Annotated in this window: 47 protein-coding genes, 3 tRNA genes, 7 pseudogenes and 1 riboswitch (1 of these 58 only partly in view); of the genes and pseudogenes, 26 read left to right on the top strand and 31 right to left on the bottom strand. The window is 43.8% G+C overall.

The genetic code is table 11. The annotated features are described in order from the left end of the window. Nucleotides 1–141: 141 nt before the first annotated feature. Both ACDG22_RS10215 and ACDG22_RS10210 read right to left on the bottom strand, forming a co-directional pair. Entirely contained in the window at nucleotides 142–663 is a 522-nt protein-coding gene (locus tag ACDG22_RS10215; RefSeq protein WP_270231152.1) for a DapH/DapD/GlmU-related protein, read from the bottom strand. Nucleotides 664–665: 2 nt separating this feature from the next. Further along, nucleotides 666–1,148: a flavodoxin gene (locus ACDG22_RS10210; RefSeq protein WP_270231154.1), complete on the bottom strand. Its 483-nt coding sequence runs from the start codon at nucleotides 1,146–1,148 to the stop codon at nucleotides 666–668. Between the two features lie 823 nt (nucleotides 1,149–1,971). Here ACDG22_RS10210 and ACDG22_RS10205 point away from each other — a divergent pair. After that, on the top strand, nucleotides 1,972–2,358 hold the full coding sequence (locus ACDG22_RS10205; RefSeq protein ID WP_007565224.1) for an ISAon1 family transposase N-terminal region protein: 387 nt from the start codon (nucleotides 1,972–1,974) through the stop codon (nucleotides 2,356–2,358). Further along, a complete protein-coding gene (locus tag ACDG22_RS10200; RefSeq protein WP_155162804.1) occupies nucleotides 2,324–3,316 on the top strand; it encodes an ISAon1 family transposase in 993 nt (330 codons plus the stop codon). Before ACDG22_RS10205 ends, ACDG22_RS10200 begins: the two co-directional genes overlap by 35 nt. A gap of 129 nt (nucleotides 3,317–3,445) precedes the next feature. Here the strand turns inward: ACDG22_RS10200 and ACDG22_RS10195 are convergent. The 6 genes from ACDG22_RS10195 to feoB form a co-directional block, all read right to left on the bottom strand. Further along, a tRNA-Lys gene (locus tag ACDG22_RS10195) sits at nucleotides 3,446–3,518 on the bottom strand. A gap of 14 nt (nucleotides 3,519–3,532) precedes the next feature. Further along, nucleotides 3,533–3,604 (bottom strand) — tRNA-Cys (locus tag ACDG22_RS10190). A 318-nt stretch (nucleotides 3,605–3,922) separates the two neighbouring features. After that, nucleotides 3,923–5,173 (bottom strand): glycoside hydrolase family 88/105 protein, encoded by a 1,251-nt coding sequence (locus tag ACDG22_RS10185; RefSeq protein WP_118485145.1) that lies wholly within the window; start codon nucleotides 5,171–5,173, stop codon nucleotides 3,923–3,925. 80 nt (nucleotides 5,174–5,253) lie between these two features. Further along, a tRNA-Cys gene (locus ACDG22_RS10180) sits at nucleotides 5,254–5,325 on the bottom strand. Nucleotides 5,326–5,402: 77 nt separating this feature from the next. Next, nucleotides 5,403–5,585 carry a FeoB-associated Cys-rich membrane protein gene (locus ACDG22_RS10175; protein ID WP_083779588.1) on the bottom strand — a complete coding sequence of 61 codons (183 nt, stop codon included), beginning with the start codon at nucleotides 5,583–5,585 and terminating at the stop codon, nucleotides 5,403–5,405. A 10-nt stretch (nucleotides 5,586–5,595) separates the two neighbouring features. Continuing rightward, on the bottom strand, nucleotides 5,596–8,076 hold the full coding sequence (feoB, locus tag ACDG22_RS10170) for a ferrous iron transport protein B (RefSeq protein ID WP_040312147.1): 2,481 nt from the start codon (nucleotides 8,074–8,076) through the stop codon (nucleotides 5,596–5,598). A gap of 312 nt (nucleotides 8,077–8,388) precedes the next feature. On the opposite strand from feoB, the pseudogene ACDG22_RS10165 reads away from it, so the two are divergent. Then, nucleotides 8,389–9,889 (top strand): annotated as a pseudogene (locus tag ACDG22_RS10165) (4Fe-4S binding protein). Between the two features lie 37 nt (nucleotides 9,890–9,926). Continuing rightward, nucleotides 9,927–11,033: pseudogene (locus ACDG22_RS10160) on the top strand (aldo/keto reductase); the annotation flags it as partial. A 46-nt stretch (nucleotides 11,034–11,079) separates the two neighbouring features. On the opposite strand, the pseudogene ACDG22_RS10155 reads toward ACDG22_RS10160, so the two are convergent. Next, a pseudogene (locus ACDG22_RS10155) lies at nucleotides 11,080–11,205 on the bottom strand (tyrosine-type recombinase/integrase); the annotation flags it as partial. A 115-nt stretch (nucleotides 11,206–11,320) separates the two neighbouring features. Between ACDG22_RS10155 and ACDG22_RS10150 the strand changes: the two are divergent. The 4 genes and pseudogenes from ACDG22_RS10150 to ACDG22_RS10135 all read left to right on the top strand — a co-directional run. Beyond that, nucleotides 11,321–12,475, top strand: a pseudogene (locus ACDG22_RS10150) (tyrosine-type recombinase/integrase); the annotation flags it as partial. 571 nt (nucleotides 12,476–13,046) lie between these two features. Then, the gene (ltrA, locus tag ACDG22_RS10145; RefSeq protein WP_370858876.1) at nucleotides 13,047–14,855 is read left to right on the top strand and encodes a group II intron reverse transcriptase/maturase; all 1,809 of its coding nucleotides are present in this window, start codon (nucleotides 13,047–13,049) and stop codon (nucleotides 14,853–14,855) included. A 112-nt stretch (nucleotides 14,856–14,967) separates the two neighbouring features. Next, nucleotides 14,968–15,045: pseudogene (locus ACDG22_RS10140) on the top strand (integrase); the annotation flags it as partial. A gap of 20 nt (nucleotides 15,046–15,065) precedes the next feature. Further along, nucleotides 15,066–16,286: a site-specific integrase gene (locus ACDG22_RS10135; protein ID WP_007570615.1), complete on the top strand. Its 1,221-nt coding sequence runs from the start codon at nucleotides 15,066–15,068 to the stop codon at nucleotides 16,284–16,286. Nucleotides 16,287–16,353: 67 nt separating this feature from the next. Here the strand turns inward: ACDG22_RS10135 and ACDG22_RS10130 are convergent, their stop codons facing one another. From ACDG22_RS10130 to ACDG22_RS10115, 4 genes are all read right to left on the bottom strand, one after another. Beyond that, complete coding sequence (locus ACDG22_RS10130) at nucleotides 16,354–16,647, bottom strand: helix-turn-helix domain-containing protein (protein WP_007570616.1); 294 nt, start codon at nucleotides 16,645–16,647, stop codon at nucleotides 16,354–16,356. 15 nt (nucleotides 16,648–16,662) lie between these two features. Continuing rightward, complete coding sequence (locus ACDG22_RS10125) at nucleotides 16,663–16,860, bottom strand: helix-turn-helix domain-containing protein (protein ID WP_007570618.1); 198 nt, start codon at nucleotides 16,858–16,860, stop codon at nucleotides 16,663–16,665. A 183-nt stretch (nucleotides 16,861–17,043) separates the two neighbouring features. Beyond that, nucleotides 17,044–18,261 (bottom strand): transposase, encoded by a 1,218-nt coding sequence (locus tag ACDG22_RS10120; RefSeq protein WP_370858875.1) that lies wholly within the window; start codon nucleotides 18,259–18,261, stop codon nucleotides 17,044–17,046. Nucleotides 18,262–18,808: 547 nt separating this feature from the next. Then, nucleotides 18,809–19,015: a hypothetical protein gene (locus ACDG22_RS10115; protein ID WP_007568520.1), complete on the bottom strand. Its 207-nt coding sequence runs from the start codon at nucleotides 19,013–19,015 to the stop codon at nucleotides 18,809–18,811. Nucleotides 19,016–19,150: 135 nt separating this feature from the next. Here ACDG22_RS10115 and ACDG22_RS10110 point away from each other — a divergent pair, with 135 nt between their 5' ends. The 15 genes and pseudogenes from ACDG22_RS10110 to ACDG22_RS10040 all read left to right on the top strand — a co-directional run bounded on the left by ACDG22_RS10110 (nucleotide 19,151) and on the right by ACDG22_RS10040 (nucleotide 35,278). Further along, complete coding sequence (locus tag ACDG22_RS10110; RefSeq protein ID WP_007564783.1) at nucleotides 19,151–20,314, top strand: IS4 family transposase; 1,164 nt, start codon at nucleotides 19,151–19,153, stop codon at nucleotides 20,312–20,314. Between the two features lie 377 nt (nucleotides 20,315–20,691). Further along, nucleotides 20,692–21,170 (top strand): annotated as a pseudogene (locus ACDG22_RS10105) (YitT family protein); the annotation flags it as partial. A 29-nt stretch (nucleotides 21,171–21,199) separates the two neighbouring features. Beyond that, nucleotides 21,200–21,424, top strand: a complete 225-nt coding sequence (locus tag ACDG22_RS10100; protein ID WP_270669219.1) for a cyclic nucleotide-binding domain-containing protein — start codon at nucleotides 21,200–21,202, stop codon at nucleotides 21,422–21,424. 181 nt (nucleotides 21,425–21,605) lie between these two features. Further along, on the top strand, nucleotides 21,606–21,929 hold the full coding sequence (locus tag ACDG22_RS10095) for a hypothetical protein (RefSeq protein WP_032839982.1): 324 nt from the start codon (nucleotides 21,606–21,608) through the stop codon (nucleotides 21,927–21,929). 128 nt (nucleotides 21,930–22,057) lie between these two features. Beyond that, nucleotides 22,058–22,438, top strand: coding sequence for a helix-turn-helix transcriptional regulator (locus tag ACDG22_RS10090; protein WP_306439187.1), 381 nt, complete (start codon nucleotides 22,058–22,060; stop codon nucleotides 22,436–22,438). Continuing rightward, a complete protein-coding gene (locus ACDG22_RS10085; RefSeq protein ID WP_007568506.1) occupies nucleotides 22,419–23,486 on the top strand; it encodes a DNA cytosine methyltransferase in 1,068 nt (355 codons plus the stop codon). Before ACDG22_RS10090 ends, ACDG22_RS10085 begins: the two co-directional genes overlap by 20 nt. After that, nucleotides 23,473–26,445: an ATP-binding protein gene (locus ACDG22_RS10080; RefSeq protein WP_007568504.1), complete on the top strand. Its 2,973-nt coding sequence runs from the start codon at nucleotides 23,473–23,475 to the stop codon at nucleotides 26,443–26,445. Before ACDG22_RS10085 ends, ACDG22_RS10080 begins: the two co-directional genes overlap by 14 nt. A 4-nt stretch (nucleotides 26,446–26,449) precedes the next feature. After that, nucleotides 26,450–27,988, top strand: a complete 1,539-nt coding sequence (locus ACDG22_RS10075) for a response regulator receiver domain (protein ID WP_070737918.1) — start codon at nucleotides 26,450–26,452, stop codon at nucleotides 27,986–27,988. Nucleotides 27,989–27,996: 8 nt separating this feature from the next. Then, a complete protein-coding gene (locus tag ACDG22_RS10070; protein WP_007758072.1) occupies nucleotides 27,997–28,413 on the top strand; it encodes a very short patch repair endonuclease in 417 nt (138 codons plus the stop codon). 377 nt (nucleotides 28,414–28,790) lie between these two features. Then, on the top strand, nucleotides 28,791–29,159 hold the full coding sequence (locus ACDG22_RS10065; RefSeq protein WP_009131422.1) for a hypothetical protein: 369 nt from the start codon (nucleotides 28,791–28,793) through the stop codon (nucleotides 29,157–29,159). Nucleotide 29,160: 1 nt separating this feature from the next. After that, nucleotides 29,161–29,505, top strand: coding sequence for an IS66 family insertion sequence element accessory protein TnpB (gene tnpB / locus ACDG22_RS10060; protein ID WP_007567398.1), 345 nt, complete (start codon nucleotides 29,161–29,163; stop codon nucleotides 29,503–29,505). Nucleotides 29,506–29,593: 88 nt separating this feature from the next. Beyond that, on the top strand, nucleotides 29,594–31,354 hold the full coding sequence (gene tnpC / locus ACDG22_RS10055) for an IS66 family transposase (RefSeq protein ID WP_143723011.1): 1,761 nt from the start codon (nucleotides 29,594–29,596) through the stop codon (nucleotides 31,352–31,354). A gap of 571 nt (nucleotides 31,355–31,925) precedes the next feature. Further along, nucleotides 31,926–33,533: an IS21 family transposase gene (gene istA, locus ACDG22_RS10050; protein ID WP_007566682.1), complete on the top strand. Its 1,608-nt coding sequence runs from the start codon at nucleotides 31,926–31,928 to the stop codon at nucleotides 33,531–33,533. 6 nt (nucleotides 33,534–33,539) lie between these two features. Beyond that, nucleotides 33,540–34,262 (top strand): IS21-like element helper ATPase IstB, encoded by a 723-nt coding sequence (istB, locus tag ACDG22_RS10045; RefSeq protein WP_040311749.1) that lies wholly within the window; start codon nucleotides 33,540–33,542, stop codon nucleotides 34,260–34,262. Between the two features lie 77 nt (nucleotides 34,263–34,339). Next, on the top strand, nucleotides 34,340–35,278 hold the full coding sequence (locus ACDG22_RS10040) for an ISAs1 family transposase (protein WP_270231081.1): 939 nt from the start codon (nucleotides 34,340–34,342) through the stop codon (nucleotides 35,276–35,278). A gap of 603 nt (nucleotides 35,279–35,881) precedes the next feature. On the opposite strand, the gene ACDG22_RS10035 is transcribed toward ACDG22_RS10040, so the two are convergent. From ACDG22_RS10035 to ACDG22_RS09950, 18 genes are all read right to left on the bottom strand, one after another. Next, nucleotides 35,882–36,115, bottom strand: a complete 234-nt coding sequence (locus ACDG22_RS10035; protein ID WP_007567639.1) for a hypothetical protein — start codon at nucleotides 36,113–36,115, stop codon at nucleotides 35,882–35,884. After that, on the bottom strand, nucleotides 36,112–37,041 hold the full coding sequence (locus ACDG22_RS10030; protein ID WP_007567636.1) for an amidoligase family protein: 930 nt from the start codon (nucleotides 37,039–37,041) through the stop codon (nucleotides 36,112–36,114). The genes ACDG22_RS10035 and ACDG22_RS10030 overlap by 4 nt, the downstream gene beginning before the upstream one ends. 234 nt (nucleotides 37,042–37,275) lie before the next feature. Continuing rightward, a complete protein-coding gene (gene ltrA, locus ACDG22_RS10025) occupies nucleotides 37,276–38,682 on the bottom strand; it encodes a group II intron reverse transcriptase/maturase (protein WP_007567634.1) in 1,407 nt (468 codons plus the stop codon). Nucleotides 38,683–39,118: 436 nt separating this feature from the next. Then, the gene (locus tag ACDG22_RS10020; protein ID WP_007748011.1) at nucleotides 39,119–39,907 is read right to left on the bottom strand and encodes a ParA family protein; all 789 of its coding nucleotides are present in this window, start codon (nucleotides 39,905–39,907) and stop codon (nucleotides 39,119–39,121) included. A gap of 27 nt (nucleotides 39,908–39,934) precedes the next feature. Then, entirely contained in the window at nucleotides 39,935–40,321 is a 387-nt protein-coding gene (locus ACDG22_RS10015; protein WP_007567629.1) for a DUF3408 domain-containing protein, read from the bottom strand. 29 nt (nucleotides 40,322–40,350) lie between these two features. Beyond that, nucleotides 40,351–40,767 carry a DUF3408 domain-containing protein gene (locus ACDG22_RS10010; RefSeq protein WP_007567627.1) on the bottom strand — a complete coding sequence of 139 codons (417 nt, stop codon included), beginning with the start codon at nucleotides 40,765–40,767 and terminating at the stop codon, nucleotides 40,351–40,353. A 100-nt stretch (nucleotides 40,768–40,867) separates the two neighbouring features. Then, on the bottom strand, nucleotides 40,868–41,059 hold the full coding sequence (locus ACDG22_RS10005) for a hypothetical protein (RefSeq protein ID WP_007567622.1): 192 nt from the start codon (nucleotides 41,057–41,059) through the stop codon (nucleotides 40,868–40,870). 1,491 nt (nucleotides 41,060–42,550) lie between these two features. Then, nucleotides 42,551–43,117 carry a DUF2284 domain-containing protein gene (locus ACDG22_RS10000; RefSeq protein ID WP_004289236.1) on the bottom strand — a complete coding sequence of 189 codons (567 nt, stop codon included), beginning with the start codon at nucleotides 43,115–43,117 and terminating at the stop codon, nucleotides 42,551–42,553. After that, nucleotides 43,114–43,872: an ABC transporter ATP-binding protein gene (locus tag ACDG22_RS09995; protein WP_004289235.1), complete on the bottom strand. Its 759-nt coding sequence runs from the start codon at nucleotides 43,870–43,872 to the stop codon at nucleotides 43,114–43,116. Before ACDG22_RS09995 ends, ACDG22_RS10000 begins: the two co-directional genes overlap by 4 nt. Then, nucleotides 43,869–44,849, bottom strand: a complete 981-nt coding sequence (locus ACDG22_RS09990) for a FecCD family ABC transporter permease (protein ID WP_007567607.1) — start codon at nucleotides 44,847–44,849, stop codon at nucleotides 43,869–43,871. The genes ACDG22_RS09995 and ACDG22_RS09990 overlap by 4 nt, the downstream gene beginning before the upstream one ends. Next, entirely contained in the window at nucleotides 44,850–45,989 is a 1,140-nt protein-coding gene (locus ACDG22_RS09985) for an ABC transporter substrate-binding protein (protein WP_004289233.1), read from the bottom strand. It abuts the gene before it with no gap. 11 nt (nucleotides 45,990–46,000) lie between these two features. After that, nucleotides 46,001–48,079: a TonB-dependent receptor plug domain-containing protein gene (locus tag ACDG22_RS09980; RefSeq protein WP_007567603.1), complete on the bottom strand. Its 2,079-nt coding sequence runs from the start codon at nucleotides 48,077–48,079 to the stop codon at nucleotides 46,001–46,003. 18 nt (nucleotides 48,080–48,097) lie between these two features. Continuing rightward, nucleotides 48,098–49,198 (bottom strand): YncE family protein, encoded by a 1,101-nt coding sequence (locus ACDG22_RS09975; protein ID WP_004293828.1) that lies wholly within the window; start codon nucleotides 49,196–49,198, stop codon nucleotides 48,098–48,100. Nucleotides 49,199–49,226: 28 nt separating this feature from the next. Further along, nucleotides 49,227–51,317, bottom strand: coding sequence for a receptor L domain-containing protein (locus tag ACDG22_RS09970; RefSeq protein WP_370858874.1), 2,091 nt, complete (start codon nucleotides 51,315–51,317; stop codon nucleotides 49,227–49,229). A 14-nt stretch (nucleotides 51,318–51,331) separates the two neighbouring features. Next, nucleotides 51,332–53,113, bottom strand: coding sequence for a PKD-like domain-containing protein (locus ACDG22_RS09965; RefSeq protein WP_004293827.1), 1,782 nt, complete (start codon nucleotides 53,111–53,113; stop codon nucleotides 51,332–51,334). 64 nt (nucleotides 53,114–53,177) lie between these two features. Then, nucleotides 53,178–54,095 carry a DUF4465 domain-containing protein gene (locus ACDG22_RS09960; protein WP_007567599.1) on the bottom strand — a complete coding sequence of 306 codons (918 nt, stop codon included), beginning with the start codon at nucleotides 54,093–54,095 and terminating at the stop codon, nucleotides 53,178–53,180. A gap of 155 nt (nucleotides 54,096–54,250) precedes the next feature. Continuing rightward, nucleotides 54,251–54,442, bottom strand: a riboswitch (cobalamin riboswitch). A gap of 386 nt (nucleotides 54,443–54,828) precedes the next feature. Further along, entirely contained in the window at nucleotides 54,829–55,158 is a 330-nt protein-coding gene (locus ACDG22_RS09955) for a site-specific integrase (protein ID WP_004289226.1), read from the bottom strand. Between the two features lie 46 nt (nucleotides 55,159–55,204). Beyond that, nucleotides 55,205–56,098: a phage integrase SAM-like domain-containing protein gene (locus ACDG22_RS09950; RefSeq protein WP_004289225.1), complete on the bottom strand. Its 894-nt coding sequence runs from the start codon at nucleotides 56,096–56,098 to the stop codon at nucleotides 55,205–55,207. 455 nt (nucleotides 56,099–56,553) lie between these two features. Here ACDG22_RS09950 and ACDG22_RS09945 point away from each other — a divergent pair. From ACDG22_RS09945 to ACDG22_RS09935, 3 genes and pseudogenes are all read left to right on the top strand, one after another. Further along, nucleotides 56,554–56,826 (top strand): annotated as a pseudogene (locus tag ACDG22_RS09945) (4Fe-4S dicluster domain-containing protein); the annotation flags it as partial. Between the two features lie 7 nt (nucleotides 56,827–56,833). Continuing rightward, nucleotides 56,834–57,274 (top strand): DUF1893 domain-containing protein, encoded by a 441-nt coding sequence (locus ACDG22_RS09940; RefSeq protein ID WP_270230497.1) that lies wholly within the window; start codon nucleotides 56,834–56,836, stop codon nucleotides 57,272–57,274. A gap of 2 nt (nucleotides 57,275–57,276) precedes the next feature. Further along, nucleotides 57,277–57,671, top strand: the 5' portion of a protein-coding gene (locus ACDG22_RS09935) for an ECF transporter S component (RefSeq protein ID WP_270230496.1). It continues 115 nt past the right edge of the window; 395 of the gene's 510 nt are visible here — the first part of the coding sequence; its start codon is at nucleotides 57,277–57,279; its stop codon lies beyond the right edge, outside the window.

Here is a 57,671-nt window from a genome sequence, read left to right as displayed (position 1 = left end):
GATTCCCACTATCAGGGCTCGTTCGGGACTTACACCCTATAGCGCACGCCCATGCTGGGCGTACCAATAAAGCCCCGCAACAACTTTGTTACAGGGCTCAAAATCAGTTTAAAATAAATTTTACTTTACAATAACAGAAGGTCAAATCCGTCGAAGCAACTTTGCTGGATTTCCTGCAACTATAGTATTCGATTCAACATCATGGGTAACAACGCTAGCCGCTCCAACTACAGCATTTTCTCCTACTGTAACACCCGGAAGAATAGTTGCACCAGCTCCAATCCATACTCCTCTACAAATATGTATCGGTTTACAGGTTATTATATGACGGTATTTCAAATCATGGTTATTGGATATAAGCTGAACATTAGCAGCAATCTGCACATCATCATCAATTGTTATTCCTCCTGCTGACATCATCAGACAGCCAGGCATGATAATCACATTACGCCCGAATTTCACATTACCAGTTCTGACACCAGCAAAAGGTATTTCGATACGACAATTTTCTCCCAGATTTGGAAAAACCTTATGTAATAATTCATAGTATTCTTCCGTGTCTGGCATCGTATGATTCAGACGAAAAATATGCTGTTTCAATACTTTCGCTTTATCCAACTCTTCAGCTGTTTGATGTAAGCAGTCAATTCTTAATTCTTCCATATTTACTTAATTATCTGTTTCGCCCAGTCTTTAGCCTGTCCTGTTCCGTTATTCAACAATTTACCCTCTCCCCATTTTATCTGAGGATAAAGTTTCTTGAGATACTTTATGCTATTGGTTATCGAACTACTTCCCGAAGTAGCAAATGGAATGATGGTCTTACCAGAGAAATCATATTTCTCAATAAATGTATTAATCGGACGCGGACATAAATTCCACCATATAGGATAACCCAGAAATACAATATCATAATCTTTCACATTAAGAACATCTCCACTCAATACAGGACGTGATTGTTCATCTGACATCTCTCTAGAACTTCGACTATTCTTATCCTTCCAATTAAGATCGGCTGAGGTATAAGGATCAGCAGGAGTTATTTTATAGGGTTTTCCACCTGTCACTTCAACAATGGCATTTGCAACCTTTTCAGTTGTTCCCGTACATGAGAAATAGGCCACTAAATTTTTTTTGCCTGACTGCACATCACTGTTTACACTTTATTTCTGTGCTCCTAACGAGAAACTAAAGCTGATAATTCCCAAAAGTGTTAATACTATACTTTTCATGACTTGTTTTGATTATTGTTTGACTATCTAATATGAAGTAGATTCATACACAGTTTTATAGATTTTAGGAAATTAAATTTTGCATTACCTTAAGTCAACATTTAATAATCTGTTTTTTAACAAGCACAAAAATAAAAGTTTTCTAATAGATATTCTTATACAAAATACTGGTTATCATACCATTTTTACTGAAAATATATAATGACCATTACAGTAAATCCATTTCTTTCGGATATTTTTATACAAGTCCTTCTCTATAATCCGAAAAACTCACACCTAAATTTTATTGAACATATCGACTAAAATGGACAGGTAATAAAACCCAAAACATATCGGAAGCCTGAACAAATGAAAGTGATTTATCTCGCAACAGTCATACTATATCAGATATTGTATAGCGATTTATCCAATAGCCAGCTCCATATCCACTTATTTGTTTTGATACTTCGATAGATATTTTGACGTGACACACAGACTATCAGCATAGTAGTTTCTTATGCCCTATAAGTTCCGTCTTTCAACATCTTTAAAGAACGATTCATAAGCGAAACTTTTTGTCTAGAGATTTCAATATCACTATAAATGCAGACATGAAAGTCAAAGAAATCAAGAATTACTACTTGCATGGCGTTTACTTACTGTTTCACAATAAAAGTGATACCCTGCATCATTTATTGGGTCAGTAGAAATTTAGTGGGGATTATTTTTTATACTCGTAAAGTATTGCTTACTTCGCATTATGAAAAACGATTATTTGAATATGCTAGCCAGCCTCGTGTTGCCGGCTCAGATATTAGATTACTTTCTTATCTCTGGAGTTGAACAAACCTCTCAAGAGATTCATATTAGTCTGGATGAAAAGATGAATTCCAAGTTAAGCAATGACGAACATTTTGAATCCAAAGGTTTTATGGAAGCTGTTAATGTGACAGACTTTCCCATACGGGACCATAAGGTAATCCTCAAGATCAGACGTCGTCGTTGGACGGACTTGCGCACAGGTAAAAGTTTCAGTATTCCCATCGACCTCGATGTTGTAGCCAAGGGAACCAGATACTCCAAAGAATTTGGGGCTTTTTTAAAAGAAACGTATGGAGACATCCCCAGTGACCTGCCGTACGCTTGAGGAATTCTATCATATAGATGGTCATACATTTGAAAAACAGTACAAGGAGGTTCTCAGCGGATATCGTAATTGGGAACAGTTATCCCATGCCGGTGAATGGATGCTGTTTCCGGAAAATATGGGACCGTATCTGGCGATTGACGAGACCTCACTCTCCAACGGTGAACTTTACACCTTTGTAACCAACCGTGATGCCTGTACGAGAGAGTGCTCCCTGGTAGCTGTCGTGGCAGGAACTAAATCAGAGGATGTAATAGCTGTGCTGCAACGAATTGACGAGGAAAGCCGTTATGCCGTTAAAGAAGTGACACTTGACCTTTCAGACTCCATGCGCAAGATTGTACGGACTGCATTTCCTGAAGCCAGCCGTGTGATAGACCGTTTTCACATTCAGAGATTAGCTTGTGATGCTGTGCAGGAATTACGCATCAAACACCGTTGGGATGCCATACAGCAGGCCAATGAGGAAATGGAAGAAGCTAAGCGGAAGAACGAAGATTATGTCCCATACCGATATTCCAATGGCGATACCCGTAGGGAATTACTTATACGCTCCCGGTATCTGCTTTTCAAGTCAGCTGATAAATGGACAGAAAAACAGAAGCAAAGGGCAGCAATCCTATTTGAGGAATACCCTGACATCAAAAAGGCATACGGTTTGTGCCATTCCCTGCGGATGATTTTCTCTAAGAACACCATAAAGGACGCTGCACGTCTGGCTATGGCACGATGGTATAATAAAGTAGAAGAAGCAGGGATGCATTCTTTTAATGTCATTGCTGCTACTTTCTATGAGCACTATGATGAAATACTGAATTTCTACAACCATCGTTCTTCAAATGCGATGGCAGAATCGTTCAATGCAAAAATTAAACTGTTCAGAGCAAATCTAAGAGGAGTAGCTGATAAGAAGTTCTTTTTATTCCGCATTGCGAAGCTATATGCGTATCCCCACTAAATTTCTACTGACCCCATTTATTCGCCGTACCCTCAGCTTTTACGTTGTCCCGTGAACTCGAGGTTTGAAAGAATTTGAGTAAAAATAAAAAACTAGCTTATTACATTCTAATAAGCTAGTTTTCTGAAGTACACCCTCAGGGATTCGAACCCTGGACCCACTGATTAAGAGTCAGTTGCTCTACCAACTGAGCTAAGAGTGCATCATTTATTTTAGAGGTTCCTGGCGGATTCGAACCGCCGTACACGGTTTTGCAGACCGCTGACTAAGCCACTCATCCAAGGAACCATTATTTTCAGCAACCGTTATTTTCAATTGCGATGCAAAGGTACAACTATTTTTGGAATAAACAATACTTTAACTGAAAAATATTAAAAAGAAATATATTATTTTTTTAGTAGACAAGGATTATCTTAAATAAAAAAGAGATTTTTGGAATCTAAACATTACAGACTTTAGTATTAAGAATCAACAAAATACATGCTCCTTTTTCACTTACCAGCAGATATCAGAAGAGTTTTAAAAAACTTACATCTATAATATAGATTTTACCTGCCGATAAATAGAAAAGAAGCATGTTCAATTCTTACAGATATATGATAAATATCATTTTTTTAATTCATATTCCAAACTTGCCATAATGAATGGTCCTATCGCCTTACCTTCATTACTTACAATTGTTACATCCTTACCACACAAATAATAACTAGCTGAACCATCACGAGAAGGATCTTTTGCCGGACCTAAACCAGCAGAACGGCAACTCTGATTTAAATTAATAGTCCCGTCATTATTTGATGTAACAAATGTTTTCAGAAGTCCCTGATATGCTTTTTCCGCAACCTTTTCATATGATTTTGGAAGAATACCCAGACGAACTCCCTTCAGATATGCATAAGTGAACATACTAGAAGCAGAAGATTCCAGATAGTTTGCAATACCACATTCTCCAACATACGAATTATCATATTGAAGAAGTTGGTACCAAACTCCGCTAGTTTTATCCTGCCAGCGCTTTAAACCTTTTGCTACAGTATTTGTAATAGTTACTAATTCCTTGTAGTCAGCATGAGTTTTCGGCATCACTTCCAATACATCTACTAAAGCAGCAAAGTACCATCCCATACCACGTCCCCAAAATTCTTTTGAGCAACCTTTGTATGGTTCAGTCTTATTCGCCCAGAAAGAATTGCTATCTTCCGGATTTGCTGACCAGGCATGATAATAAAGCTGTTTGTCCTTATCATATGTATGGCGAGCAATTGTTTTAAACTGGTGAGCGATATCTGTCCAAGCCTGCTCATTATCCGGTTCAAAATTAGCTTGCCATTCAGCATAAAAAGCAGCCCCCATGTAAAGTCCATCCAGCCACATCTGATCGGGATAAATATCTTTATGGAAAAAACATCCTTTTGCATCGCCCGACTGAATACGAGAATAATCATTCACCAAGTAATCATGCAAGAAATCAGCAGCTTTCTTATAACGGCTTGCATTATCCGTTCCATTTTGCTTGTCAAGTTCTTTTTCCCGCTTATACAAAGCAAAAAGAACTTTTCCTGAATTTATATTGTCTATATTTCCTTTTTTAAAATTCTTAAACGTACCATCCGGATTAATGGCATTATCCGCATATTCTTTTGCCCACTGATAATAGTTACCAGTCCAGTCAGCATATTGATACTGCTCACATAAATTAAGAAGAGATTTAGCTACAAGACCGTTTACATAATCCCATGACTTTCCATGAGTCCATTGTTTACCTTGTGATTGTGCCATTTCCTGCGAATAACGTTGCTGTGCTGTTGCAGAAACTGATGCCAGAAACAAGCATACAGAAAAAAATAATGTTTTCATGTTTTATTGATTTTATATGAATAATAGTTTTCCCATTACGAAAAAAGGTCGGCTGAATATATCAGTCGACCTTCCCTATGAGGTTCCTGGCGGATTCGAACCGCCGTACACGGTTTTGCAGACCGCTGACTAAGCCACTCATCCAAGGAACCATTTCCTAAAAGTAACCGTTTTTTCCCGATTGCACTGCAAAGGTATAACTAATTTTCGAATCTGCAATACTTAAGGGCTATTTTTTTGCTTTTCCCATGTCTTTACAACTTTGCTTATTCGACATAGCACAGCCCGAACAGCCACAACCGCAGCCACTTACCCCAGTTCTTCTTTTTCTGAAAAATTTAAAGAAGTGTTTCCCTGTGTACATCACACAGAGAAGCACTATGATATAAACTATAATATCCTGTACACTCATATTTCTTATTTTATAAAAATATACCTCCTACCTGATGAACCAGGAAAGCAACAATCCATGCCAGCAAAGTAGTATAACAGATTGTAAATGCAGCCCATTTCCAGCTGCCTGATTCATTTTTAATTGCTGCCACTGTTGCGATACATGGGAAATAAATCAAAACAAACAGCATATAACCATAGGCAACCAGCGGAGTAATCGGAATACGATCAGCAAGGTCGACCGATTCGATACCATCATCATTCGTATAAAGCACTCCCAAAGTACTTACAACAAGCTCTTTCGCACCTATTCCCGACAGAATACCAACACCCATCTTCCAGTCGAATCCCAATGGCTCTATTACAGGTTCAATAGCTTTTCCTATTTGTCCGATATACGAATTTTCCTGCTGTTCTGCCGTCGTAGAATAAGCATCATGATTAGGATAATACCCCAGGAACCAGATAATGACAGAAGCAATCATAATAATACCTCCCATTTTCTTCAAATATTGTGCTCCTTTTTCCCATGTATGTCGAAGTACAGATTTAGCAGTCGGCATGCGATAAGGAGGAAGTTCCATAACAAAAGGAGCATCATCTCCCCTCACAATAAAGCGGCTGAAGATACGTGCCATCAACACCGCCAGCAAAATACCTGTTACATAAATCGACAAAAGTACCAGACTAGCCTTTGAAGGGAAGAATGCTCCGATCATCACCAGATAAATAGGCAGACGTGCGCTACACGAAATAAGCGGATTTATCAGAATTGTAACCAGACGAGATTTACGACTTTCGATAATACGCGAAGCCATAATAGCAGGAACATTACATCCAAAACCCATAATCAGCGGAATGAACGATTTTCCATGCAGCCCCATTTTGTGCATAATCTTATCCATGATAAAAGCTGCACGCGCCATGTATCCGGAGTCTTCCATGAACGAAATAAAAATATAGAGAAACAAAATATTAGGCAAGAACACGATAACCCCTCCTACTCCTCCTATTATACCATCTACAATCAGATCTTTCAGCGGACCTGCCGGCATAAATGTTTCAGCCAACGATGCTATCTGCTCAACCAGCCACTCTATCCATCCTTTCGGATATTCTCCAAATACAAAAGTACATTCAAACATCAGATAAAGAAAGACAAAGAAAATAGGGAATCCCCATATTTTATGTGTCACAATACTGTCTACGATACGCGTAAACATTTCCGTATTCTGATTCTTCTCTGTATATGTTTCCTTTAAAGCCCCGGTTATAAATCCATATTTAGCATCAGTAATAGCCTGTTCGCTGTCTTCGTTCATCGATAAACGTATTCTCTCAGCTTCCTTATCGCGAACTCTTATCACCTCCTCACCATTGGGCAAAGTAGAAATGACACGCTGCTCAATATCTTTATCATTTTCCAACAACTTAATGGCTAGAAAACGTGTAGAGTACTTGTAACGGATATTTTCGTTCTTACATATCACCTCCTTTACCGCATCGATACTCCGCTCCAGTTCAGGCCCGTGATTAATGTGAATATGACGAATATAACTCTTTCCATCAAAATCATGAGTTTCCTCATCATGACTGCCATATTTATGATCGGGAACATACTTATCATGCCATTCACGATACTCGCGCATAGCCTCATCTTGTATTTCTTCCTTCTGACCAATAAAATCAGCGCCTTCATAAAGACCGATAATTACATGAAACAAGTTATCAATACCCTTTCCTGTACGGCTTACTGTTGGAACAATAGGCACTCCAAACAACTGTCCCAGTTTTTTATGGTCAAGCGTATTTCCGCTATGAAGAAGCGCATCATACATATTCAGCGCCACAACCATACGGACGTTCATATCAATAAGCTGAGCAGTCAAGTATAAATTACGTTCCAGGTTTCCTGCGTCCACCACATTGATTATCACATCAGGAGTTTCGTCAATGATATGCTTGCGCACATAGAGTTCTTCAGGGCTGTAAGCCGAAAGTGAGTAGGTACCCGGTAAATCAACCAGACGGAAATGATAACCTTGAAAATCGAAGTGTCCTTCCTTGGCATCAACTGTCACTCCACTGTAATTACCTACATGTTCATGCGAACCGGAAGCGACATTAAAAAGTGATGTCTTTCCACAGTTCGGATTTCCCACCAAGGCCACATTGATAGTACGCCGTTTCCCGCTGGCAATTTCCTTCAGTTTTGCTTCAGACACAGGAATATCTTCCGCTATCGGATCATGGAAGTGGGTTTCCTGCATGGATTCACGTGCTTCTTCTTCACTCATCACTTCTATCATGGCAGCCTCCTGCCGGCGAAGTGATATTTCATATCCCATAATTTTGTATTTGATAGGGTCTTTCAATGGAGCGTTTAAAAGGACCTCAACTGTCTTACCCTTTATAAAGCCCATTTCAATAATGCGCCGGCGAAATCCTCCATGACCCATTACCTTTATTATCACACCCTTCTCTCCTGTTTGTAGTTCCGATAATCTCATGTTTGTTTTTATTTTGCGGCAAAGATAAATCATTGAATCATGTTGTGCAAGTTATTTAGATTGTTTTTAAATAAAAGATAAAAAAGAGTTTTTCATGGTCATATAAATGCCCAAATATGAGATATGAAAAGAGCTCATAACTTTTCGTCTGCACACTCATCAAATAATACGAATGCTTTTCAAAAGTTATCGATTCTGCTTCAAGCAGTAACAATCCTTCACTTTTCCCTGGGAATGATATTCAACAATACAAGTTTTTTCGTACTTTTGCTTTCAAACAGTTTTGACAAGTAAACTTAAAAATTCAAAATCATGCTACGGAAAATCAGAACGATACTGGCAACGATATGTATCCTGCTTATTACACTACTGTTCGTCGATTTCACGGGAATGTTGCACACCTGGCTGGGCTGGCTCGCCAAAATACAGTTTCTTCCCGCAGTGCTGGCACTTAACGCCGGAGTTATCTTATTTTTAGTTGTGCTTACTCTTGTAAGCGGCCGTATCTATTGCTCGGTCATATGCCCTTTAGGTATATTTCAGGACATCGTGGCACGAATAGGCAGAAGAAAGAAAAAAAATGCCTTACTCCTATTCCAAACCTAAAAGCTGGTTACGGTATACCATGCTGATTTTGCTCGTCGTAGCTTTCGTCGCCGGCATACATGCATTTGTAGCACTGCTCGACCCTTATGGAATCTATGGACGCATGGCAAACAATTTATTCCAACCCGTATGGATGTGGGGGAATAATCTGCTGGCTAGTATTGCAGAACGGGCAGACAGTTATGCATTCTACCAGACTGAAGTATGGCTCAAAAGCCTGCCAACCTTTATAGTTGCAATAGCAATGGCTGTATTGGTCGTCGTATTATCGTGGAGAAACGGCAGAACTTACTGTAATACAATATGTCCTGTAGGTACGATATTGGGCTTCTTATCACGTTACTCACTGTTCCGTATCTGCATTGACAAAGAAAAATGTAACCAGTGTACACTCTGTGCACGCAACTGTAAGGCTTCATGTATTGATACCACAAACTATCAGGTAGACAGCAGCCGCTGTGTTGTCTGCATGAATTGCATCGAGAAATGCAAGAAGAACGCTATTCATTATCGGTTTGCCTATGCCAAACAAGACAAAAAACAACCAGTCAGCCAGCCGAAGGGCGAAAACAGAAGAGAGTTTCTCGCTAGTTCTCTGCTTCTGGTAACCTCCTCCCTTCAGGCACAAGTAATAGAAAAAGCGGAAAAAATCAAGATGGATGGAGGTTTGGCAGATATCATCGAAAAAAAAGCTCCTAAACGCCAAACACCGATAACTCCTCCGGGATCACAGAGCGCACGCAATATGCAGCAACACTGTACAGCTTGCCAGCTATGTGTTTCTGCATGTCCGAATGACGTTTTACGTCCTTCTCAGTCACTTGACACATTCATGCAGCCTACGCTATCATACGAACGTGGTTACTGCCGTCCGGAATGTACAAAATGCTCGGAAGTTTGTCCTGCCGGTGCAATCCTGAAGATAGACAAAGCAGAAAAATCATCCATACAAATCGGTCATGCTGTATGGGTTAAGGAAAACTGTATTCCACTTACAGACAAACAAGAATGCGGCAACTGCGCCCGTCACTGTCCGGCAGAAGCCATATCCATGATACCCTCTGAAGCCGGAAATCCTGAATCACTCAAGATTCCTGCTATCAATACAGAGAAATGTATCGGATGTGGAGCATGTGAAAATCTCTGTCCGGCACGTCCGTTCAGTGCCATTTATGTAGAAGGGCACGAACATCATCGTATGATTTAATCTTTCTTCAAACAACTCTTTTCAAAAATTACAGAAAATGGACAAGCAACATAATATAAACCGTAGAGATTTCCTAAAGATAGTAGGTATCAGCACGTTAGGAGCAACCGCCTCTCTCTACGGATGTTCCCCAAAAAAAGATTCGGAAAAAGAAGAAAATACCACTGTACCTGTAGGTAAAATGACTTACCGTAATTTTCCTCCATACGAAGACAAGGTATCATTGCTGGGATACGGATGTATGCGCCGGCCAACCCTTCCTGCTCCTGACGGAACAGGAAATGTCATCGACCAGGAAGAGGTGAACCGACTGGTAGATTACGCTATCGAACATGGCGTAAACTATTTCGACACTGCTCCGGTTTATGTACAAGGATGGTCGGAAACATCGACAGGTATTGCCCTGAAACGCCATCCACGGGAAAAGTTTTTTGTAGCCACCAAGATGTCAAACTTTTCAAACTCCGATTATGATTTCGGAGTAAAGATGTACCATAACTCACTGAAGAAACTACAAGTAGATTACATCGATTACTATTTGCTTCACATGTTAGGCGCTCCGGGAAAGAAAGGACTGGAAGGACGTTTTCTCGACAATGGTTTGCTTGATTTCTTGTTAAAAGAGCGAGAAGCCGGAAGAATCCGTCATTTAGGATGGTCGTTCCACGGCATTAAGGAAGAATTCGACAAGGCACTTGCCCTGCACGACAAGTATCATTGGGATTTTATCCAAATACAGTTGAACTATTCGGACTGGAAGCATGCTTCTGGAAATAACATAAATGCTGATTATCTGTATAGTGAGATAGCTAAAAAAGATATTCCGGTAGTAGTAATGGAACCTTTGCTGGGAGGAAGACTTTCGAATATACCGGAACATATTTTCACACGCCTGAAAGAACGGAATCCGGAAGGGAGTGTAGCTTCGTGGGCTTTCCGGTTCGCCGGTTCACCCGAAAAGGTTCTGACGGTATTGAGCGGAATGACTTACATGGAGCACTTGCAAGATAACATACGTACTTATTCTCCACTTGTACCACTGACTCAGGAAGAAAAAGACTTCCTTGAAGAAACAGCACAGCTGATGCTACGTTATCCGACCGTTCCGTGTAATGACTGTAAGTATTGTATGCCTTGCCTTTATAAGTAATATTTAGAAATGCAATAAAAAACAGAATGGTGCGAATTTAACGTAAATCGTTTATAATTAAGCATTTTACAAGAATTGCATGATAGTCAGACCTGCAAAATAAAACAAAATATTGCAGCGTTTCAGTTACCAGACTGTTAGCCGCCTGTTTCGGAAACAACGGCAGGTAACCGGATTTTTACCGGTAAAGGCAGAACGGATTTTTATTCACTGTTTATCAATGTTTTGCATACCAAAGAACGCTTTTGAAAGGAGTATTTTTACAACCTAAAAAAGAGCGTATGAAAGTGGAAAAATTCAAGGTATTGCTCTACCTGAAAAAGAGCGAGCCGGGCAAGACCGGCAAGGCCCCGATCATGGGACGGATCACCCTCAACCGCACGATGGCGCAGTTCAGCTGCAAGCTCTCCTGCACCCCCGGGCTGTGGAACGCGCGTGAGAGCCAGCTGAACGGCAAGAGCCGGGAAGCGGTGGAGACCAATGAAAAAATAGAAAGACTGCTGCTTGCCATACACTCGGCCTTCAATTCCCTCATGGAAAGAAAAAGGGATTTCGATGCCGCTGCGGTCAGGGACATGTTCCAGGGCAATGCGGGCATGCAGATGACCCTGCTCAAACTTCTCGACCGGCATAACGGGGAAATGAAGGCCCGTGTTGGTGTGGACCGTGCGCCCACCACACTCTCGACCTACCTCTTCACCTACCGCACGCTTTCCGAATTCATCAAGGCGAAATTCAAGGTTCCGGACCTTGCCTTCGGGCAGCTCAACGAGCAGTTCATCCGCGACTACCAGGATTTCATCCTTCTGGAAAAGGGATATGCCGTGGACACGCTTCGCGGCTACCTGGCCATCCTGAAAAAGATCTGCCGCATCGCCTACAAGGAGGGCCACTCGGAGAAATACCATTTCTGCCACTTCAAGCTGCCCAAGCAGAAGGAAAGTACGCCGAGGGCATTGAGCCGTGAGAATTTCGAGAAACTGCGTGATCTGGAGATACCGGAAAAACGCAGGTCACATATTATCACCAAAGACCTCTTCCTCTTCGCCTGTTACACCGGCACCGCCTACGCGGATGCGGTAAGCATCACCCGGGAGAACCTTTTCACTGACGACGGGGGCAGCCTCTGGCTGAAGTACCGTAGAAAGAAAACCGACTACCTCGGACGTGTCAAGCTGCTTCCGGAAGCCGTCGCGCTGATTGAGAAATACCGGGACGATACCCGCGAGACTCTTTTCCCACCACAGGACTACCATACCCTCAGAGGAAATATGAAAGCCCTGCGTCTGATGGCGGGACTCAGCCAGGACCTTGTCTACCACATGGGGAGGCACTCTTTCGCCTCGCTGGTCACGTTCGAGGAGGGAGTACCGATCGAGACCATCAGCAAAATGCTGGGACATAGCAATGTCCGGACCACACAAATTTACGCCCGTGCGCCCAGAATGGTCGCTTAATAAATACTTCTTTAGCAAGAAGTTAGGATTGGGTTCGATATAATCCTATCGTCAATCAGTTTATCCAAAGGGGAAACCCGATGGGGAGTGTAGCATACTGATTAAAGCTCCAAGTCCACTAATAGTCAGGTGGCGACTGAGGGGCAAGACGAAAAGACATACATAAGGATGAAGCCTTGATTGGTTGAATGATAGTTCAGTGGTACCAAATCTTGCAACAACGGAAGACTATTATACATACGTTGTTTCATAGTACTCTGCCTATTTTGTGCGTTAGTGCAGAGCATAAAGAACCGACTATGACACAGCCGCAATAAGCGGACAAGAACGAAAGTCGCATCCGACAGTATGTCGTGCTAATAGTTATTAAGAGAACTAACTGGGGATTACCTAAGTCGGAACGCTGGAACAAACAGCTATAAAGAAAGCTTTTGAATATCCGATATGGTAACGGAACTTCCGTAGTAGTCCGAGCAAGGGAAAGCCTTGTACATGGCGAAGGGAAGTAGTCTGTAACTTTAATACAAACAACGGAAAACGTGAGAGACGTATGAGAAATCCAGAGCAAGTATTAAACATTTTAGCTGGACACAGCAATGAGCCCGAGTATAAATACGAAAGGCTTTACCGTATTCTATTCAATGAACAGATGTTCTTTGTCGCCTACCAACGTATGTGTGCAAAGCCGGGCAACATGACACCCGGCACAGATGGCAAAACTGAGGATGAAATGAGCATTGACAGGATAAACAAACTCATAGAGAGTATAAAGGATGAGACTTATAGTCCCAATCCTGCAAAGAGAACTTACATTCCGAAAAAGAATGGGAAGATGCGTCCGCTAGGAATACCGTCTTTTGAAGACAAATTGGTTCAAGAGGTAGTAAGAATGGTGCTTGAAGCCATATATGAGGGACACTTTGAGTGGACATCGCACGGTTTCAGACCCAACCGAAGCTGCCACACAGCACTGAAAAGTCTACAAAACAATTTCAACGGTGCAAAATGGTTCATTGAGGGAGATATAAAAGGCTTCTTTGACAACATAGACCATAATGTGCTGATAGAAATAATGAAAGGCAGAATAGCAGACGACAGATTTCTTCGTCTGATACGGAAATTCCTCAATGCAGGGTACATGGAAGAGTGGCAATTCAACAAGACTTATTCAGGGACACCGCAAGGTGGTATCATAAGCCCTATTTTGGCAAACATATACCTAGACAAGTTCGATAAGTACATGGATGAATATGCCAACAAATTCAATAAAGGGACAGCAAGAAGCCGCAACAAGGATATTTGCAAACTCAACAGCAGAGTACACTACCTAAAACGTAGGATAAATGAAGTAGAGGATGTAAACGTAAGAACAAGGATGGTAGAAGAACTGCACGAAAAGCAGAAGCTGATACTTACAATGCCGAGTGGCAATGATATGGATGTAAACTTTCGCAGGTTGAAATACGTGCGCTATGCCGATGATTTCCTTATCGGAGTTATCGGAACGAAAAACGAATGTGAGAGAATCAAAGCTGACATCACTAAGTTTATGCAGGAAAAGTTAAGACTGGAGATGTCACAGGAAAAGACTTTGATTACAAATGCACAAGACAGCGCAAAATTTTTGGGTTACGAAATATATGTCCGTAAAGACTATGCCACAAAGAGAAACAGTAACGGAACAGTGCGCAGATACTTCAACGGGAATGTGATACTACACGTTTCAAGAGAAGTAATAAAGAACAAGCTGCTCAGCCTCGAAGCCATGAAAGTTGTCACCAAACACGGCAAGGAAACATGGGTGTCAAAAGGCCGGACTTATATGATTGACAATGAATCGCACGAGATTGTAGCTCAGTTTAATACCGAAATACGAGGGTTCTACAACTATTACTCAATAGCAAACAATGCATCGGCTTTGGGACGCTCTTTCGGCTGTATTATGAAGTTCTCCATGTACAAAACTCTTGCTCAAAAGCTGAATATGTCAGTGAGAAAAGTCATTGAAAGATACCGCAAGGACAATCTCTTTGCAGTGCCTTTTGTAAACAAGGGAGGAGAAACCAAGTACAGGGTATTCTATAATGAGGGGTATGCCCGTAAAACGGATTGTGAAACAGCCCCAAGTGACAATCTGCCGTACATGTTCAAAACGCCATCGTTGAGTCTGATAGAAAGGCTTACAACAAAAACGTGCGAACTATGTGGCAAGCACGGAGAAGTGGTAATGCACCATGTCCGCACACTCAAAGAGTTAAAAGGTAAAAATGACTGGGAACGCAAAATGCTCTACATGCACAGAAAGACTTTGGTTGTATGTGCGGAGTGTAACGCAAAAATCCAGAGATGTGTCAAGTAAGATGATGTTACAGATGGAGAGCCGTATACATGGAGACGTGTAAGTACGGTTCGGGGGCAGGCAAACGAAAACCTACCGCTGTAAAGCGGAAAGGCGTTGTTTGCCGAGCCTACGTGTCAGCCCGAAGCGGCTGTTCGAGGACATGGACAGGTTCATCGAGGCAACCCGTGATTTGAAACTCATTCTTTAACCCTAAAAAATATCATTACCATGCGCAGTACATTCAAGCTCTTATTCTACATCAACCGTAACAAAGTGAAATCGGACGGCACGACCGCCGTCCTCTGCCGGATCAGCATTGACGGCAAGAAGTCAGCCGTTGCCACCGGCATCTATTGCAGGCCGGAGGACTGGGACAGCAAGAAGTGTGAGATCAGAACAGTCAGGGAAAACAACCGCCTCGCCGGTTTCCGTGACCAGCTGGAAAAGGCATACGATAATCTGCTGAAGCATCAGGGAGTGGTCACGGCCGAACTGCTCAAGGCCACCGTGTCAGGTGCCAATTCCGTGCCGGAATACCTCCTGCAGGCCGGAGAGGTGGAACGCGAACGTTTGAGAATCCGCTCGGCAGAAATCAACTCCACCTCGACCTACCGCCAGTCGAAGACCACGCAGCTCAATCTCAGACAGTTCATCGAATCCCGCGGAATGAAGGACATCGCCTTTTCGGACATCACCGAGGAGTTCGCCGAATCGTTCAAGGTCTTTCTTAAGAAGGAGCTGGGCTACAGGAACAGCCACGTGAGCCACTGTCTGTGCTGGCTCAACCGGCTCATCTACATCGCCGTGGACCGGGAGATATTGAGAGCCAACCCGATAGAGGATGTGGCATATGAAAAGAAAGAACCGTTAAAGCTAAGGCACATCAGCCGGGGTGAGTTGAAGCGGATGATGGAAACCCCGCTGCCCGACCCGATGATGGAGCTTGCACGCAGGACGTTCATCTTCTCCTCGCTGACCGGTCTGGCCTATGCGGACACGAGAGCACTCCATCCCCGGCACATCGGAAAGACCTCGGAAGGAAGAAAATATATCCGCGTCTGCCGGGCCAAGACGGACGTGGAGGCGTTCATCCCGCTGCATCCCATAGCCGAACAGATACTGGAACTTTACAACACCACGGATGACGACAGACCGGTATTCCCGCTGCCGGTCCGCGACGTCCTCTGGTACGAGGTACATGGAATGGGCGTGGCATTGGGCATGAAGGAGAACCTGTCCTACCACATGGCCCGCCATTCGTTCGGAACCCTGATGCTGTCCTCCGGCATCCCGATAGAGAGCATCGCCAAGATGATGGGCCATACGAACATCAACAGTACGCAGGTCTATGCACAGGTTACCGACCGGAAGATATCCGGTGACATGGACCAGCTGATGAAAAGAAGACAGAAAGGGGATACGGTCCTTCTGACGGAAATGTCCGAATAATGAAATGCCGGCCGGAACCATTAAACATTGGTTCCGGCCGGCATTCTTAAATATTGAACGCCCCCGATTATATCAGGGCCTCATGATAATTATCCTCCAGGAGTTTCTCAATGTCGGATACCTTATACAAAATTTTTCCGCCCAGCCGGATATAAGAAATACGCCCCTGGTCCCTATAATCCTGCAGGCATCTGCGGCTGATTCTTAGCAGGTCCGACAACTCCTTGTCAGAGAGAAAACGCTCGCCGTTAAACAGGGGGCGGTTATCCTCCGCAAGCCTTTCCAGCTTCGTCTGGATGTTATCCAGCAGGCCAAAGAACCGGCGGACACTACCCGTCTCTTTGCTAATAATCCCTTCCATGCTACTTCCGATTAATTATTCATTCTTTCTTTTTTCTCTCACCGCCTTTTCCTTGCGTTTCATGGCGACATAGGCCATCAGCTTTTCTACGTCCTCCGGCCTGTAATAGATTTTCCGCTGGATTTGGGTGAATGCCAGCCGTCCGGTATCCCGGAGAGTCTGCAGGGTACGTGGAGAGATGTCAAGACGCAGGCAGACATCCTGGTTGTCCATTCACTCTTCCGGTTTCTTTTCCCTGTTCTTTTCATACAAGCGGTCCGCCTGTGCGGACAGGCTCTCAGTCCGAGCCAGCATCTCCTCAAAGATTCCGGCTTCAATGTAATATACTTCCATTTTTCTTGTTTTTATTTAAAATTGCTTCCTGTCAGGCAATAGTTCGTTAAAAATTCGCCAAGCCTAAGCGGCTCTGGCAGTAAATAAAATGAGTTCTTTGAAAAGTTTGTCAATAACTTGCGGGTCTGGGCTAATCCCAAACACGCAAATAAATCGTTCAAGCATATAAGCATTGTGTATGAATGACTTGCAGGAGGATATGGAATAGGCTATTCCGAGCCTCTTACATGCCGCTTTGGCCAAGTTGACAGCAGCAAGCGATGCATTGAAGTGAAAATCCAATTTCCTGAAGTCGGTAGACTGGCAGCTGGTGATTCCTGCATGCTGCTTGCCATCTCTAAAGCAAAATTCCAACTGGAACCTGGTTCTGTAATAATCCAGCACCTCACGTCCATCCATGGAATCGTCTGTAGAGAAATAAAGTTGCCACTTGTCTGTTCTTCCGTCCATCGGATACCAGATGGCTAAGGAAACATACCTTTTGAAAGCTTTAGCATAAACCCTCAATCCGTATAGCTTTCCTTTGTTCACCTCGTATTCCTTGCACCGGGTCAAATCCAGATTGGCAAAGTCAATCCTGCCGTCAAACCACTTGGGATGACCACGTTTTCCTGTTTTCTTTTCCAATGTCGGATAGTACAGGACAACATCATTCCTAAAGCGGCTGATAACATGGAAACCGTTCTCACACATAGGCGTTACGAAAGTTTCCTTGGAAAAGAATGCGTCTGCAACCACCGTTCTGGACAGGCTCTGTAGCTTGTCTTTTCTACTGATAAGATAGCTGCTGTACCAGTCAACGAGGTTCTTGTCCATATTATCCAAGGTCTTACAATCCGGTGTCTGAATGGAACCTAAAGTCATGCATTCATGATTGTCGATGTCAATGACACCGATGCCCATGATTTCCAGTCCACGCTTGTATTCTCCTGCACAACCAGACCAGAAGTAACCTATCCAAGGTGTCTTCTTGCCTGATTTGGGAATATAGGAAGGGTCGATGGCGATGGCTTTTCTTTTGCCTGTGAGATGCTTGCTGATGACAGATCCGTTGAACGCAAACCAGTCGAAAGTTTCATGCTCAAAAAGGTTGCGATAAGTCTGTTCTGAGAAACAGCCATATCTGCCCAATTGGAGGAAGTTTATACGATCCGGGATGGCCATGAATAATTTCATGGTGTCCATGAACGTTTTTTCAAAAGGTTTTTGTATATTCGCTACTGATTTGAGAGCCGACAGGCACTCGGATTGGTATTGCATAAGGAGTGTTTCTTTAGTCATAATCAGAAGAGTTCAGAGACTTCTAATTTACTAAGAAATAACGAATTATGCAATACTTTCCTCCTTTATTATCAGCAGGTTAGTTCTCTTTTTTCAGCACATTTCTTCATGCTTAACCATTCGTTTTTGACAACATTTCAATGACCTCTTTAGTGTTTCCGAACCAGCTTTTGCCGGTTCTATTGTTTAACTTTTAATTTTTCGGTAAAAATTTACCGAAGTATTGGTCAGGAACTCAAATTATTGAAATACAGTTCAAAATACTTTCCAAAGGCACTTCCGGCTGGGTGTCGTGGTTTCCGACTCCCCCTCCGGAGCCGTTTTAAGGAGGATTTCCCGTCATATTACGGCTGGAACAGTTTGTAATCCCGTCCTGTGATCTTCCTTATCACGTCGGCGTTTTCCTTAATATGTTCAACCGGTATGCGGCTTATAACACCGGAAACAGTGAAATCCTTACGTCTGACCGCCCAGACAATGTCTGAGATACATTCGTACACCTGTGCGTCAATATGCAGGGGCTTGCGCCGGTTGGATGAAAAGTTGTTCAGGAGGGCTTCAATATATTTTTTACCTCTTCCTCCGTTATCGTCTTTTTACTCTCCGGCCGGGATGAAGATTCCTTGTGGGGTACCACCTCTTCCAGATCCCCGGAAATGCAGCTCAAATATGAGCCTTTGGCGGCAACTATATCCAGTATCTCCTTCTCGTTGATATGATACGGATTTGGTTTTTTCCTTTCAATGCTGTCCATAACTATGATTCATTACTGTCCCGTAAAAGTGGATAAATAGTTCTTTGAAATAACTGAAACATAGCTTATTATACTCTATTTGTAAAGCGCGACGATTTGAAATTGTACCTTTGAAACCAAATCAAATGGCTTCAAATGAATCAAGACAAATATGTTTTCGCTCAATTGGTAGAGTTTTTGAACAACAATAAATTCAGAAGAATCGTGGACAAATACGATGGAAATCGTTACGTCAAACATTTCACTTGCTGGAACCAGCTTCTTGCTATGATGTTCGGACAGCTAAGCAATCGTGAGAGCCTACGCGACCTGATTGTTGCATTGGAAGCACATCAAGCCAAGTGTTATCATTTGGGATTGGGTCGTGAACCCTTGGCCAAAACCACACTTGCATCAGCTAACCAAAATAGGGATTACAGAATCTTTGAAGATTTTGCATTCTTCATGATGAAAGAAGCCAGTGATAAACGAGCTACTCATATTCTGGATATCGAAGGAAAGAAGTACGCTTTTGATTCAACCACCATTCCGTTATGTTTGGCAACATTTCCTTGGGCTAAATTTCGAAGTAAAAAAGGTGGAGTCAAGGCACATGTCCTTTATGACATTGAGGCTCAGGTTCCGGCTTTTTTTACAGTAACCACAGCTTCAAAACATGACTCAACAGCAATGTCTGCAATTCATTATGAACCAAATGCATACTATATTTTTGATAGAGCGTATGATTCGTTTAAGGAACTATATCGGATTCATCTTACTGGCTCTTTCTTTGTCGTAAGAGCCAAGTCGAATCTTAAATTTAAGTTCTGCAAATGGAAACGCAGACTACCAAAGAATATACTATCTGATGCTGAAGTGAAATTATCAGGATATACCTCTGAAAAGAAGTATCCGGAATCATTCAGGATTATCAGGTTCTATGATGAAGAAGATGATCGTGAATTTACCTTCCTGACAAATGCCAAACATATATCTGCACTTGATGTAGCTAATCTCTATAAAAAGAGATGGCTTGTAGAACTGTTCTTCAAATGGTTGAAGCAGCACCTTAAAATCAAAAGGTTCTGGGGCACCACAGAAAACGCAGTCCGTATTCAGATAAGTGTGGCTATTATCACTTATTGTTTGGTAGCTATTATCCAACATGATTTGCACTTAAGCCGTTCGACCTATGAGGTCCTACAGATTTTGAGCATTTCATTAACGGATAAAACACCTTTACAAGAGTTGTTCAATAAGACTAATTTCAATGATGTCAAAGAGCAATTAAATCCCCTTTTCCCGGGGTTGTTTGATTAATATTTAATTCGTCCCGATTTTAACGGGACACTAATGACTATGATTTATACATTAATTCCATGTGACAATTGGGCGTTTTGTAAGGCGGACGTTCCCGATGACGGATTATCGTCCTACGCCGCAAAGAAAAAAAGAATAAACGTGGGAAAGGGTACCTTGTCAGCTATAGTCATATATAGACATGAATAGTCAATACCGGCAAAAGACATGACAAACGGCTGTCCGGCGGGAGGTCTGGATTCTCCCCGACGTTGCCGGGATTGTGATATATCAGGTCATGGAGATATTGGCAGACTGCATTATCGGGATAATGACATACCAAGTTACGGATATTGTGATAGATTATGTCGTTGGAGTGTGGAAGTTGCCATAGGGAGGCTCTTTCAGCAAACGGAAGTACGGAAGGTACAGATATTATTGCAGCCATCATCAACAAAGACCGGAACATCACATTGGGAGAACGGTGCTTATCTGCGATATGATTATCATTTCCTCCAGTCATTTTGTATTGAAAGACCGGGAAAAAGTGGTGACGGGTTTGTAACTCTTTATATTTGTAGCTTTGCTATCGACCAGGGCAATGAATAGTACCCGACAATCCAGTTCTTTATCATATCCAATAAATGAAGAAATAGGGCGGCATATCAACGAATACCCACACCGGGGAGTGACGATTATCAATACAACCGGCTTTTATACAGGACGAGAAGTAAAGATGATGTTTATATTAGCCGGGAAGAGGGAAGCGCCGGTCAGCTTCCGGCTGATAAAAAATATAGACACGGAGGCTTTTGTTTCACAAAGTGCCGTTATAGGAGTTTATGGAGAAGGATTCGATCATATCAAAGTAGAATAAGAAAGAAATAAAAAATGATAATGATCATCATGAAAAGCGGCATCTGCCGTGCTTTTGTTCCCGACACAGGATGCGGTGTGACGCAATGGTTCGCATTCGGCGGTGAAATGGCCGCAAGCATGTCATGCTACTATGGACAGACCGCATCAACGATAGAGATAGAAGCGGAAACGGACTGTGAGATGTTTATCGTGGACAAACCGACTTTGGAAAACCTATGTTCCACACAAATAATCCTAAGAAACAATTTGTAAAATTCGAAACAGAAAAGTATGAAGACAATCATTGCAGAGAAATTATCATAACTTGTGATAATTTTTCGGCCAAAATACTACCCGCAGGGCTGGAGATTTTTTCCGAAAACAGGAGGCTTGACCTTGCTTTCCCGTCCAATCCCGGAGTTACCTTTGCGCCCAGAACGAAAATGACTGCCTGATGCGGCCCACTGAAAGGCGCGAAAATGGAGGTAAACGGAAGTGGAGGCAGATTAGACAGGAAAACTTCAAAGGAGAAATCCGTGAAAAGAAGAAACCTAAAAGGAAAAGGAACATTGCCGGAAACATGAAACCGGCAAACCACCTGCAAGGAAGTATGGTTTATCTGTCTGTCCAAACTCGTTTGGTCGGGCGGATAAATCATTCTTCCCAGTTTGCCTGCCGTGGGGACGGCTTGTGCCATTCATGGGCAAGCGGTCATATACAGCTTTCCGCTTACGGCTCAAAGGAACCGCAAAAAGAAAAATCCATAGAAAACCCGTAAAAGCACCTCTATGGCATAAGCATAAAAGAAATGGGTCTTGCATCATCAGTCTAAACCATTGGTTAGGCGTGATGCAAAGCCCTTTTCTCCGCTTATGCGGCAGTCGGTACACGTTCGTACAAACCTGTTTGGGCGATGGTGTGCCGACGGATAAAACCGCTTTTACGGAATGTTTTTATGTTTATATTAGAAATATTTCTTATTATAAAAACGCGCTAATCATTTTGTCATTCGGGTTGTTTTTATTAAATTTGCAGATTATAGCAATAGTTATGCAAATGAAGCGGATAAATCGACTGAAAATAGTGCTTGCGGAACAAGGTAAAACAGGGAAATGGTTGGCGCATGCATTAGGTAAAAATGAATCGACAGTCTCTCGTTGGTGTACAAACGAAGTTCAACCTTCGGTAGAAACACTACTGACGATTGCCGAAACGTTAAAGATTGATATTAAAGAATTACTTTGTTCTACGCAAATGTGTAATCAAGATGATGGCATCCAAATATAAAGCAATCGATTTTTTCTGCGGAGGTGGTGGAATGACTTGCGGTTTAAGACAGGCAGGGATTAACGTTATAGCAGGTGTGGACTTTGATCAAGATGCCAAAGAAACGTATGAATACAATAATTCCGGAAGTGTTTTCATTCAAACTAATATAAAGAATTTACGGAGCAATTATTTTGAGCGAAAATTTGGGATACGGAAAAATGATGACTTTTTGATTTTGGTAGGATGCAGTCCCTGCCAATTTTACAGTATAATTAATACGGATAAGAATAAAGCCTTAAAATCTAAGGATTTATTAAAAAACTTTGCTCGGTTCATCGAATATTATAGACCGGGATATGTATTAGTGGAAAATGTTCCGGGCATAATCACAAATAAAGATAGCATCTTACCTTATTTTCTACGAAAATTGGAAGATCTCGGATATAAAAATCCTGTTTATAAGGTTGTAGATATGAGCTATTACGGCGTACCTCAAAGTCGTCGAAGATTTTCTCTTATCGCAACACGATTGGAAAATGTCAATATACATTTACCTAAGGCGGACGATAAAGAGACCGTATTAGCCGATTATTTAGGTGAAAGGAACGGTTTTCCCAAAGTTAGCGCAGGCCATAAAGACAGTAGTGTGTTTAACCATACGGTTGCCGGATTAAGTGATGTATGTCTTAAACGATTGGCAAAGACCAAACACGACGGCGGGAACAGACTTGATTGGGCAAATGATCCGGAATTGCAATTACCTTGCTTTGTAGGAAAAGACGATTGTTTTAAAGATACATTCGGGCGTATGTGGTGGCATCGACCGGCTTCGACTATTACAACTAAATTTTATAGTATCTCAAACGGACGTTTCGGACATCCGGAAGAAGATCGGGCTCTTTCTTTACGGGAAGGTGCTACATTGCAAACATTCCCGAAAACCTATGTGTTTAAAACAAATAGTATTGCCGCAACGGCAAAATTAATCGGCAATGCAGTTCCGTGTGAATATGCTCGGCGATTAGGTGAAACGATAAAAGCACTGGAAAACAATGGCACAATTTAAAACTCGGGCAAGAGCTCTCGACTTATTGGGACGGCAACAAATTGCCGGTATCCCTACAGCTATTAACGAGCTTATAAAAAATGCACATGATGCGTATGCGGATAAATTCGATATCGATTTTCTCCGATGTAATAATCTGCTGGTATTACGTGATGACGGGCTCGGTATGACAAAAGAGGAATTTGAAACTCGTTGGCTTACGCTCGGGACCGAAAGTAAATTGGCAAATAAAAAAAGCAGTTTACCGCCTATTGACATATCAAAGCCAAGACGTCCTATCATGGGAGAAAAAGGCATAGGAAGATTGGCTATTGCATCAATAGGAAGTCAGGTTTTAATCGTATCGAAAGCAAAATTAAGATCTAAAGAATATGATATTGTTGTGGCTTTCATTAATTGGGAGATATTCGAGTTGCCGGGGATTAACTTGGAGGATATTGTTATTCCGGTAAGAGAATACTCTCATATGCCGAATGCAGCCGATATTGACAGTATTAAAAATGAAGTAATACAATCCCTTGATAAATTAAATCAAAAAGAACTTATTGACGACAAGGATTTTGAAAAAATAAAAAGTTCTATCACGTCTTTTAAAGTTGACCCACACCAACTTTCTTTACAACTACAACAAGGATTTGAATTAACCAATGGCTGTGGTGGAACTCAATTTTTCATCTCCCCAGTTTACGATACGATTATTTCCGATATAGAGGGAGACGGCAATTCGGACGAAGCTACAAAAATCGAGAAAATGTTGATGGGATTTCACAATACAATGACCCCCGATCATCCTACTCCCGTCGTTGACATTTCATTTAGAGACTATAGGGCGAATGACGGTAGTTTTGTCAGCATCATAGATAAAGAACACTTTTTTACCACGGAAGAATTTGAATTGGCGGATCACCATTTTCAAGGGCAATTTGATGAGTTCGGACAATTCAAGGGATTAGTAAAAATATATGGAGAAAAAACATTTGATCACATTGTAAATTGGCGGGATAACTATTATAGAGAAACCGAATGTGGTCCGTTTAAAATTAACTTGGCGTATTTACAAGGAGAATTGAAAAGTTCTCGTGTAGATGTCGAAAATTATGCCAGGATTAAAGCCAAAGGAGATAAATTCGGAGGTTTATACATATATAGAGATAATATTCGAGTTCTACCGTATGGTGACTCCGATTATGATTTTCTGGATATTGAAAAAAATCGTTCGAAACGAGCATCAACATATTTCTTTTCTTATCGACGAATGTTCGGTGCTATTGAAATAGCGGACCGAGAACACAGCGGTTTGGTAGAGAAAGCCGGACGCGAAGGTTTTATTGAAAATAAAGCATATCGCCAACTTCAAGCGATTTTAAAAAATTTCTTTGTACAACTTGCCGCTGATTTTTTCAGCGAAAAAAACAAAACGGCACAATCGGAATTCTTCAATCAGAAGAAAGACGAGTTCAATGCGTACCATAACGCACTTGAACGTCGGGATAAATTGGCCAAATCGAAAAAGGAGAGATTTGCTCGTGAGCTCGATATCTTTTTTGCCGGTTTAACGGAACATAAATTCGAAAACGAACTGGAAGAATTACTTACGAATTTTAGGAACGATTTACATTCGGTTTTATACATTAACGATGCGGATGAAGCAAGCCAGAAGATAATAGATCTGGAATTTGCCATGAGACAAAAAGTTTCCGATTACAGAAAAAGAATATCGGTGACAAGTCCTAAAGGATTTGCAATGTCAAAATCAATGAGAACGGATTTTGACACGTACCTTAATGAGTTTAAAATTCTGGAACAAACGGTATTTAAAAATATCAATGAAAATATCGATCAGCTAATCGATGATTATACGGCACAGTTGAATCTGGAAATAAGTAAGCGAAAGCGGTTGGAGCAAGCGGTGGAACTGATTTCAGCCGAAGCTCTGTCACTTAATAAGAAGAAGAAAAGCGAAACCAATGATGTTGTTTCCGATGTTTCTCGCAAAATTAAGGATCTTACGAATGAACTGATAATCGATTTGGATAATCAAATACGAAGCGTAAAGAATCAATTCAAATTATTGGCAACCGATAAAGCCGATAACTTTGATTTGGTAACGGAACGCAAGAGAATGGAAGCAGAAATAGAATCCATAAGCAGTCGAAATACGGATGTTATGGAACGCATAATTCGACAATTTGAAAGTTTCTATGTCGAAAAAAACGAAGACGGTCAAATAATTACAAATGACCAAATAGCGGAAGCCGCTTCGGAAGAGTTAGAGGAATTGCGGGAACGATTGCAATCGGACGTTGAATTAAGCCAATTAGGATTGGCTGTCGGAATATTGCACCATGAATTCAACGGTACGGTTAATTCGATTCGACATAGTCTGAAAGATTTAAAAGCATGGTCGGATGTAGATATCAAATTGGAAGGAATATATAAAAACATCAAGGTAAATTTCGAACATTTGGACGGCTATTTAAATTTGTTTACCCCGTTAAATCGACGATTGAATCGACGTCGGGAAGACATATCTTTATTGGATATTAAAACATTTTTAATAGATTTGTTCAAATCCCGTCTTGAACGACACAATATAGCTTTTAAACATACTAACGGGTTTGCAGGTCGAAAAATACACGGATTTCGTTCTACATTCTATCCTGTATTTGTGAATATCATTGATAATGCCATTTATTGGTTAAAACAAAGTGATGTTCCTGAAAAAGTTATTCGGTTGCATGCGGATGATACGGGAATATACATTTCCAATAACGGTATTGAAATAAAACCCCAAGATAAGGAACGAATCTTTGAATTAAGATTTTCCAGAAAGCCCAATGGAAGAGGATTGGGGTTGAGTATCAGTAAAGAGGTTTTGAATGCAGAGAACTATGATATATTTGTGGCACAACCTAAGGAAGGCTCTACAGTTACTTTTAAAATTCAAAAAATGCAATAAAAATATGGCAGACAGATTTATTGAGCAATCGAAAGAAATTGCAAACAACTTTATACAAAATATTGTTTTTATTGATGACAAAGCATATAAGAATGATATGACTAACAATGCATTTAGCGCATTAGATGTATCGAATGTATTTGCACAATCTGGAAAAATCTGTGCTGTATATGCACCCAAATCCATTTCTGATGTTAATAGTTACAATACTATACTAAATAAAGCAGATGTTGTCATTTTAGATTGGTATTTAGATATAGAAAAGGAGGAGAACCAAGTTGAAGATCCCGATGCAGATGCAGATAATGACGATCCGCGCGGAGAGTTTACATTAAAATTGATATCTGATTTATTATCACAAACTGGGATGTTGAAACTGTTAATTGTGTATACTGGAGAAACGGATTTATTTGAAATTACGAACAGTATATATCAGAAAGTGGATCAGCATTCTTTTCATAAAGGAGATTGCGTTATTCAATCTTTAAATTCTAAGATATTAGTTAGAGCTAAAAAACAAAATTCGGAAACTCAATTTGCACATAATCCGGAATTGAAAGATAAAATAGTATCGTATGAAAGCCTTCCGACTTTGATTGTTGAAGAATTTGCAGACATGACCAACGGTTTGTTATCGAATTTTGCTTTATCTTCAATATCGGCAATAAGGAATAATACATCCAGAATGTTAAGCGTCTTTTCTCCCAAATTAGATCCGGCATATCTCGGGCACAAAATATTATTGGAAAACACATTCGAATCCAAGCAACTATTAATAAAATTATTTGGCGAAGCTATTTCGGAATTATTAGAGACAACAGATATTGATACAAAGGATTGGGTTGATAACTGGATTGAAAACCGTATTACAGACGAAACGATAAGTATAAATGGAGTGTCTATTGGCAAATCGAAAGACCTTTTAAAAAAAATGTTTAGTTCCGAGCAACCTCGACTTAAAGATAAATATACAGAAGCTTCAGGAAAAGATATGTCAAATAAAGACGAGGGGAAATTACAATCGCATACCATAGAGTTATTTGCATATGATGGTATCGATGTGAATAAATCGAATGTAGATTTTGCCATTTTGACGCATCATAAAAATATATTTCAACCTGCTATTGGGGCTCCGATATTAACACTTGGAACAGTTATAAAATCTGTAGACAAGTATTATGTTTGTATTCAACAAAGATGCGATTCGGTGAGAATTAAGGAGGAAAGACGATTCTTATTTTTACCTTTAGAAGAAAAAGGCGAATATCCGTTAATTGTGAATAATGAATTGAAATTATTTCCAAATAAATCTTCATTTGCAATAAAAACAGTGAAATTCAAGCCAAAAGAAGGTGCTACAATTATTCAAGCATCAAAAAAGGAGGACAAATATGTATTCTATTCTTCCTATGGAGAAACTTATGAGTGGGTGGTAGACTTAAAAGAAATGCAAGCACAACGTATTTTAAACAGTTACTGTGCACAACTGTCTCGCGTAGGATTGAATGAATCCGAATGGTTAAGACTTATCGCAAAGCAATAATATAGGCTATGTCAGATATTTTTTCTCAAACTAAAAGATCGGATATAATGTCAAAAATATCAAGTAAAGACACTAAACCGGAAATTTTAGTTCGTAAGTTCTTATTTTCAAAAGGATTCAGATATCGTATTAATGTCAAAACATTGCCGGGTAAACCTGATATAGTTTTGCCTAAATATAAAACAATAATATTTGTGAACGGATGTTTTTGGCATGGGCATAATTGCAAAAAGGGAAAATTACCATCCTCAAATACAGATTTCTGGAAGGAAAAAATATCAAACAACAAATCGCGAGATGCCAAAAATTCCGATTTACTTGTAAAACTCGGCTGGAAAGTTATAATTATATGGCAATGTGAAATTAGTAAGATTGATAATAGGACAAAAATACTTAATAAGCTACTGGAGGATATTAAACAATAATAATCACGAGATATTAAATCTAAAATATAAATGCATTAATCGGGAAAATATAGAAAAACTTATTCTATAATTCCGATTTTTGTCTTATCGTTGCGTTTGAAGAGTTCTTTGAAGATTACGCAACGTACAGAAAAATAATGCAGCAGATAACTAACTTAATCGTAACCTATTACTATTATGAGTAATAAACTTATGCTCATTTCCAACAAATTAGTAACCATTCTATTTTCCGCCTTGACACGCATGTTCCCTAAACCTACCTTTGCGCCGTAACCCTTAAACAACAATGATTATGGCAGTAACCATTCTATTTTCCGCCTTGACACGCATGTTCCCTAAACCTACCTTTGCGCCGTAACCCTTAAACAACAATGATTATGGCAAAAGAAAAAGTAAACTACCAGGAGGTATATGACCTCTATCAGTTATGCAGTGAGACCAAGGATCTTCGTGAGTTCTGTGCGGATTATGGAGTAAATTACGACAAGTTCATGAACTGGCAGCGTCATCAGCTATGGAGCGAAAAGTTAGGCAAGACAGTCCAGGTTGAGCAGCCCAAGGTTGCCAAAGTCCGGATAACCGGCAAGCCTTGCAACAGTCCAACCGTAAAGTTGGAGGTGAAACAACCTGAAGGTGAATCTCCGATTAAGTGGGTAAAACTGCAATTGACATCAGGTGCCACATTGTTCCTAAGAAATACCACAGTTCTTGATTTGAGTCTGTTGCTTAATAAAATGATAGGATGATATGCTTGGACTTAGCGCTAACCTGAACTATTACCTGTTCAACGGTAATGTGGATTTGCGGAAAGGAATCTTCCGCCTGTGTGAGAGTATAAGGGAAGAGATGTCACTTGACCCGAGCGATGCATCCAATGTATATATGTTCATGTCCAGGAACCGAAAAGTTGTGAAAATACTTCATTATGAACGCGGATTTTATGTGCTTTACGAGAAACGTCCTGTCATGGGGAGATTCAAGAAACCTGTGTTTGATGAAGTCTCCAAATGCTACCGGATACAATGGTCGGACATGGCCTATCTTACGGAAAGTATAGTAGTTGACAAGATGTACGTCAGTCCGAAAGATTAATATTAATACATTGATTATCAATAAAAATAATATAAGAATAAACGATAAAAAGTTTGCGTAACTGCCTGATTTTTCGTACCTTTATATCATGATTGATGAAAGGGCATACGAGTTACTTTGCTGCCAACTGGGTCTGGCGAATGAGGAAAAGGCGGGGCTTCGCAAACAGGTAAACGAACTGATTGCGAGGCTTAAGGCTATTGAAGAATCAAACAAAGAGAACTCCAAGGCTCTGGTTGATACAATCAATGAGTTGTCCACAACAGTCGAGAATAATCGAAAGGAAATGGAACTTATGAGAAAGCAGCTTGAGGCAAAAGACGAGGTGAACATGATGCTTGCAAATGAGATATCCAATCTCAGGCTTCAACTTGAGGACAGCAGGAAACACCGTTTCGGCCGTACCTCAGAGCAAAGAAGGCTGCTGAACAACCGTAACATTGACAAGTCTGCAATGGAGAAGTCCGAGTACGACGGTTCTGGCAAGAAAGGTGATGATGATAATAAGACCGATGGTAACGGTACCGGCAGCAATACCTCTTCCGGTAACGTACCTGCACAGAACTGCAGGCCTTCAAGGAAAAAGGAAACTGCTCCCCGTGCAGCAAAGACCAGGCTGAAGGTGGATAAGGTAATTGTTCATGAAATAGAAGACTATTACCAACTCCCGGATGGTGCAAGGCTTATGAAGCGTAACGGAATGGCTGATGTGTGGGAATACAGGTTTATAGAACATGTGCGTGCTCATAACGTGGAGCATGTGTACAAGGTGGCAAGGGTAAAGCTTGCAGACGGCACTTTCACTAACACGATGGAGCATCCCTTGAAAAACCTTGGAGGAATCTTTTCCCCTGATTTGCTTGCCCGTCTGCTTTGTCTGAAATATGACTTCAGTATGCCTGAGAACAGACAGATAAGACTGCTTGCAAGAGAAGGCATCCACATAAGCAATACCACGCTGAACGGCTATATCCATAACGGAATCTCCAGGCTTAGGGAGTTTATGGAAGATGTCTTCAAGGAGTTTGTACAACAGGCAAAATACCTTATGGTTGACGAGACGACCGAGCTTGTCGGAGTTGAAACACCGGAAGGCAAGGCTTACAGGAGAAAGTATTTATGGGCTTTTTTTGCAAAGCATGTCAAGTTGGTTTACTATCATTACAATAACGGCAGCAGAGCCTCTGATGTAGCAAAGACCTTCCTTGAACATTTTATGGGATCTGTATCTACAGACGGATATACGGTTTACAGGATGTTCGACGGAGAAGACTCAAAGGTGCTTCATATAGGATGCTGGACACACTGCAGGAGGCTGTGGGTCGATGCCTTGCCATCAGACAGAACTGCGATGGATATAATAGACCCTATCGGTGATATGTTCAGAAATGAAGACTTGTTCCGCACAATGAAACTCAGCGGTGAGCAGATTAAGGAAAAAAGACTTAAGCTTACGAGACCTATTCTTGAACGTATCCATCATAAGGTGGTCATGATGATGCAGGATACCAAACTCATGGCAAACGAACTGATGAGAAAGGCTGTGAACTATACGATAAACCAGTGGAAATCCCTGAAAAATATCCTCAAGGACGGTTCTGCGGAAATATCGAACAACCTCTGTGAGCAAAGGATGAAACCTGTAAAGCTGCTGCTCAAGAACTGTATGAACATAGGCAGTGAGGATGCAGCAGGAAACTCGGCATTCATCTTTTCTCTGATAGAAAGCTGCAAGCTTAATGATATAGCCCCTCAGGATTACCTGAAGCACTTGTTTGAATGTATTCTTCATGGTAAGGACTGCGACAAGAAGGTCCTTCTGCCATGTTTTTATAAATCGGAATGTTAAAACTAAACTATTTTCTTGCGGACATTTTTATTTTATCGGCTGAAAAACAGCCGATAAAATTGTCGTGGCGGAAAATAGAATGGTTACGATATACTCATGCTCGTAATATTGGGCAGACTCAGCAAGTGTATTACCAGAGCTGAAATACTTCAATTTGGCAAACGTCACTTGAAACGCCTGCAGTCGAAAGGGTTATTTCCGTATGGGTTTACATATTCCGGAGCATACCCGTTCACTTTCCGGCAGCTTATTAGGGTATAAAACCATACCTTAAAAGCGTAATTTTTATCCGTTCATCCCCTAAAAGGATGAAAAAATGGATAACCAGACATTAAAATCTCAATTTTTCCGGAGCATATCCGTTCACCTCCGAGAATTGCAGGTTGTAGCACCCTTTTTCCGGAGCATACCCGTTCACTTTAGACGTATGCTTTCAGATTTTCCGGAGTATATCCGTTCAGCCGTGCATGGAATTGTGAGCGTATATCTTCGTTTCCGGAGCATATCCGTTCATTCTTTCCCCGGTTTCAGTTTCCTTTGTGCTGGTAAGCTAACAAGAAACAGCACAGTCATGGCAGGAACAACAAAGGATATGAGTCTGATAAAACAAGTACTCCAGCTCAAGCAGGCCGGAGAATCCAACCGCGGTGTAAGCCGCAAGTTACCGATTGACAAGGAAACCGTCAACGGTTATGTGAATACAGTAAAAGCCAACGGATGGAACATCAGCGACCTCCTTGAGATTGACGATCCCGAGTTGGAACGGATGTTCCATGCTGGTTCTCCGGCATATACGGACAGGAGAATGGAAGAGTTTCTGATCCTGCTACCCAGATACAGGGAACTGCTGGCGGACCCCAAATCCCATGTAAGCCGTCAGGTCCTGTTCGATGAATACCGTGCGACTCATCCCGATGGTTACGGCAAGTCACAGTTCTATTACCATCTGAAGCAGAATCTCGTTGCGAAGAAGGATGTTACGGCCGTACTGGCCAACACCTACAAACCGGGTGAAAAGCTCATGGTGGACTTTGCCGGTGACAAGCTCAGCTATGTGGATGCCGAAACCGGAGAAATTGTCAAGGTGGAGGTGTTTGTCGCCTGCATGCCTTACAGCGACTATACCTATGTGGTATGTGTACCTTCGCAGAAGACGGAGGACTTTCTGTATGCCATAAGGATGTGTCTGGAACATCTGGGCGGTGTACCTTCCATACTGACTCCTGACAACCTCAAATCGGCTGTAATCAGCAATGACCGGCATGAGCCGAAGCTGAACAAGGCTCTTGAGGACATGGGCAACTACTACCATTTCGTGGTACTGCCATGCGACCCGGCATCGCCGACACAGAAGGCTCTGGTAGAGGACTCCGTAAGGATTACATATAACCGTGTCTATGCCAGATTGCGTAACCGTACCTTCCATTCACTCCTGGAACTGAACCGTGCCGTATGGGAGCTGATGGAAAGGCACAACCAGACCCGTATGCAGAAGCGTCCCTACAGCCGTGAGGAGCGTTTTCATGCCATGGAGAAGGAGCTGCTGAAACCCTTGAAACCGGAACCCTATGAGATGCGCCTGTATGCCGATCTGAAAGTACAGGCAAACTGCCATGTGGAGCTGAGACAGGACAAGGTGACCCATTTTTACTCCGTCCCCTATATCCATGTAGGAAAACAGGCAAGAGTAGTCTTTACGCGTTCATGGGTCAAGGTCTATGTGGAGCAGAAACTGGTGGCCTCACATATCCGCAGCCATACATACGGCTATACCACAGTCAGGGAACATCTCGCATCCAGCTGCAGGGTGATTATGGAGCGTTCGGCAGCCTATTATGTGGAGAAAGCAAAAGATATATCACCTGACTGCCATGAATATGTAAAAAGAATCTTTGACCCCAAACGTACCGCACAGCCTGAAGAGGTGTATTACAAGCTGTGCAACTCCATAGTCAGCCTCAGAAGGAAGTATGACCTTGCCACGTTTGACCTTACCTGCCGTCAGTGCATGGAGTACGGTATTTACTCCTACAGCAAGTTTGAAGCCATACTCAGACGTAACGGCATGAATGCATCCGCAGACGAGACGGTAATCTTCCATGCGCCTACACCGTCAAACCACGGGAACATGCGCGGAAAAGACTATTTTACAGGAAATGACATAAACCAACAACAATAAATGATTATGAGCAACGAAACAGAAAGAACACTGCACGAGCTGAAGCTTCCGGGAATGGCAAGCTGCTGGAGCTCTCTGGAAGAAACACATCAGTTGGACAAGCTTACCCTGCGTGAAGGCATGCAGATCATGCTCCAGTACGAACGTGACACGAGAGGGAACAACCGCATCCAGCGTCTTATAAAGAATGCCGGCTTCCGTCTGAGAGCCTCGATGGAAGAACTTGAAACGGACACGGCAAGGGGCATACAGACCTGCTCTGCAGCCGACCTTGCAACCGGAAATTACATCACGGGCGGAATGACGGTCATCATTACCGGACCGGCAGGAACCGGGAAGTCCTACTTTGCCTGTGCCCTGGGTGACAGGGCATGCAGGAACGGCCGGAAGGTACTGTACTTCACGATGAACATGCTCATCGAGAACCTGAAGCTTGCACATCTGGAAGGACGGGAAACAAACTTCTTCCGGAAGCTGAACGCACATGACCTGCTGATTATCGATGACTTTGGGATGGTCAAGCTGGACGGCCAGATACAGCATGACTTTGAACAGATCATAGATGACCGGTACAACCGGAAGGCACTCATCCTGGCCAGCCAGCTTCCCGTTGCAGACTGGTATGATGTGTTCCAAAGCGAGCTCATTGCGGAAGCCTGTCTGGACAGAATCGTGCATAAGGCAATAAAATTTGACCTTAAAGGAGAGAGCCTAAGAAAGAAGTATTAACTTTGCCAACAACACTGAATACTAACTGGGGACTGAACGGATATCACCGGAAATGCTGAACGGGTATCCGCCGGAATATGCATGGGTTACCCTCAGAAGCTACGCTCTGCCGTGTGTTTCAAAGCATCGACGATGAAAAGATGGCTGATCGAATGTCTGCTTTTGCAGAGGTTTTCCGCAAGGAAATATCCGCTTCGGCAACTGACATCATTTGTATTGTTGGCAAGGCCATGCGAGGTACCTTGTACGACAACGGACGCAACCCTAATATCGTCTCTGCATATTCACTCCGTTCCAGCTTTACTTTGGCTACTGATGTTTGCAAAGAGAAAAGTAATGAAATCAAATCCGTGCCCCGACTATTGGATAAACTAGATGTGTCAGGATGTGTCGTCACAGCAGATGCCATGTCATGCCAAAAGGGGATAATAGACAAGATTAGAGGTAAAGGAAGCGACTTCGTGATCGAACTCAAGGCGAATCAAAGATCTTTGCGCTATGGGCTTGAAGACTCTATAAAAGCCACCACCCCAACTGATATCTACAAGGAAGGTCCATACTTGGAACACGGCAGGATTGAGTCAAGGGTATGCCGTATATTCCGTGGGGAAGAACTGATTGCCGACAGGGAGAAATGGAATGGAAATTTGACAGTTATAGAAATACTCACATCTACGGAGAAAAAGTCTGATGGCAGAAGTACGTCTGAACAGCGACTGTATATTTCAAGCCTGGATAGCAGTGCAGAGCGGCTTAGTCAGATAACCAAACAGCATTGGGCTATTGAAAGCATGCACTGGGATCTTGACCGCAACCTCCGCCAGGACAGCATAAAGCGTAAGGCTGAACGAGCGGCTAGGAACCTGGATACAATTCAAAGGATGGTGTTGGCACTGATTGCCGTTTGGAAGAACAGAAGGAAAAAAATATCAGATAAGCAAAAGGGAACGGCGCAGATAATAAGGGAGCTGGCGGTAAGCTTCACTAACGTGTTGCATTTTCTGGCTCAAAAATGAGAAAAATTCAGATTTGATATATTCGTAACGCATTGATTACCAATAATGGTATTTCCGCCCATGCCGCATTGGCATGGGTATGGGAATGGTACGCCCAATTCAAAGCTTAAATGAAAAAGCCGTGACTTCTTACGACTACAGACAAAAATACAAATAAAAATACAACGGCTTGTCAAATTGGATAAAAAACGTCTATATCGCAAATCTTAATTCCCTGTATCGCAAAGACAACATTAACTTATTCTTCTGATTATCAATCATAATAATATTCAAAATAGATACTCTACATTTTTCTTTTTGGGGATCTTCTTCAAATTTGGCGGTATCCCCCTCCTGATCCGCTTCTCTTTTGGGGATATAATGATACTAGATAACAGGCGGAACACCTTTAAATCCCCTGTCATGTATTATATTATCATGGATAGCCAGTTTTTGTTATCGCGGAGGGGCGGTGAAAAGAAAAAATGATTGCGGAAGGAGGCCGTGAAACCAGTCTCCGGAAAACAGGATACGACGGAGATCAGATACTGTGAAAAAAGAAAAAAATCCCCACCGGAGATGAATGAACCGGCAGGGAACGTAACAATAAAGGAACGGGCTCTCTCAACCCTTGATGTAACCGTACTTTTTCAGGTCGTCCATGAAATGCTCCGGCGTGTCGGTCCTCACCGTCACCCCGTGCAGTTCATGGTAACGGTTGGAGAAATTCACCATGTACTCCTTATCGGTGCACCCGCTGTCAAACCAGCTGCCCTCACGCAGGAGACGTACAAACTCGGAAGGGTCGGAGGCGGTAATCCTGCCGCCATCCGCCAAAATATACATATGCCTGTTCATGCCGATAATTTTTTAGTTCTCAGTTTATAATATAGTTTCTGTTCACCATCCAGGAAGGGGATGTCCTGGAGCGCGGTGGCCGCAGGCACCTGCCCCTTTGTGGCAAAGGTAACCAATTTGTGGAGAAACAGCACCCAGTTACGCATTTTTGTGAAGTTGGTCGTTCCCGAATGCTGGCGGAACTCGACCGTCTTGTGCCGTGAGTAGGCCTCGAGATTCACCTTATGGTAACGGTTGCCGATCCTGCTTTTCAGATCGTCCACCGTCCGGGCGGAACGTATCATCCCGTCAGAGACATGGCCCAGTCCACGGCAATAGTAGTTATCCCTGCGGGATGCCGGCATGAACCTGTCGATGACCGGTTCCAGATGTTTGTAACTCAGGGCCAGGTTACGCCAGGTCTCCATGCTGAAACCGGCGGCATCGATATGCACGTGAAGCCCGCAGCTCCCGTTCACTTTCATGTCACACAGGTCGAGCACCCAGCAGACCTTCTCCAGCTCCCGCAACCCTGCTTCGCCGACAAGGATCGGACTGACCAGCTCGAAGGTGTCGTTTCCGTTTATACTGCTGTCCGTCACGAGTTTCCAATGCGGACGGGTGGTATGGTTGTAACTTTCCACCGTAACCTCGATATCGGCCTCCCTGAGCTCGCGTGCGAGCCGTTCACGGGAGCAGTTGTAAGCCTCGATCTCGATACCGAACTTGCGGTTGAAAGTGTAATCCGGTGCGGCTGCCAACGGTTGAACGTTCGGACCGCCCTCACGTTCCCTCATCCGGCGCAGGGCATTCACTACAAAGCCGTAGTTTCCGTTGGTCACCATTCTCGCGATTTCCGCACGGGGAACACCCAGAAGATACAGTTGCCGGATCTTGCTCGTCTTTGTCGTTTCTTGTACTAAAATGTTTCTGATTTGCTCGTTCATTACTTGTTTCCTCCTTTATTTTTCGCTTTACTAAAGTAATGCTTTTACAGGAGAAGTCGTAATTATAAGAACCTTATTATCATGCCATTAGCTTACTTTATCTTAGGCTAAAACTTCTTATTTAAGGTGTCTAATCGAGTAGGAGGTAAACATTAATCATAGGTGTTTATCTCCTATTTTCATGTTCACCGACCTCTCACACCACCGTACGTGCCGTTCGGCATACGGCGGTTCCTATTTTGGGTACCATTCGAGATACGAGCCCATTAAGGTAGGATATCCTGCTTTTCGCAGGCTATCATTATTTATCGCCACTTTCAATATAGGACTGTCAGCGATACGCCAATAACCTTTGCGAGTGTTACCCCATTCACATGCCTTATATTTTTCTATACCGCATTTAATGAGGTTCCCCACCTTGGTCTTGGGTTTCTTCCAAGCTTTCCATATACACATACGTATTCTACGTCTTAACCACTCATCTGTGTCAAGAAGAAAGCGTTTCATATCGGCAAGGTGATAGTATCCAATCCACCCACGTATGTAATCTTTCAGCTTCTGTTTCCTCTTGACGTATCCCCATCCATTGCTACGATTAGTCAGCTCTTTGAGGCTCAATTTCATCTTTGCTTTGGATTTAGGGTGTACTGTAAGGCGATATTTGCCTTTCATTACATAAAAGGAATAACCGAGATACTTCACTCCTCGAACATACGATACTACAGTCTTTTCCTTGTTGACTTTAAGATATAGAGTTCCCTCTATAAATCGGGTTATGGACTCTTTGACTCTTCTTGCTGCCCTTTTGGACTTACAGAATATCATCGAGTCATCGGCATACCGCACAAAAGGAAGTCCTCTGCGTTCGAGTTCCTTGTCCAGCTCATTGAGCATAATATTACTTAACAATGGACTTAGTGGTCCTCCTTGGGGAGTTCCTTCCTCGCTCACTTCGAACAGACCTTTGTTCATTACACCGCTTCGGAGATATTTGTGTATCAGACTGACAACTCTGCCGTCTTTAATAGTGCGGCTGAGAATTTCTATGAGTTTGCTATGGTTCACGGTATCGAAGAAGCGTTCAAGGTCAAGGTCTACAACGTACGTGTAGCCTGTATTGATTATCTCTTGGGCTCCTCTCACCGCGTCATGACAACCTCTTCTCGGACGGAAGCCATAACTTCTCCTGGAGAATTGTTTCTCATATATAGGACTCAGAACTTGGTTAATGGCTTGTTGCACCAAACGGTCTACCACAGTGGGGATTCCTAATAGACGCATCTTGCCATTGTCCTTGGGGATTTCTACCCTTTTGACGGGGTTCGGACGGTAAGAACCGTCCATCAAGGAACGGATGAGCGCATCTTTGTTGGCTAATAGCCATAAAAACAATTGTTCACATGACATATTGTCGATACCGCCACAGCCCTTGTTTCCAATCACTGCCTTATAGGATCGGTTTAGGTTCGCAGGACTCAGGATTTGCTCGAAAAGGTGTTCCTTGTCGAATGGTACTTCCACGATGTTGTCTTCACATATCCACATGAAAGTCTGCACTCCCTCATACCATTCGGTTTCCGACCTATCTCTTTGAGGGCAGTCATTAACTTCGGATAATGTTTTCTGCATTCGTTCTTTCATTAGGTATGTTTCAATTACTATCGTTTAATTATTAGGTTCAGTCCTTCGCAAACCTATCGGCTCGTTTGCTACTATGACTTCTGCTGACTTCTCACGGCAAGCTTTACTCCGCTGATTTCGATTTTTTTCTATTTTCATGCGTCCGTGAGACCTCCTCGGATAAGGGTATTAACTTTCAATCTTATGTCTGCTTCATCTACATTAACCGTTCCGAATAGCTATAGGGCTTTGGTTTGGGTAGCAACCTTACCCACGGTTTTTATGCCTTATATGAAGTTTCTGTTCGTCAGACCAGATGTTTGCCGCCAGCTTCTTTCAGATTCCACCTCACGATGGACACCCTTGCTATTGGCTGTATGATTCCCGCTATTAGGGCTCATTGGGGACTTGCACCCGTTAGCTAATACTCATGCCGAGCATACTACCCTGACATCCGCTACCGGTCGGTATCGGATTCCTCCAGGCCGATGGTACGGCATATCTCCTCCACCAGTTCAGGAAGGCCGGAGCTTTTCTCCTGACGGGGATCGGGTGGAAACAGCGTGGAGCGGAAGACACCCTTGCAGACAGGGGCCGCCTCCCTGTTGTAGCGGAGGGTGTTCGGAATGTGTGAGGACAGCAGCCGCAGCCCCATCTTGTCGATGACCCGGTTCCAGGCGTCATACAAATCCTTCCGCCCCCGCCTGTCCACCATGTTCCAGAACAGCCAGGTCCCTTTCAGGTTGCAGTTCTTCCTGGAGACCAACTCCTCTTCCAGAGCCTTGGTAAACTGCAGGGAACTCTGCATGACGATGTTGTCCGCCTTGATCGGGATGAAAATGTAGTCCATCGCAGCAACAGTATAGACCACCCCCTCGCTGCGGAGCGTTCCGGGAAGGTCGAAAAGCACGATATCGAAAGTTTCCCCCTTTTCGTCCATATAACGACGCAGGTCCTCCACCGCCTTTTCCGGATCGCTTTTGATGACCGGATAGGCAAGCTTCCGGATTCTCTCGTGCTGCCGGTAAAGGCTCACCTTCAGGTCGTCATTTTTCATGACACTCTCCATGTCCCTCTCACGCATCAGGGCGATGCTGTGCTGCGGGTAGTCACAGTCCACAACCGCCACACGCAGGCCTTTGCGGTAATGCAGCACACTGGCCAGCAGTACCGTAAAGACGGATTTTCCCACGCCACCCTTCTGGCTGGCGACGGCAACCAACAACTCTTTTTCTTTTTTCATCATACTTCTTGCATTAAATGTTAAACACTATTATGACCGGCCGGGCAGGGACTCTTCCAGAATCATCTCCACCGTTTCCCTGTATTCTTCCAGATGCCGCGAGACAAGGTGGTTGATGAACCCCTCCAGCGTGACCTTCCCATTTCTCGAGGCTCCCGCCAGGATGGACAGTTTCCGGTGCAGGGCGGCAGGAATATGCAGTGACCGGCGCTGCACGCCCGCAATGCCACGCAGGTATTCCTCCCCATAGACGGACGGCTGCATGGGGCCGCTTTTCCTTGCGGGACGCATTATGTCGTTACCGGACATTCCACGTCCCTTCCGGGGACAGGCAGGTGCTTCCCCCATGATCTCACGGATGCGGTCCGCGTCCATCCCGCCGGGACCAATCCGGTCTTTTACGTTCTTTCCTGTCATGATATATCTTCTTGGACAATGACAACATTTTATCGGCGGGCCGTTCCTCCACGCTGTCCGTCCTCATCCCAGGGACGGTAGACCTCACCGAGCAGGGCGGCGATATCCTCCCTGTGCTCCTCCATATGGAGCTCCAGCAGCCGGATGATAAACCCGGAGATGCTGCCGCAACCGGCGGCCCTGACCAGCATGGCGATCCGGCGGTGCAGCCTCCCGTCAATATACGCGGTCTTCCACTCCACAGACTTGGGAGCGGGAACAAGAAACCTCCTCTTGTATTCTTCCGGGGCTGTCACTTTCCCTGCACGGACCTGCCTTTCATGCCCCGGCATACCCACCGCCGGTTCCGGGGATGGGGAAACGGGAGCTGACAGAAGGTTTCCCGTGAGTCCGACCCTCTCGAGAACGATATCGGAAAGCCGGTTCTTTTCCTTTTCTGAATCCATTGTCTTAAAATCTTAATTTATTAAATTACACAACTGGCATTGTTTCGGAATACAAAATAAAGAAAGAAGAGGACAGGACGGAACCACCTGTCGCTTATAGTCATCCAAAGTCGTTTATTGTCATGATACACATGATGGTGGGGACGAACATATGGTTCCATCCGGATGCTTCTTCCCATGCGGGAGTGACGTCAGAATCCTGCTGTCCGTAGCGGCGTGGAAAAGTGGCGGGATTCCGTTCCTTGTCCACCGCCCCTTTCAAATCCTTATGGGCAGGTGTGGGAGCATGCATCCGTCCTGATACGGATTCTTGGATTATCGGTCTGTGGAAGTGTAAAAATATCAATCCGTTAATGGAGACAAGGAAGAAAAAAACATAAGGCGTACACGGCTACCTGCACGTTCTCCATTTGCAGAAGTGTAGAAGTGGCAATCCGTTAATGGAAACGATGAAAAAAAACAATAAGGCATATACGGCTACCTGCCATTCTCCATTTGCAGAAGTGTAGAAGTAGCAATCCGTTAATGGAGACAATGAAGAAAAACCATAAGTCATACACGGCTACCTGCACGTTCTCCATTTGCAGAAGTGTAGAAGTAGCAATCCATCAATGGAGACTAGAAAAAGAAACCATAAGACATACACGGTTACATGCCCATTCTCCATTTGCAGAAGTGTAGAAGTAGCAATCCATCAAAGGAGACAAGGAAGAAAAACAATAAGGTGTATACGGCTACCTGCCCATTCTCCATTTGCAGAAGTGTAGAAGTGGCAATCCATCAATGGAGACTAGGAAAAGAAACCATAAGTCATACACGGCTACCTGCACGTTCTCCATTTGCAGAAGTGTAGAAGTAGCAATCCATCAATGGAGACAAGGAAAAGAAACCATAAGACATACACGGCTACCTGTCATTCTCCATTTGCAGAAGTGTAGAAGTAGCAATCCGTTAATGGAGACGATGAAAAAAACAATGAACTATATACGGCTACATGTCCATTTCTCCATTTGCAGAAGTGTAGAAGTAGCAATCCATTAATGGAGATAATGCAGAAAACCATGAAGCATATACGGCTACATGTCCATTTCTCCATTTGCAGAAGTGTAGAAGTAGCAATCCATTAATGGAGATAATGTAGAAAAACCATGAAGCATATACGGCTCACTGCCGCTCTCCATTTGCAGAAGTGTAGAAGTATCAATCCATCAATGGAGACAAGGAAAAGAAACCATAAGACATACACGGTTACATGCACATTCTTCATTTGCAGAAGTGTAGAAGTAGCAATCCGTTAATGGAGACAATGAAGAAAAACAATAAGGCGTATACGGCTACCTGTCATTCTCCATTTGCAGATGTGTAAAAATAACAATCCATTAATGGAGAATAGGGTATGGAAAGGGCAGATTTCCAGTACATACGTCTCCCTTATTCCTGAATTATGGGCGTAAGTCACATGATTCAGGAGAGATAGCCACCTTTTTATGGGGAGAGCAGCCGGCAAATGCCTGATGGAAATGACCCGAAAATCACAGGAGAATAACCGTACAATAGGCTGATACACAATTCCTATTGGAGAATGTTGTCCCCATTAGGGGACAGCAAGTTGTGTTTTCGTTTAACGAAAACAGGACGGTTTAACGGAGAATACACCGATAAACCGTTACTTATTTCAAGCTCCAGCGTCGCTTTTTACATATCTAACTATAATTCATTTGAAATCACAAAACAGATTGAACCGAATGTGGTTAGTTTGTCTGTTTATTTCATGTCCGAATCATTAGTATGCTATGTTGCAAAGTTCGTATTCATTATGAAAAAATCCGCTTACGAGAACAAGATATTCAGGTAATTTGCCATCCTTTCCCCAAAGAAGTTCGATGTTAAAAAGTTCAGAAAGCGTTTTGGCTATGTCAAATCCGAAGGCTTCGAGTGACGGACGCACTTTTTCCGGGTGTCGGCATGGTGTGCCGCAGTTACGCGTACACTCGTTATCTGAGCAGTGAAGACATTTACCTATATAGGCAAATGAACGCCCTCCATATTTCCGCTCCATATCCAATAATTCGCTCTCGATTCGTATCCGTTCCGGTAAAATGAGTTTTTGTGTATATTCAATCGGAATATCTTTGTCTTCAGGGATTATCTTCGTTGCCATAAGATGTGCATACTTGTATTGTCGGAGAAACGATTCCGTATCAAAATCAAATGGAGGACACCCCCAACTTTTACCGTAATTGGTACATTGTTTGCAAAGTTCAAGAAAATGTGGTTCGTCACGGAATTCGGCGATATATCCTTCAACAGTGATGTCTGAAGTAAAATTTTCTACAGTGTATATACTCATTGTTTCAAAATCATTGTACCGCATAAGGAGTCGAAACGGATGTTTTCATTTTGGAAAAGTCTGTCAATGTATCCGCTTTTCTGCATTTCAGACGCGGTCAAGCAACTTAAATTCGGGGTATCTAACAATGCTATCGAATCGCACATGGACAACGCGATGTCAAGTTCATGTGTCGAGAACATGATACATTTTTTCTCGTCGTGGACAAGCCTACGAAGCAACGCCACAAGTTCGTAGCGATTAGGCATGTCAAGAAAGGAAGTCGGTTCATCAAGGAGAATGATAGGAGTATCCTGTGCCAATGCACGAGCAATCATCACACGCTGGCATTCGCCATCCGACATTTTATCCATCGTGCGGTTTGCATAAGCCTCCATTCCCACCGAAATGAGCGATTGCATGACTATCTCCTTATCTGTTTCTTGCATCCTACCTATCCAGTTGGTATAAGGAGCACGGCCTATGGCTACGACATCCTTGCACCGCAGGTTGGCGATGCGCGTGCGCTCGGTCGTGACGACAGCCAGCGTTTTTGCCATATCTTCGGTTTTCATGCAGGCGATGTCGTGCCCGTCGAGAATGATTTTTCCGGAATAACACCGGTTCAGACCGGCTATGGCGCGGAGCAACGTCGATTTTCCTGTCCCGTTTCTTCCGATAAGGGCTGTCAGTTGACCTTTTTTTATCGTGGCATTTACCTCGTGGAGCAACGAGTTTTCTTTGTAACCTATGGAAAAATGCTGTAATTCTATCATGCGGTGATGGATTTGTTGCGTAAAACCACCCATACGACGATTGGGATTCCCAATAGAGCTGTAATGGCGTTGATCGGCAAGGTGAATATTTTAGAAATGATGTCGCAAAGAAGCAATATCGATGCTCCCGAAAGAATTGTTCCGGGCAGAAGGACATGATGATCACTATTTTGGAAAAGCATTCTTGTGACATGAGGCATAGCGAGACCTATGAAACCTATCGGACCGCAAAAAGCGGTTATCGTTCCGGCGAGCAGCGTTGTCGAGAGAAACAACAGGCTGCGTGAACGCCGAATATTCAGTCCCATTGTTACGGCATATTCCTCTCCGAACAGCAGGAGGTTAAGCGGTTTGATGGTCAGTACCGCCAACAGCAGTCCGGCAAACACCGATGGAACAAGAATCAGAAGTTGTCCGGAGGTGACGTCACCCAAAGCCCCCATCGTCCAAATGACAAAGGCTTTCAGCGATTCCTCTTTGCTGAGGTACTGCAATATCTGCACGACAGCACCTACGCCCGATGAGAACATCATGCCCAGAATCAGGATTACCATGATGTTTTTTATTCGCTGTCCGACGGCAGTTATCACGAGCAACACGACAGCCGCACCCACCCACGCTGCTCCGGCAATGCCTATTGATGAACCGATCCCGGCAAGTACCACAAGTGCCACACCGAGACTTGCACCGGAACTGATGCCAAGGACATAGGGACCGGCAAGAGGATTACGGAAGAGGGTCTGCATCTGAAGACCGCTGACCGATAAGGCAGCCCCGGCCAACAGTGCCACTATAGCTTTTATGAGGCGTATGTTGAGTACGATTTTTTCCGTGGCACGGGAACAATTTCCCCCGGTCAGTGCTGCCCATACATCGCGGATCGGAATGTTGACAGCTCCCACGGCCAAGTCCAGTAAAAAAAGACCGACCGTGAGCGTAATCAATATGGAGAATAATATAGTCGAACGGGAACGCATCTATTTCAGTTGCTTGTAATACACACACTCTTCCTGCACCAGTTCAGGATGGAATATCTTCACGAGGTCGCGGAGCACGATGTCAGGATTCACGACGGCAGACTCGTAATAGTCGTTACCCCCGGCTGTGTTGGTACGGGCGTTGTTGTTATACACCTCTCCATTTTTGAAACATCGGGTATCGGTGAATTTCGGACATGATGCCTTCAAGTCGTCAAGGGAGTTCGCCATTCCCACGTTCAGCCACATGTCCGCATCCGACGCGAGCAGATATGCTTCTTCTAAGTCAATGGGGATAGAAGCGTTTCCCGTGTTCTTCTGGTAGATATAGCGGCCTCCCGCATCAGTAATCAAGCGGGCTACATAACTTTGGGTTGAAGGCATGAACCACGAGTCGCCATAGGGAACATTAAGCATAACCGAAGGAGTGCCGAGGGTACTGTCGGCCACTTTCTTTTTCAAGGCGTTGTATCTGACCGGGATTGCGGCAAAGGCTTTTTCACCCTTCTCACGTTTTCCTGTGACTTCTGAAAGCACTACCATCCATTCGGCCTTGCCGAGAGGCGACTCTTCAAGATAATCGCCGACATACATGAACGGTATGTCGAGTTCTTCGAGTTTGCTTTCCATTGCGCTTGCGCCGTTCACCCCATAGAGCAGAACGAGGTCGGGATCGAGCGAGAGCAGCAACTCGTAGTTGATGTTCCCTTCATAGCCGACATCGCCAATACTGTCGCGGCGGGCTTGGATGTCTGGGTTGGAAATGTAGTCGATTCCCGAAACGCCGGTTATACACCGGACTTCACCGATTGCGTCAAGCATGGCGATATGAGTGGAAGACATCGCCACGATGCGTTTGGCGTCTCCTTTGAGTACCTGTCCTGCAAACCCTTCGGGAACCTCTTCACCGTTGCGGACGATAAACAGCCATGTGGTTACACTGTCCGCTCCCTGCCAGGGATTCCTGACGGTTATCAGTACGCTTTCCTTCCCGCCCGCCCCTTTGATGTCGAAGCCGGAGGCATATTCGGGAGCATAAAGCAGCAGGTTGAAATCATTGATTTTTGAGCTTTTGTTGTGGCAGCCTGTAAATGCCAGAGAAAGCAACAAAATCAGGCTTAAATTCTTTAATGCGTTCATATTGATGCAGATTATCGTTTACTATTTTTGTTTTTTCCGAACTTGGGTGTTATGCCGATGAATATCTCGAAATTGATGCCCGGCATGGGACGGGACAATACGGAAAGGTATTCTTCATCGAACAGGTTGTTGATGCTGCCCTTTAGCGACAGATCGGCCCATCGGAAAGAGAGCTGTTTTTCCAGTGTCACGTTATTCATGAAGTAAGGGGGCAGATAGCCCGTCAGGGTATAGTCATTACTCGACATGGTATAACGCTGGCTGTAATAACACCATTTGTAAAGCAGGCTCCATGTCCGCCATGACAGACGTCCGGTCACCGTTGCGGAAAACTCCGGCACGTATGGCAACTGTTTGCCGACGGATTGGTCTGCCGGACTCATCGGTTCGCTCTCGTTGATCGAGGAAGTCCACGAGAAAGTTCCGTTCATATCCAGTTTCCAGTCCTTTCCGAGCATTATATCAAGGTGGGCGTTGGTCTCTGCCCCGTAAGCATGTACCTTTTTGAGGTTTCTGGGGGAGAAGAATCCCTTGGTTGTGGGTAGCCAGATGATCCAGTCGTCGATGTGCGAATCGAACCAGTTGATACCACCGCTCAAAGCATATACATTTTCTTTCCCCACCGAGAACGACAACCCCACGTCGTATGTGAAGCCGTGCTCGCTTTTCAGGTCGGGATTACCGCCCGGCAGAAAATAGAGGTCGTTCAGCGTGGGAAAACGGTAGTTCCGGGAGATGGATGCTTTCGCCACGATATTGCCTTTTTTCGACAGTACCCCGTCGATGAAGAAAGCCGGGATAACCGGGGCCCATTCCGTACCGAACATATCCTCGCGAAGGACAAGCGAGGCGGCAAAACGATCGACAGGCCGCCATTTCGCAGAAACGGAACCGGAAAACTCGACACGTCCCTTGTCATACCCGACAACAGCCTTGTTACCTTCCTGCGAGATGATATTTTTGTCCGCGCTTTCCACCAAATGCTGGTGTACGGAAACACCGGCCGTGAACAGCCATTTCTCTGAAGGAGCATAATCCCCGTCCGCACTTCCGTAGAACGTGTTAATCTTACTGCGTGAGCGGGTCATCGAAGCCATTTCGCCGTTTCCCTTGTCCCGCTTGTAATCATAGGCCATCCATGTGTGTATATAGCCGCCTTTTACACCGACCTTCCATTTCTCCCGCACGCGATCCCACGAGAGGACGCCGCGAAACGTCTGCTCCCTTTGGCGGTTCTCGAAGTCCATGTCGTTCCCGTAATCCGTGCTGAGCATCGCCAGTTCCCGGTTAGAATTGATATACCAGGCGTTTAGCCCGAACTTGTCGCCTTCGCCCGTGTTATAATAAATTTCCTGCAAGACGTGCAGATCCTTATAAGCCCCGCTGCGGTTGCGTTCCGTCGGGTAATAGGAACCGATGATGTTCTTGTCCTCGTCATAGATGTTTTCCTTCTTGTCCCGGTTTCGGTATTTGTAGTCGTTGGGGGAAGAGGAATACACCACACGGGTGGAGGACTGCCAGTGTTTGTCACCGTAGGTCAGGCGGAGAAACTCGTCGAACGTGCTGAACGACCCCACTCCCTGCACGTACTGCAACCCGAACCCTTCATGGTTGGCCGGAGAAGTGGAGAGCCTGACCAGACCACCCAAGCCGCCGCCCGTTTCGTTTACCGATGACGTTCCGTGCAGCAGCGAGGCATCATCGATAAAGTAAGAAGGGATGGTGGAAAAATCCGTCATGCCCAGCATCGGGTTGTTAATGCGCATACCATTCCACGTCACTTGGGTATGCGAGGGAGAGGTACCCCGGAAAGCCACGGTGGATAACGTGGCGCGTCCGTAGTTCTTGACAAAAACGGATGAGTTGAATGTCAGCACATCGGCCATAGACAAGGCGATGTTCTCTTTCATGGCGATGGAATCGAAACGGGTTCGTTGCACGCCTATATCCTTCATAGGTCGTTTGCCCACCACCGTAACCTCCGGAATACGTAGTACCCTTTTGGTAATGCTGACGGAATTTTTCTGCTGGGCGGCAAGCAGAAAGGGCAGGCTTACCCCCACGAACAATAGAATAAGATGTCTTTTCATTTTTGTCCTCCTTCCTCGTTATTTCCAGCAGAAAGCTCCCGGAATGATTCCCACGTAAAATTCATCGATCAGCTTGCCTTGCGGCGAATAGCGATACACGATACCTTGTTGCTGGTAATCAATAGCGTCGGCCACATATACCTCCCCGTTGTTGGGATTGACCGTAAGGCCGTAGTATTTGGTGTCCCGAAACTCCAGAAAAGGCCGGACGGGAACACGGTCGGCTTCCACCGGCATTCGCCAAATATCGTTGTTGATCCAGTAAAGTGTATCCCGTGTACCGTTGAGCTGGACTTCCGAAGGCCAGTCGCCCAGCTTAAACTTGAACTGTTTCTCTACGGTGAAAGTCTCGGCGTCTATACGATAGAGAGACGGTGCCTCGTAACCGTATGGGCTGCCCTCGTAACCGCCATCCGTGATGGTCCACATCTTGTTGTATTTGTCCATGACCAGCGAAGTAGGTTGTATGCCGATGGTCAGTTCGTCCACGACCTTGTCCGTCTCCGTGTCGATTTTCAGGATGCGGTTCTGGTACGACCAGCAGTTCACATAGACGTACTTGCCGTATTGTACCATTTGTTCGGTGGAACCCGATTCCATGTCCATGTCTGGACATTCGATATAGCCGGTAATCTCGTATGTCTTGGGGTTGATGATGAAGATACGGTAGTCCCATATCTGCGTCACATAGGCTTTCTCATCCGACAGAAAATGGATATACCGGGGTGAGGTGAAACCTGTGATACGGCCCACTTCCTTGAAAGTATTGATGTCGATGGCGAAAATCACATGCGAGTTGTTCACCACGATCCAGCCTATACCGTCCCGGATAACCATAGACTGGGCCACATCGCCCAACTTGAACCCGTTGGCACGGTAAAACACTTCATTCTCCACTTCGCACGTGGCGGGATCGTAGTAGGAAAGCGTGGCATTGCTGTACTGGAAATTCCCCTCGTTGGTAATGAAAAGACCAGAGGCCGATACAGAGAAATCTTCCATCTCTCCGTAATCCCATTTCATGCAACTGCCGAAAACTGGCAGGCAGAAAAGAAAAAGGCAAATCCGTTGTATTGTTCTGCTCATTGTCATTCGGATAAAAAAGAGTACCCGAATCATTACGGGTACTCTGGTTAAGGTATAAGGTTTAATCCTGCTGCGTATATTGTTTGTCCTTCATATTTTGGAAGGTTGGGTTATACCCACATTTCGTCACGCTCCAACTTTCCCCCGTAATCATTCCGTTTTCTATAAACTTGCCGAAGAAAGTGTAGTCGGTAAATTTCGTCAAACCGTCAAAAACAACCCCATGCAAGGTCTCCAACTTCTCCATGGAAAGTGTTTCCTGAGAAAGAGAAGTCGCACTTTTTATCTGTAGCGTACCATCTATAGTCTGTAATTTATCACAAGTAATGCCTGTTGCTTTATTAACGAACAACCCTTCACCTCCTACGTGAAGCAATTCCGGAATATCCAGCGATTTACTTTGCAAAGATATTGCTAACGAACCCTCTCCCTCTTTATAATATACAGGAGAAGCTGAACAACAAACTTTGGATAGTAAGGGCAAGTTACAACTGGTAAAATTTCCAGATAAATAGAACTGTCCTCCCACTTCTTTCAAGACTGGCATTGTGATTGAAGCAAACATGGGTATTTGGATATATCCATATCCATCTATGATTTCCAAGTCGGGAAATTTGGCATTGCTTCGCATTTGGCCTGTCACATTTAGATTTCCATATACATGTTGAATTGTCGATATGGTATAATCGATATTGTTGGTGGTTGGCTTACAAGTGAAGTCTTTGATATTCTTGAACGTGATTTCAGGGAACTTATTATTCGTGAGACTGGTGATGACAAAATTTACATTTGACAAATCTTCGGCTGTTTCAATTTTGGAGAGCTGCACCTTGTTTATAATTTCAATCTGGGGCGCTGTTTCTCCGAAGGTTTCAAATCGGGCGTTCGGCAACAGCAGTGTTCCGCTCACATCTTCAAGATAATCCAGCGTGATGCTTCCAAGTGTGGTGATCTTGCTCCAGTCGGGAAGTTGTTTGAGTGCCGTGAAATTCTTTATCTTTATCTGTCCCTTTATCGTTGTCAGTTTGTCCATTCCACCGAAAGCCTGAAGCACGTCATTTCGTTGGGGAACAAAACTACCGGTAGGAGGAGCTTCCATATTGGCTTCCATAATAATACTTCCGTTTACTGTTTCGATTTCCGGAAGGTTGATGGTTTCCAACATCACGGGGACGGTATGGAAATCAAGGCCACCGGTCTCTTTCAGCTTAAGGAAGCTCATGGAAGTCAGCTTGGCAAGATTGTTTACGGACAAGACCCCTCCGACACTTGTCAGTTCCGGTATTTCCAAAGACGCAATCGAACCGGCTGCTGTGTTCTCTTCATTGAGTCCTTGAAGATTCAGATCCTGACCTACAGTAGTCAGAACCGGAAACTCAAAACTCTGTAACGACGACGCATTGAACATCACGCTTCCTTCAATAGTTGCCAGTTTCTCGAATAGGACATACGTCACTTGGTCGTTATATACCGATATGTCTCCGGAGAGCGTTTCCAATACTTTCATGGAAATCATGTGAAGTTCCGTAGCTTTCGAGGCGACATCGGTCGAACCTACCTGTAAACCTCCGGCAGAAACGATATTATCCAACCCTGTCAAGTCTGCACCGTTGTAACTGTTACGAATGACAATGTTGCCAGTAACCTCTTTCAAAGATGCCAATGCAGATATGTCAGTGATTTTTTCTGCCTCTTCCGCATCAGAGCCGATAATCAGGTTCCCTTTGACAACGGTTGTTTTGGTTGCGGCAAAAGAAGCTACCTCCTCGGTGGTCTTCAACTCCACATCTCCGTCAGATTCTATCTCGCTTTTCACGACCTTATAGGTATATTCGCGGGCATCTCCGTTATAGGATGTCACCCGGAAGGTTCGTTCGTTATCCCAGTCCGTTACCGTTTCAGGATCAGGTATGATTGTTGCAGAAGTTGTGTACTTGAATTCCACTTCGGCGTTGTTCAGCGATACCGTATAGGGAACGGTTATTGTTACTGTATTGTCCGTAATGTCGGCCGTGTACGATTTCCCGTCCACGGTCATCACGACCGATGTGATGAAATTTTCATCTGCATCTTCAGGTATAATTTCATCGTTTTTGTCACACGCTCCCAAAAAGAACAAGGATAGGAGCATGGGAAGAAAATAAATTTTCATACTTGTAATTTTTATTATTTGGTTAGATCCTCAAAAGAAAATACCTCCGTAGAAACTTCGCCCAGCCAGCCGCTTTTGGCCAGAACACCGCATTGTATTTTGATAAAGTCAATATATTGCAGATTGGCTTCCGTTCCATCGGCATGGATGGCATTGGAAATTTTGAAACCGTTCCTTTGTCCGCTTCCATCCACCGTACTGCCGCCTTCTATCTGGTCGTTTCCGAAATTATCCACGTACCCCCAGTCATAACTCTGATTATCCCAATAACCGGTTTGAGAATCTTGGGTGTTGCGGGCGGCCAGACAAGTGCCTGTCAGGGTATAACTGTTTTCCGAAATCCAAGCCGGATAATAATAGTCTTGTGTATGATAAGCGGACAGATAGTCTACCCAGCCGTTTCTACCGTCGGAACTGATCCATTGGACATCCATTTTTTTGCCTTCCGGACGGTAATAGGTCACTTCAAAATTCTGTATTGTTTCTTCCTTGCCTGCTTCAGATCCTTTCAGTTCGTACCACTCGTCATCCGGCAATCCGTTTCCGTTTATATCTTGCATGACCCATACGATACCCGGTTCGGAACTGCCGTCAAAGGCGTTCCCCTGAACACAGAAATCATATTGGTTACCCGAATTGGGAATACTGTGGTCGAAGCCGACGATGATATAACCCCCGAAAGAACCTAAAGAGACGTGCAGTTTGTCTTTCAAACGCTGTGTTGCCCATGCGACAGCCGCTTCAGGGGATGTTTCGTTGCCGGTCATACCGCCTATCGTGCTCGTCTCGTTGATAAATTGGCCGGGAGCTGGGGTATATTCATAGACTTTATTCCAGAGCTTGGAACTTCCCGAAGCCCGGAAGCCGTCTTGTTCCTTTTTGTCCACACAAACGACTTTTACGGTGGCAGTGACAGCCGTTTTCCCTTTGTCGATATTCCTGCTTATTTTTTCCGTCGGTGTGTCTTCCGACACAGTACAGGAGACGGTGTATTCTCCGGGTGCGGACGGCGTGAACTTGAACATGCGTTCCACTTCTCCTTCCATGACCTGACCGTCCACACTCCACTCAAAACGGGGATTGTCGAAATACTCCAACAACGGACGCAGGAAAACAGGACGGTCGGCAAAAGTGTACCTGTCCGTGGATGTTTGCAGGTAAGACGGGGTCGGGAATTTGACAACGTAGGGCATCGTTTCCACGACCTCTACGCTTACGTCTTTCGTTGTTGTCCCATCTATATTGGAAGCGTTGATTGTCACCGTATAAACACCGAGTTCTTTTTCATTGAAAGTATAAGTATTCTCGGTGGAAACGATTTTTCCTTCCCGTACCCATTCGATTTTGAACCCTTCGACATCCGAATGCTGAATATCGGGAGTAAATGTGTAATCGGTATTCCGGACGACTTTTAGCCCCTGCGAAGGTAGTGCCAGTGAGATGACCGGAGGGGTGAGTTCTTTCACTTCTACTTTCAGTTCCTCTTCGGCATAGCCTTCCGCATTGTCTACTCTTAGTTTGACATAAAAATCCCCGCATTCATTCCATGTACGTTGAAGAGACGGACCCGAAGAAACCAGCGTACCGTCTATCGTCCAAGCAAAAAGAGCATCTTCAACATTCTGGTATGTCGGGGCGATAGTCAATTCGTGATCGACCTTGACCGTGTAAATACCGGTCTCGCTGTCAAGTTCTATTATAGGTTGTCCTCCTACTTCTTCGGTAATGACTTCATCCTTGTTGCAGGAGGTGAACAGCATACAGGCAGAAATAATAAAATAGTGAAAACGATGCATGATGTGTGGATTTTAGAAAAATAACAGGGATACCCCCGACAGAAGGGATATCCTTATATTCTTTTTATTGTATGGTGATATCATCAATACAGATATAAGCCGGAGTATTCAAACCGTATGCTCCCGAATCCGAACCCTCGAAGTTGAATTTCACACTTTGCACCCCTTCGGCATTGATTTCCCAATAATCCCATGTCGTGATAGGATCAACCTGTTGTTGGCCGTTACGATAATCGGCTAAAAGACGTTTGTAAGTGCGGATCAGACCGCCATTCGCATCATAACATTCCAGATTCACTTGGAAATACCCTTTCATCTCTTTCAGAGGAGTCGCTACCCCCGTAGAACCGAACTGATTACCATAAGTAATGACACCATAAGTGTATGAGGTGTTGCAGATCCACAGGCCGACCAATTTCCGGGGAACATTGAAATAAAATTCTGGTTTAGCCATCCATGCCTGATTGTAAGCATCCACATATCCGTAAACGACACCGAAATTGGAACCGCTGTGCCCGGCTTCCTTATTCTGTCCTTCCGCTTCCACCGCAGTGTTATAGACAGAACATTGGTTTAGATAAGAATACCACCAGTCTCCGGTATTTCCCGACTGATTGGAGCGGATGTTCCAGTTGGAAAGTGCGATGCCGCCGCTGGAATACTCTGTGCTTCCACCTACAGTATTAAACATTGAAAGGAAGAGATATTCTTCCGGAGTATTGTCGTAAATGGTGGTTACTTGAGGATACCCTTGGTACGAATAAAGATTTTCTCCGGCCGAGGTAGGTCCTGCTAACATGCCGGGATCGAAATCATCGAAAGTGATAGTTAAAGTACCGTCCGGATTTGTCACAGCACGGGTTTGCGAAGTTCCGGAATCAACCGGGTCCATCAAAAAGTCATCGTCCGAACTACAGCCAGAGAACAAGGCGGTTGCGGTAAATAGACAGGCACCTGCCAGAAAGCGTAATTTTCTTTTCATAGGTCACTCATTTTAATGTAAAACATATTATTAACAAACACAAAAAATTCCCGTTCGTGCGGACTTACACGAACGGGAATATGTCTGTCTTCAAATATTGAATGGCCGATGAGCTATTCCTTATTTGATTACGACCCGTATATCCCGCAGGTGTAAATCTCATTCCGGTCATGGCAGGTCTTCTGACTCGTCCCGGTCATCGTGCCTTCCCGGTATTACACCAGTGGCAAAAGTTCGATGTCCGTTTTTGTGGACTCACAGCAGCGGGTACTGTCCCGGATTTTCACCGGGTTCCCTTTTCATTCGGAAGGCGTAAACCTCCCGAAACCATTTCCCGACTGCAAAATTATCTATATTACATATCAATTCCAAATAATTCATAATATTTATAATAAAACACACAAAGCATGACAACCGTACTGTTTTAATTAGAGCATTCAAGTTTACGACAAACGAAGACGGTAATTATCATACACAATATCCATAAACCAACAAAACAGCTTGCCATTTTCCATAACAATGCGTTCTGGAATAGATAACTGTTAACTGCAATTATGCAAGCAAAAAAAGCAGACAGAATAATGACTATTAATATCATGCACCAGAAATTAATCCTATAAATTTATGGAAAACAAGTAAGGGAATGGAAGTTCCGTTGCCGCATGGATGCAGGTGAAGGACCTTCTCTTTTAACGTTGGATACGCCAATGCACGCCAACGGAAGACTCTGATATTATCTGTTTGGAAAGGATATAGGATGTGCGTTACTTTGTCGCATATTCAGAATCTTAAAAAGAATTTTAGTATGGAACTGACAATTATTGAAACAAGCGCGTATTAGGAGTTGAGAAAGCTGGTCAGCACGCTGGTCGTACAGATGGGCGACTTCCAGAAAAAGATTGCCCCGCCTGCGCCGGACAAGTGAATGGATGCGCAGGACGTATGTGATGGACTTATGCCCAAACACTTTCTGAAGAGTTTCCAGCAGCATCCCCTTGAGTATGGCCAGAACGGCAAATGCGTGGCGTCCGATGTGCGGGGTGACCTCGCCCCGGAGTTGCATTTCCTGCCTATGATTCCAAGACTGAGCCGCATGGCATTGTATTCACCTACCGGAAAGACACATTCGGGGAGTCTTTCTTTTCATCCGTACCCCTATATTTTTCAATCAGTTCGATAGCAATGGGCAATAATTTTACGACATACGCCACTCCCGTTTTTATACGGTTGCCCATCAGCCATGTACCGCCGTCGGAGTCGGTATGGATATTATCGTATGTTATGGCTTTCAAGTCCACATAGGAAAGACCGGTGAAGCACATGAACAGGAACATGTCGCGCATGGCACGCTGGCGTTTGTATCTCGGTTCTATATGGATTATCCTTTGCAGTTCCTCTTCGGAAAGGAAAGAACGCCTCTTGTATTCGGGCATACACTCGAATGATGCGAACGGATGAACCCGTATCCAGCCTTTTTCCTGCGCGATATACATCAGCCACTTCAAGGTATTGACACGCCCGAAGACAGTGGAGTTTGCCAAAGCGCATGTACCGAGCATCCAGTTGTAGTAATCCTCGATGAATGATTTCTCAAGTTCTTCGATGACAATATCCTCTGCATTCTTCTTGCTTTTCATGAAAAGCAGGAGACTCTTGTAATCGGCAACCAGACCGCAGTAGGTGCTTTCGGCTTTCTCTATGCCGATTTTCTTTTTATACGGTTCCAGCTGTTCCCTGAAAAGGTTCATAAGGGTGTGGCATTCCTCTGAGAAGCCGACATAGCGGTTATAGACTTTCTTGGCTGTAACAAAACTGTCGTGGTCGCAGATGTACTGGTAGTGCCTGGTGATTTGCGCCTTGATATTGTCAAGCTCCTGATTGAGTGTACGGGCCTCCTCGGACTTGCCTTTGGCCCGGTTGGTTTTGACGTCCCACAAAGCGAGGGACACTTCTTTCTTACAACTGAAACCGGCTTGGGTTCCATTGATGGTGATACGGCCCATAATCGGTGTCTTTCCGTTTTTTACAGACTGTTTATTCTCAAAACACTTAGCTATACATGGTCTGCGATAAGCTAAGAGAGATTCCCCTTACACAAAAGCATGGCATCTCCTTGTCGTATCTCGCCTTTATACTTTTATGTATAGTAGTCTACCGGATCGAATGAACAAGACCTATCCCATACATAAACCAATTTAGACTGCTATGTTATTTTTGAGGAAGAAGATGGAATGAGACCAGATACCCTCTTTAAGGCTGACTGTAAGTCGATTAAATGTAGAAAAAGATTGCTTTTGTCACAAGTAAAGTGTATATTTGCATTGAAAGAATCGTTCTTTGACAGAGGCAAAAGAAAACAGAATATTGTAATTCGCTCGTTTCTAAATCGTTACCTGATATTAATTAAACAGAAATAACTGTTTAATTTTCAATTAGATAGAGATTGTATGATGTTTCGCCGTATGGGATTGATATACCGGGCATCCTTGTACACTACAACAAATGCGTAAACGAAGGATATATGCCTAAAAGCAGACAAGACGAGAATTATGCCAAAGCACGACGTGCTTTTCTGGTTGGTTACGACCGAAGCGTTCCCAAATTACGTCAGGCAAGCCATTGCATCGGATGTGGGCAATGCAACCCTCATTGTCCACAATCAATCGATATACCGAAGGAGTTGCACCGGATAGACCGATATGTAGAACAACTCAAACAGGAAACACTCTAAGTATAGTATGAAACGCCTCATTGAGTTATTACATTCGGAAGGTTGCTCATGTGTAATAGAAAGCCAAGGTGAAATCAGGGCATTCAGACAGCGTGGAGTTGCTGATTTATACGGCTTGTACCAAAACGAAAGAGATTTTATTCAGAACGCTCAGTTGGCTGATAAAGTTATAGGAAAAGGAGCTGCTGCACTCATCGCATTGGGAAAGATGAAAGAAGTATATGCCGATATCATCAGCACTCCGGCTCTTTCCCTGTTACAGGCAGCAGGTATCAAAACCTCGTTCGGAAAAGAAGTGCCATTTATCATCAATCGTGCCCAGACAGGAAGATGTCCGCTGGAATCACTTTGTGCAGAACTAGACACGGCAGAAGAAATCTATCCGATAATAGAAAAATTTGTAGCACAAATTAAGAACTACCAACAATCTAGAAAAATAAAAACATAATTATGGAATCGACTGTAAAACTTTACTCATTAAACTATAGCGAAACACGGACATATCTTACTGCATTGATTTTTGTAGCTGGAAATGTAGTTTTGCCTCAACTGTTCCACCTCTTTCCATCAGGAGGAACAACATGGCTTCCTATTTACTTCTTTACTCTCATCGGAGCCTACAAATACGGATGGAAAGCCGGACTGCTCACAGCTATAGCCTCTCCCCTCGTCAATTCCTGGCTGTTCGGGATGCCTGCTCCTGCCGTTCTTCCTGCCATTTTAATGAAATCTCTCCTTCTTGCTGCTGGAGCCGGATATGTGGCACACCGCAGTAAACATGTTTCTGTGCTTCTCTTGCTGGCAGTAGTTGCCTTTTATCAGCTGACAGGTACATTGGAAGAATG

Origin of the sequence: Phocaeicola coprocola (genome assembly GCF_041333015.1) — a bacterium.
In the GTDB taxonomy this organism is placed as follows: domain Bacteria; phylum Bacteroidota; class Bacteroidia; order Bacteroidales; family Bacteroidaceae; genus Phocaeicola; species Phocaeicola coprocola.
Note: the sequence above shows the minus strand (reverse complement) of the source record. Positions and strands in the feature narration are given on the sequence as shown.

Excerpts from the sequence above, each read along its gene's own strand:
- ACDG22_RS10215 (WP_270231152.1), bottom strand. The coding sequence starts at position 663 with ATGGAAGAATTAAGAATTGACTGCTTACATCAAACAGCTGAAGAGTTG.
- ACDG22_RS10205 (WP_007565224.1), top strand. The coding sequence starts at position 1,972 with ATGAAAAACGATTATTTGAATATGCTAGCCAGCCTCGTGTTGCCGGCT.
- ACDG22_RS10200 (WP_155162804.1), top strand. The coding sequence starts at position 2,324 with ATGGAGACATCCCCAGTGACCTGCCGTACGCTTGAGGAATTCTATCAT.
- ACDG22_RS10185 (WP_118485145.1), bottom strand. The coding sequence starts at position 5,173 with ATGAAAACATTATTTTTTTCTGTATGCTTGTTTCTGGCATCAGTTTCT.
- ACDG22_RS10175 (WP_083779588.1), bottom strand. The coding sequence starts at position 5,585 with ATGAGTGTACAGGATATTATAGTTTATATCATAGTGCTTCTCTGTGTG.
- feoB (WP_040312147.1), bottom strand. The coding sequence starts at position 8,076 with ATGAGATTATCGGAACTACAAACAGGAGAGAAGGGTGTGATAATAAAG.
- ltrA (WP_370858876.1), top strand. The coding sequence starts at position 13,047 with ATGAGAAATCCAGAGCAAGTATTAAACATTTTAGCTGGACACAGCAAT.
- ACDG22_RS10135 (WP_007570615.1), top strand. The coding sequence starts at position 15,066 with ATGCGCAGTACATTCAAGCTCTTATTCTACATCAACCGTAACAAAGTG.
- ACDG22_RS10130 (WP_007570616.1), bottom strand. The coding sequence starts at position 16,647 with ATGGAAGGGATTATTAGCAAAGAGACGGGTAGTGTCCGCCGGTTCTTT.
- ACDG22_RS10125 (WP_007570618.1), bottom strand. The coding sequence starts at position 16,860 with ATGGACAACCAGGATGTCTGCCTGCGTCTTGACATCTCTCCACGTACC.
- ACDG22_RS10120 (WP_370858875.1), bottom strand. The coding sequence starts at position 18,261 with ATGACTAAAGAAACACTCCTTATGCAATACCAATCCGAGTGCCTGTCG.
- ACDG22_RS10115 (WP_007568520.1), bottom strand. The coding sequence starts at position 19,015 with ATGGACAGCATTGAAAGGAAAAAACCAAATCCGTATCATATCAACGAG.
- ACDG22_RS10110 (WP_007564783.1), top strand. The coding sequence starts at position 19,151 with ATGAATCAAGACAAATATGTTTTCGCTCAATTGGTAGAGTTTTTGAAC.
- ACDG22_RS10100 (WP_270669219.1), top strand. The coding sequence starts at position 21,200 with ATGAAAAGCGGCATCTGCCGTGCTTTTGTTCCCGACACAGGATGCGGT.
- ACDG22_RS10095 (WP_032839982.1), top strand. The coding sequence starts at position 21,606 with ATGCGGCCCACTGAAAGGCGCGAAAATGGAGGTAAACGGAAGTGGAGG.
- ACDG22_RS10085 (WP_007568506.1), top strand. The coding sequence starts at position 22,419 with ATGATGGCATCCAAATATAAAGCAATCGATTTTTTCTGCGGAGGTGGT.
- ACDG22_RS10080 (WP_007568504.1), top strand. The coding sequence starts at position 23,473 with ATGGCACAATTTAAAACTCGGGCAAGAGCTCTCGACTTATTGGGACGG.
- ACDG22_RS10075 (WP_070737918.1), top strand. The coding sequence starts at position 26,450 with ATGGCAGACAGATTTATTGAGCAATCGAAAGAAATTGCAAACAACTTT.
- ACDG22_RS10070 (WP_007758072.1), top strand. The coding sequence starts at position 27,997 with ATGTCAGATATTTTTTCTCAAACTAAAAGATCGGATATAATGTCAAAA.
- ACDG22_RS10065 (WP_009131422.1), top strand. The coding sequence starts at position 28,791 with ATGGCAAAAGAAAAAGTAAACTACCAGGAGGTATATGACCTCTATCAG.
- tnpB (WP_007567398.1), top strand. The coding sequence starts at position 29,161 with ATGCTTGGACTTAGCGCTAACCTGAACTATTACCTGTTCAACGGTAAT.
- tnpC (WP_143723011.1), top strand. The coding sequence starts at position 29,594 with ATGATTGATGAAAGGGCATACGAGTTACTTTGCTGCCAACTGGGTCTG.
- istA (WP_007566682.1), top strand. The coding sequence starts at position 31,926 with ATGGCAGGAACAACAAAGGATATGAGTCTGATAAAACAAGTACTCCAG.
- istB (WP_040311749.1), top strand. The coding sequence starts at position 33,540 with ATGAGCAACGAAACAGAAAGAACACTGCACGAGCTGAAGCTTCCGGGA.
- ACDG22_RS10040 (WP_270231081.1), top strand. The coding sequence starts at position 34,340 with ATGCATGGGTTACCCTCAGAAGCTACGCTCTGCCGTGTGTTTCAAAGC.
- ACDG22_RS10035 (WP_007567639.1), bottom strand. The coding sequence starts at position 36,115 with ATGAACAGGCATATGTATATTTTGGCGGATGGCGGCAGGATTACCGCC.
- ACDG22_RS10030 (WP_007567636.1), bottom strand. The coding sequence starts at position 37,041 with ATGAACGAGCAAATCAGAAACATTTTAGTACAAGAAACGACAAAGACG.
- ltrA (WP_007567634.1), bottom strand. The coding sequence starts at position 38,682 with ATGAAAGAACGAATGCAGAAAACATTATCCGAAGTTAATGACTGCCCT.
- ACDG22_RS10020 (WP_007748011.1), bottom strand. The coding sequence starts at position 39,907 with ATGATGAAAAAAGAAAAAGAGTTGTTGGTTGCCGTCGCCAGCCAGAAG.
- ACDG22_RS10015 (WP_007567629.1), bottom strand. The coding sequence starts at position 40,321 with ATGACAGGAAAGAACGTAAAAGACCGGATTGGTCCCGGCGGGATGGAC.
- ACDG22_RS10010 (WP_007567627.1), bottom strand. The coding sequence starts at position 40,767 with ATGGATTCAGAAAAGGAAAAGAACCGGCTTTCCGATATCGTTCTCGAG.
- ACDG22_RS10005 (WP_007567622.1), bottom strand. The coding sequence starts at position 41,059 with ATGCATGCTCCCACACCTGCCCATAAGGATTTGAAAGGGGCGGTGGAC.
- ACDG22_RS10000 (WP_004289236.1), bottom strand. The coding sequence starts at position 43,117 with ATGAGTATATACACTGTAGAAAATTTTACTTCAGACATCACTGTTGAA.
- ACDG22_RS09995 (WP_004289235.1), bottom strand. The coding sequence starts at position 43,872 with ATGATAGAATTACAGCATTTTTCCATAGGTTACAAAGAAAACTCGTTG.
- ACDG22_RS09990 (WP_007567607.1), bottom strand. The coding sequence starts at position 44,849 with ATGCGTTCCCGTTCGACTATATTATTCTCCATATTGATTACGCTCACG.
- ACDG22_RS09985 (WP_004289233.1), bottom strand. The coding sequence starts at position 45,989 with ATGAACGCATTAAAGAATTTAAGCCTGATTTTGTTGCTTTCTCTGGCA.
- ACDG22_RS09980 (WP_007567603.1), bottom strand. The coding sequence starts at position 48,079 with ATGAAAAGACATCTTATTCTATTGTTCGTGGGGGTAAGCCTGCCCTTT.
- ACDG22_RS09975 (WP_004293828.1), bottom strand. The coding sequence starts at position 49,198 with ATGATTCGGGTACTCTTTTTTATCCGAATGACAATGAGCAGAACAATA.
- ACDG22_RS09970 (WP_370858874.1), bottom strand. The coding sequence starts at position 51,317 with ATGAAAATTTATTTTCTTCCCATGCTCCTATCCTTGTTCTTTTTGGGA.
- ACDG22_RS09965 (WP_004293827.1), bottom strand. The coding sequence starts at position 53,113 with ATGCATCGTTTTCACTATTTTATTATTTCTGCCTGTATGCTGTTCACC.
- ACDG22_RS09960 (WP_007567599.1), bottom strand. The coding sequence starts at position 54,095 with ATGAAAAGAAAATTACGCTTTCTGGCAGGTGCCTGTCTATTTACCGCA.
- ACDG22_RS09955 (WP_004289226.1), bottom strand. The coding sequence starts at position 55,158 with ATGCAACTCCGGGGCGAGGTCACCCCGCACATCGGACGCCACGCATTT.
- ACDG22_RS09950 (WP_004289225.1), bottom strand. The coding sequence starts at position 56,098 with ATGGGCCGTATCACCATCAATGGAACCCAAGCCGGTTTCAGTTGTAAG.
- ACDG22_RS09940 (WP_270230497.1), top strand. The coding sequence starts at position 56,834 with ATGAAACGCCTCATTGAGTTATTACATTCGGAAGGTTGCTCATGTGTA.